A 56,564-nucleotide genomic window follows, 5' to 3' on the forward strand; every position below is an offset into this window, starting at 1 on the left:
GGCGCTGGGCGCCGTGAACCAGCGGTAGACGACGCTGCGGGCGTTGCCGACGAAACGGGTCTCATCGCCGAAGAGGGCACGCGCGGCAGGGGTCTGCACGAGCGTCTCGCCCATGGCCGTCATGACCTGCGCTGGTGTGTCGGCCAGGCGGTCGAGGATGCGCATGAGGCCGGGGGCCACGTGCTCGCCGCTGATGGCACGCCGCGGTGCCTGGTGGCCGGCGAGGTGGAAGAGGTGGTCGCGTTCCGCGGCCGTCAGCCGCAGGCCACGCGCCATGGCGGCGAGCATCTGCTCCGACGGCTGGGGGCCGCGGCTCTGCTCGAGGCGACTGTAGTAATCGACCGACATGTCGCTGAGTGAGGCGACCTCCTCGCGCCGCAGCCCCTGCGTGCGGCGGCGGGGCCCCTTCGTCAGGCCGACGTCCTCGGGCTGCAGCGCCTCGCGGCGGCTGCGGAGGAAATCGGCGAGCTGGGCTCTGTCCATGAGGCGAGGCTAGCGGGCGACGTGCTCGGCGACGAGCTGCTCGGAGAGCTCCCACAGGCGGCGCGCATCCGCTTCGCTCGCGACGCGCGAGTAGAGCTTCTGCTCGGCCGGGCGTCCGCCGATGTGGCCTGGACCCTTCGGGCCGTAAAGGCGGCCGCCCCTCGCGTCGGGGCTCGTGGCTGCGAGGACTGCCGGGAGGGCGGCGCTCTGCGGGGATCCGGTGATGCCGACCCGCGAGAGGAGGCGGATGACCTTGACCTCGGTGGTGTCGCTCGCTCGCCCCATGCCCGGCTGCGCGGCGAGGAGGTTCGTGGGGGAGACGCCCGGGTGCGAGAGGTTGCTCTGGATGCCCCAGTCGTTCGCCTCGCTGAGGCGGTGCAGGTGCATCCCGAGCAGGCCGGTCGCGATCTTCGACGAACTGTACGAGCCCATGTTGCTGTAGCTGCGCTCCCAGTTCAGGTCGTCCCAGTTCACGGCGCCCTGGTTGGCGGCGATGCTGATCTGCGTCGTGACGTGCGCCTTGCCCTCCTTGAGGAGGGGGAGCAGGCCGGTCGTGAGGGCGAAGTGCCCGAGGTGGTTGGTGCCGAACTGCAGCTCGAAGCCGTCGCTCGTGGTGCGACGCTCGGGTGGCGTCATGACGCCAGCGTTGTTGATGAGGAGGTTGACGGGGCGTCCTTCCGTCAGGAGTTCCTTGGTGAGGGTCGAGACCGATGCCAGCGATGAGAGGTCCAGCTGGCGCAGCTCGAGCTTCGCGTCCGGGTTCGCGCCTCGGATGCGCGCGGCTGCCTTCTCGCCCTTGGCGCGGTTGCGGACCGGCATGATGACCGTCGCGCCGGCGCGGGCGAGCCTGGCGGCGATGTTGATGCCGATGCCGTCGCTCGCACCTGTGACGAGGGCGAGCTTGCCGGTGAGGGAGGGGACTGGGATGTCGCGGTTCTTGGGCACGGGATGCTCCTGAGTGGTGTCGATGTCGAGATCGCTTCACCGGTGAGGCGAAGGTGCAGTCTGGCTGCCGGAACCACTCTGCTGGGTCGATCTTCTTCGATTCAGGGCTCGCTTATCCAGGGATTGGTGGTCCCTGGGTGAGGCTGGTTGACATAATTACTGAGTTAACTCAGAATTGAGTACGCTCGGCAAATGCCGGGCGATTCACCAACGCCATCCCGAATCCGGAGTCTCACCCATGCGAGCGTTCACCTTCTCCACGTACAAGACGCCCCTGCGAGAGGTCGATATCCCGGAGCCGATCATGGGAGAGCACGACGTGCTTGTCCAGGTGCAGGCCGCCGGCGTGAACCAGCTCGACGAGAAGATCCGCATCGGCGAGTTCAAGCAGATCCTGCCGTACGAGCTGCCGCTGACCCTCGGGCACGATGTCGCCGGTACGGTGCTGCGGGTCGGCGCCGCGGTTCGCGGGTTCCGTCCGGGAGACGAGGTCTACGCGAGGCCGCGCGACCACCGCATCGGCACGTTCGCCGAGCGCATCGCGATCGACGAAGCGGATGTGGCACCCAAGCCGTCCTCCATCTCCATGGAAGAGGCGGGCTCGCTCCCGCTCGTCGCCCTCACCGCCTGGCAGGCGCTCGTCGAGATCGGCAACGTGCAGCGCGGGCAGAAGGTCCTCATCCACGCCGGCTCGGGCGGAGTCGGATCCATCGCGATCCAGCTCGCGAAGCACCTCGGAGCCGAGGTCGCCACCACCGTCAGTGCATCCAACGCGGCGTTCGCTCGCGAGCTCGGCGCCGACCACACGATCGACCACCGCAACGAGGACTTCGAGCAGCTCCTCAGCGGCTACGACTTCGTGCTGGACAGCCTCGGCGGCGAGAACCTCGAGAAGTCGCTCCGCATCCTGGGGCCTGGCGGAATCGCCGTCGGCATCTCCGGTCCCCCCACCCCCGACTTCGCCCGGAATGCCGGCCTGAACCCCGTGCTGCGCCTCGCGATCGCCGGGCTCAGCGGCAAGGTCCGCAAGCAGGCGAAACGACTCGGCGTCGACTACCGCTTCCTCTTCATGCGCGCGAGCGGCGAGCAGCTGCGTGAGATCTCCGCGCTCATCGAGCGTGGAGCGCTCAAGCCCGTGGTGGGGCGGGTCTTCCCCTTCGCCGAGACCGTGCGCGCGCTCGAATCGCTGAGGGACGGCGGCATTCGCGGCAAGGCAGTCATCAGCAACCGCTGACCATCAGCGGTCACACCCCACCAACCCCCTCAAAGTTTCAAGAGAGAACATCATGAGCACTGCATCCAATGAGCCCGTCGTCACCTCCTACGCGCTCGCCCCGGCGAAGAGCATCACCGTGGGCGGCATCAGCTACGCCTACCGGGAGCTGGGCCCGAAGGAGGACATCCCCGTCATCTTCTTCGTGCACCTCGCGGCCACGCTCGACAACTGGGACCCCCGCATCGTCGACCCGATCGCCGAGAAGCGCCACGTCATCACCTTCGACCAGCGCGGCGTCGGCGCCTCGACGGGCGTCGTCCCCGGCACCATCGAGGAAGCCGCCGACCACGCGTACGAGTTCATCACCGCGCTCGGCTACGACAAGGTCGACATCTTCTCGTTCTCCATGGGCGGCATGATCGCGCAGGACCTCGTCGTCAAGCACCCGGACCTGGTGCGCCGGCTCGTGCTCACGGGCACCGGTCCGCGCGGCGGCAAAGACATGGACAAGGTCGTCGGCGTCACCTACCTCGACCTCGTGCGCTCCATCCTCACCCGCTCCGACATCAAGGAGTTCCTCTTCTTCAACCGAGACGACCGGGGCAAGCGGGCCGCGAAAGCGTTCGTCGCCCGGTTGTCCGAGCGCACGGTCGACCGCGACGAGTCGATCAGCACGAAGGCGTTCCAGACTCAGCTCAAGGCCATCCAGCGCTACGGCCGCTCCGCGCCCTCCGACCTCTCGACCCTCACGCAGCCGACCCTCATCGCCAACGGCGACAACGACCGCATGGTGCCGTCGGTGCTCTCCACCGACCTGCACAGGCGCATCGCCGGCTCCGAGCTCGTCATGTACTCCGACTCGGGCCACGGCGGCATCTTCCAGTACCACCACCAGTTCGCACCGGTCGCCGTCGAGTTCCTCACCCGCTGACGCGGCGCGAGACAAGAAGAGAGCATGACTCGACGCGCTGGCACGACGCCAACGCGTCGGCGGTTCCCATTCCGCGGATGCACGTGCTGGGTTTCGGTGACTGGTGATGGGAAAAAACCCATCAAGTTCAACGAAACCCAGCACGATCCGATGCGGGGGAGGGGCGCCGCTTGGTGGCGGCGCCCCTCCCCGGTCGTGCGTGCTGCGAGCCGCTAGCTGGTCGCCCGGCTGAGCTGCGGGTAGACCGCCTCGAGCGGGGCGCTGAGTCCTGCCCTCAGCTGCACCGACGTCTCGTCGGCGAGCACCTCGTACTCGCCTGCCTCGGTCGCGTCGAAGACCTTCGAGACGAGCACGGCCGGGTCGGTTTTCGGGTCATCGGTGTGCGCGGCCATGGCCGTGTCGACCCAGCCGACGTGGACGCCCACGACGTGCACGCCTGCTGGCTGGAGTTCGAGGCGCAGCGAGTTCGTCGCCGACCAGAGTGCGGCCTTCGTGGCGCTGTAGATGCCGTTGACCGCGTACCAGCTGAGTGCCGAGTGCACGTCGATGATGGCTGCGCCCTTACGGTTCGAGAGGAGCGGCGCGTAGGCGCGCGCGAGGAAGACGGGTCCGAGGAAGTTGGTCGCGACGTTCGCCCGGATCTCCTCGTCGCTGTGCGACAGGATGCCCGGGGACGAGACCGAGGCCCCGGCGTTGTTGATGAGCACGGTCACGTCGGGTGCCGCCTCGACGACGGCGGCGATGGATGCCGAGTCGGTGACGTCGAGGGCGAGGGGCACGACCCGCTCGTCGTCCCAGGTTCGTGGCGTGCGGGCCGTGGCGTAGACCTTGGCGGCGCCGCGGGCGAGGGCCTCGCGGACGAAGTTCGTGCCGATGCCCCCGTTCGCGCCGGTGACGAGGACAACTGCTCCGTTGAGTGAAGGCATGTGCGGCTCTTTCTAGTCGGTGGGTTGTCGCGGACCTCGGGGCAGCGGATGGGCGCTGCGGCGGCGTGGAAGAATCGGCACGGGTACCGAACCCACACGTTAGCGACTAAACTCATAACTGAGCATGCTCACGAATTATTCCCGGGGAGATCTGGATGACCACCGACGCCCGCCCGATGGGTCGCCGCGAGCGAAACAAGCTCGACAAGCTCGAGCGCATCACGGCGGCTGCTGGCGAGCTCTTCGCCGAGCGTGGGGTCGATGACGTCACCACGCAGGAGATCGCGGACCGCGCCGACATTGGCACCGGAACGCTGTTCCTCTACGCCAAGACCAAGGGCGAGCTGCTGCTGCTCGTGCAGAACTCCATGTACGAGACTGCGCTCGAGGAGGGTCGGGCGGCTGCGGCCAAGACGACCGGCGCGCTCGACGGCGTGCTCGCCGTGCTTCGCCCCGTCGTCGCGTGCAACCGCAAGCAGATCGAGAACGGGCGAACCTACCTGCGGGAGATGGTCTTCGGCGACCCGGAAGAGCCTCGGCATGCAGAGGCGCTGGCACTGACGAGCCAGACCCAGGACCTGGTCGCCGACGTCATCGAGCGGGAGACCGCCGCCACGAAGGACACCGCGCGCACGCTCGCGCAGGTCGTCTCCGCCATCATGTTCACCACCATGGCCGCGTCGATCAACGCCTCGCTGTCCGACGACGACCTCGTCGAGCAGGTGCGCGCGCAGGTCCGGGCGGTGCTGCCCGCCTGAATCGACGTGCCGGTCCGGGAATCCCCGAACCTGCACGTCGCCGGTGCTCCGCTCGCTCTTCGCGCTCTCCGTTACCCCTTCGCGTTCTGCACGAGCCCGCCGAGCGCCGCCTCATCGAGTGGGCTGCCGGGGAACGCAGCCACTCGCCCGAGCGGCATGGAGCCGAGCATCTTGAGCATCTCCGGGTCGGCCAGCATTCCGGCCAGGCCGCTGTCGCCCTCGAGCAGTGCTGTGCGCAGCAGCGGGCCACCCCGCTCGTCGTCAAGCCACTCGGCGATCGTCGCGGTCTCGTCGAGGGGGAGCGCGAGCTCGTCACCGGCGACCGCCACCTGCGTCGAGGCGCGGAGGTCGCGGCTCGAGGCACCAATCTCGACGAGGTACTCGCCGCCCTCGACCGTCCACTGCCCGGCGATCGGGTGGAAGTAGGCGAGCTCGGAGCGAGGCACCTCGATGGTGACCGGGACCGTCGAGCCGGCAGCCACCTCGACGACGGCGAACGCAGCGAGCGAGCGCGTCGCGCGCGGCACGGCGGAGCCGGGGAGGCCCGTGTAGACCTGCACGACCTCGCGGCCGTCCCTGCTCCCCGTGTTGGTGAGATCCACCTGGATGCGCACACCGCTGTCGTCGACCGCGACGGCGAGGTTGTCGTAGGCGAAGCTCGTGTACGACAGGCCGTGGCCGAACGGGAACGAGACCTCGCTTGCACGCGCGTCGTAGCCGCGGTAGCCGACGAAGATGTCCTCGCCGTAGCGCACGTGGCCGAACGCGCCGGGGAACCCGACGTGCGCCGGGGAATCCTCGAGGCGCACGGGAACCGTCTCGGCGAGGCGCCCGGACGGGTTGACGACGCCGAAGAGCACGTCGGCGATCGCGCCGCCGCCGGCCTGCCCGAGGAGCCAGCCCTCGACGATCGACGGGGCGAGGTCCTGCCACGTCGAGGTGCGGACGACGCCACCGTTGGAGAGCACCACGACGACGTGCTCGTTCGCCGCGTGCACGGCCTCGAGCAGCTCGAGCTGGTCGGCGGGGAGGTCGATGTGTGCGCGGTCGAAGCCCTCGGACTCCTCGTGCGCGGGCAGGCCGAGGAAGAGGAGCGCGACGGATGCGCTCGCGGCGGCCTCGACCGCATCCGCTCGCAGCGCGTCGGCGTCGCCGGAGTCGTCGAGCGTGAAGCCGGGCGCGAATCGGACCCGGTCGCCGGCGACCCGGCTCAGCTCCGTGAGGGCGTCGTCGAGCCGGGTCGGGTTGATGAGCGAGCTGCCGGCGCCCTGGTAGCGGGGAGTGCGCGCGAACTCGCCGATCACCGCGATGCTCTCGCTGGAAGCGGGGTCGAGTGGCAGCAGCTCGCCCTCGTTCTTCAGCAGCACGATGCTGCGCCCGGCGGCCTCGCGGGCAAGCGCGTGGTGTGCCTCCGCGTCGTAGCTGGCGGATGCGTCTGCGCCCGCGACGATCTTGTCGACGAGCTCCAGCGCGCGGCGGGCGGCGGTGGTCACGTGCTGCTCGTCGAGGTCGCCGGAGCGCACCGCATCCACCAGCTGAGCGTCCGTGCGTCCGCCGCTGGCCGGCATCTCGAGGTCGAGCCCGGCCGCGATGCCGGTGACGCGGTCGTCGACGGCGCCCCAGTCGGAGACGACGAGGCCCTCGTAGCCCCATTCCTCGCGGAGGACGGTGGTGAGCAGCCAGTGATTCTCGGAGGCGTAGACGCCGTTGATCTTGTTGTAGGAGCACATGACGGTCCACGGCTGCTGCTCGGTGACGACGCGCTGGAAGGCGCGCAGGTAGATCTCACGCAGCGGGCGCTCGTCGACGTCGGCGCTGATCCGCAGCCGGTCGGTCTCCTGGTTGTTCGCGGCGAAGTGCTTGAGCGACGACCCGACGCCCTGGCTCTGCAGGCCGCCGACGAGGGCCGAGCCCATGACGCCGCTCACGAGCGGGTCCTCGGAGAAGTACTCGAAGTTGCGCCCGCACAGCGGGGACCGCTTGATGTTGATGCCGGGGCCGAGCAGCACGCCGACACCCTCCGCCTTGGCCTCCTCGCCGAGCGCGACACCCACGCGGCGGACGAGGTCCGCGTCCCAGCTCGAGCCGAGCGCGACGGCGGGCGGGAAGCACGTGGCCGGGACGCTGTCGGCGAGGCCGAGGTGGTCGCCGCCCTCCCGCTGCAGGCGCACCCCGTGCGGCCCATCCGTCAGCGTCACCGCCGGGATGCCGACACGCTCGACCGCCTTCGTCGACCAGAAGCTCCCGCCACTCGTCAGGGAGGCCTTCTCCTCGAGGGTGAGGTCGTCGAGGTGCTCAGCGTGGGTCATCGTCGTGCTCCGATCTGTCGTGCGGGGGAGTGCTCGCGCCCCGGAGATCAGGGCGCGTGGCGTTCCAGATAAGCGTAGATCTCACTGTCGTCGACGCCTGGGAACCGGCCAGCCGGGAGGGAGGCGAGGATCTGCGCGTGCAGGCGGGCGCTCGGCCAGGCGCGCCCGGACCAGCGTGCTGCGAGGGCCGGGTCGGGCCGCCGGCAGCAGGTCTCGTCGGGGCAGCGCGACACCTGGCGGTTCTCGGTGTCGCGGCCGCGGAAGTACTTCGCGTCGTCGAACGGCACCCCGAAGGTGATCGAGAAGGCGCCCTCGGCGGACCGGCCAGTCTGGATGGTGCTCCAGAACGTGCCGGCGGGCGTGTCCGTGTACTGCCAGAACTCGGTCGTTCGGTGCTCGATCTCCGTCGCACGCCTCGCACCCCAGCGGCGGCAGACGATCTGCCCTTCGACGGCGCCGGTCACGTCGAGCGGCAGGGGGAGATCGTCGTTCTCGTAGGCCTTGTAGACCTCCCCGACGGCGCCGACGCGGAGGAAGTGCACCCGCATCCCGAGGTGCTCGGTCATGAGGTTCGTCATGCGCAGGGCGGCCGCCTCGTGGGTGACGCCGAAGGCATCGCGGAAGTCCTCCACGGCGAGGTCGCGGTCCTTCTTGCGGGCGCTCAGGAAGTCGACGGCCTGCGTGCGCGGGATGAGGCAGGCGGCCGCGAAGTAGTTGATCTCGAGCCGCTGCCGCAGGAAGTCGGCGTACGAGTCGGGAGGCGTGTGGCCCAGGATGCGGTGGGCGACGGCCTGGAGGGCGATGGAGCGCAGCCCGTGCCCGCCCGGGATCGACTCCGGCGGCAGGTAGATGCGCCCGTTCTCGAGGTCGGTGATGCTGCGCGTGGAACGGGGGAGGTCATCGGCGTAGACGATCTCGAGGCCGAGCTGCTCGACCATGAGGTGCACCTCGCGGTGCGTGAGGGCCCCGGCGACGTGCCCGACCTGGCGGAGGCGCTCCTCGGCGACCGCCTCGATCTCCGGCAGGTAGTTATTGCGCTCCCGCATCCACGCCCGCTGCTGCGTGTTGCGGATGCGCGCCTCCTCGGGCGTCGCAGAAGCGGCCTGCGCGCGTCGCTCGAGTTCCCGGTGCAGGCCGACGAGCGTCTCGAGGGTGTCGTCTGGCATGCCCTTGCCCCCGCGCAGCTTGGGGAGCCCGAGCCCCGCGAACAGCGGAGAAGACTGGGCGCGCTTCAGCTCGAGCTCGAGCGCGGCGCGGCTGTTCGGCGCCTCGGCGCGCACGAGGTCCTCGACCGTCACCCCGAGGGCCCTCGCGAAGGAGGGGAGCTCTGACGGCTTCGGCTCGCGGCGCCCGTTCTCGATGAGCGAGATGCGGCTGGGGCTCGTCTCGAGCTGAGCCGCGAGGTCGTCGAGGGTGAGCTTCGCGAGCGAGCGGTAGTGGCGGATGCGGGCTCCGAGCACGGAGGCGGTGTACACGTCGGCGGGCATGGCATGACGCTAGCGCAAGAACGGCAATTCTTTACACACATTTCCGCGAAAGAGTGCTCAGTTCGCGACGAATACTGAGTTCATCCCGCAACTACCGTCAACGACGACACCCAGAAGGACTCACCATGACGCTGCTCCACGAACCCCCTACCTCCGCAGACGCATCCACGAGCAACGAGGCGTACGTCCTCCCCTTCAGCGCGGTGCGCCTCTCGAACATCCCCGAGGTCGGCGGCAAGAACGCCTCCCTCGGCGAGCTCATCGCGAACCTCACGGACGCCGGAGTGCGTGTGCCGGACGGCTTCGCCACGACGGCGAGCGCCTTCAACCGGCACCTGCGTGAGACGGGCATCGACGCGTGGATCCGCGGTGAGATCGTGGGCCTCGACGTCGACGACGTGGCGCGCCTCGCGATCGTCGGCGCCCGCATCCGCGCTCGCATCGAAGCCGCCCCGCTCGCCGCGGAGCTCGAAGCAGCCATGCGCGAAGCCTTCGCCCGTCTGGACGCCGAGACCGACGGCCAGCTGCTCGTCGCAGTGCGCTCGAGCGCCACCGCGGAGGATCTGCCGGACGCGTCGTTCGCGGGGCAGCAGGAGACGTTCCTCAACATCGCGGGCATCGAGAACGTGCTCGCCGCGACCCGCAAGGTCTTCGCGTCGCTCTTCACCGACCGCGCCATCGCGTACCGCGTGCACCAGGGCTTCGCGCACACCGGCATCGCGATCTCCGTCGGCGTGCAGCGCATGGTGCGCTCCGACGAGGGCGCAGCCGGGGTCATGTTCAGCGTCGACACCGAGTCGGGCTACGACGGCGCCGTGTTCGTGACGAGCGCCTACGGGCTGGGCGAGGGGGTCGTGCAGGGCGCGGTCAACCCCGACGAGTTCACGGTGCACAAGCGCACCCTCCGCGAGGGGCGGCCCGCCGTGCTGTCGCGTCGAGTCGGCAGCAAGGCGACCCGCATGGTCTTCACGGAGGACACCCGCGTCGGGCGCAGCACCGAGTTCGTCGAGACGCCGCTGGATGCGCAGGGCCAGTTCTCCGTCACCGATGCCGAGGTCACCGAGCTGGCCGAGGCGGCGCTCGCGATCGAGGAGCACTACGGGCGGCCCATGGACATCGAGTGGGGCAAGGACGGCATCGACGGACGCATCTACATCCTGCAGGCCCGCCCGGAGACTGTCGTCTCGCGGCGAGCTGCCGGCACTCTCGAGCGGCACAGCCTGCTGGAGCGCAGCGCGACGCTCGTCGAGGGTCGGGCGATCGGGCAGCGCATCGGCGCTGGCGTCGTGCGCCTGCTCACCTCCCCCTCGCAGATGAGCGAGTTCCGCCAGGGTGACGTGCTGGTCGCCGACATGACCGACCCCGACTGGGAGCCGATCATGAAGCGCGCCTCCGCGATCGTCACGAACCGCGGCGGCCGTACCTGTCACGCCGCGATCATCGCCCGCGAACTCGGCGTCCCCGCCGTGGTCGGGGCCGGCGACGCGACCGAGCGCCTCTCGGACGGCGACGAGGTCACCGTGACCTGCGCCGAGGGCGAGACGGGCGCCGTGCTCGCCGGCATCCTCCCCATCGAGGTCGAGCGCATCGAACTCGACTCCTTCCCGGAGCTGCCGGGCAAGATCATGCTCAACGTCGGCAACCCGGATGCAGCGTTCACGCTCGCCGCCCTGCCGAATGACGGCGTGGGGCTCGCGCGCATGGAGTTCGTCATCTCCCGCCAGATCGGCGTGCACCCTCGTGCGCTGCTCGAGCTCGACGACCAGGAGGCGAGCATCCGCGCCGCCATCGACGAGCGCATCGCCGCCTACGACTCTCCCGCCGACTTCTTCGTGCGCCGCCTCGCCGAGGGTGTCGCGACGCTCGCCGCCGCGTTCGACGGGAAGCCCGTCATCGTGCGGCTCTCCGACTTCAAGTCGAACGAGTACGCGGGGCTGCTCGGGGGCGCCCGCTACGAGCCCGTCGAGGAGAACCCGATGCTCGGCTTCCGCGGTGCCGCGAGGTACATCTCCGACGACTTCGCCGAGGCGTTCGCGCTCGAGTGCGAGGCGATCAGGGTTGTCCGGGATGACATGGGGCTCACGAACGTCAAGGTCATGATCCCGTTCGTGCGCACGGTCGAGGAGGCCCGCGCGGTTGTCGAACGCCTCGCGGAGAACGGGTTGCGCCGCGGCCAGAACGGCCTCGAGGTGATCATGATGTGCGAGGTGCCCTCCAATGCGCTCCTCGCTGAGCAGTTCCTGGAGCTCGTCGACGGCTTCTCCATCGGCTCGAACGATCTCACGCAGCTGACGCTCGGCATCGACCGCGACTCCGGCCTCATCTCCGACAGCTTCGACGAGCGCAACCCCGCGGTGCTTCGCCTCATCGACCTCGCGATCGACGCCTGCACGAAGCACGGACGCTACGTCGGCATCTGCGGGCAGGCGCCGAGCGACCATCCCGAACTCGCCCAGTACCTCTTCGACCGGGGCATCTCCTCGCTGTCGCTCAACCCCGACAGCGTCGTGGAGACGTGGACGAGGCTCGCCGCGAACCTCTGAGGCGGAGGGCTGGCGTGCCGCCTTCGAGCGGGACGCCAGCTCGCCGTCACAACCGGGGCCGCTCGCGCGGCTGACACAATCGGTGGATGATGAGCGACGAGAGCCTGCCCAACGTGTTCTCCTGGCGCGGCAGGACCGTGCGCTGGGACAGCTTCGGGGAAGGGCCAGCCCTCGTCTTCCTGCACGGCACCCCGTGGTCGTCGGCGCTGTGGCGGCCGATCGCGGAGGCCCTCTCCGCGCAGTTCACCGTCTACCTGTGGGACATGCCCGGCTACGGCTCCTCGTCGAAGGACCCGTCGCATGCCGTCGACCTCGGCGTACAGGGCGAGCTGTTCGCCGAGCTGCTCGAATCCTGGGGCCTCGACCGGCCGCACGTCGTCGCCCACGACTTCGGCGGCGCGGTGGCACTGCGTGCTCGACTGGTCCACGGGGCCGCATACGCGTCGCTGGCACTCGTCGACGTCGTCGCCCTCTCGCCGTGGGGGTCGCCGTTCTTCAACCTCGTGAAAGAGCACGCGCCGGTGTTCGAGCAGCTGCCGGCCGCGGTGCATCGCGGCGCCGTGGAGGCGTACATCCGCGGCGCCAGCCGTAGGGGCCTGAGCGCAGATGACCTCGCCATGCTCGTGGATCCGTGGGCGGATGCGGAGGGGCAGTCGGCGTTCTACCGGCAGATCGCGCAGGCCGACGAGCGCTTCACGACGGAGGTCGAACCGCTCTACGCCACCCTCACGGAACCCGTGCACATCGTCTGGGGGCGCGAGGACACCTGGATCCCGAGCGACCGAGCGCAGCGGCTCGGCGAGCGCATCCCGAACGCCTCGGTCACCCTCATCGACGGCGCCGGCCACCTGATCCAGCTGGACGCTCCCGCGGCGCTCGCGGCTGAGCTCACGCGGTGGACGAGCGGCGTTCGAGATCCCGCGGGCAGGCGGGGTAGGCAGCAGGGCTGAGGTGGCGCGCCCTGGTCAGAACTCCCGCGCGGCCACATCCGCTCGAGTCGACTTCTCCAGGAGTGTCCGGAGCTGGTCTGCCGGCAGCGGCGCGCCCGGGTCGCTGAGGTAGTCAGCGCGGAACGCGTCCAGGTCGGCTACGTAGATCTGCGTGTAGGCGCCGGACTCCGGTTCGAAGCGCCACGACTCGGCAAGCGTGCCGGCATCGACGGTGTCGAAGCCGAGAGCGTTCACGAGTTCGGAGACTCCTGCCTTGGCGGCGTCGTCATCGCCGGCGATCGGCAGCGCGGTGCGTGGCGTCGAGTTGGCGAGATTCGGGATGTGGGTGAAGAGGATGCTGTTGAACGCCTTGACGATGCGTGCTTCCGGAAGTAGCGCCTGCTCGTATTCGGCGGTTGTGGTGGCGAGGGTGTCGAGCTGCTCGATGCGCCCGTCGCGGTGGGGGTAGTAGTTCCCTGTTGACAGGACTGTCCTCCCCGTGAAGGTGGCCTGGGGGAGCTTGGGGTAGGCCGCCAGCGGCACGGCCAGCACGGGGATGTCGCCGAACTCGACGGCCTCCTGAACCTCGCCGGCTCGCGCCAGTGGGCCGAGCTCCTCGATGAGTCCCGAGAGCGATGCGGGCCCGCGCGAGTTGGCGATCAGCACCTCCCAATCCGCGGCGACCGCCAGGCGGGCGACCGCTGCTCCGATGGATCCGCTGCCGATGATTCCGATGCGCTTCATGCTGTTCTCCTCGTGTTCGAGTGATTGGGTTCGAGTTCCCATCCGCTTCTCGTGAGCTTCGCGAGTGCGGCGCCGGAAGCTTCATCCGCCATCGCGGCGCCTCGCACCCAGCTGGCTGCGAGCGCCGCGAGGAAGAGGTCGAGCGCGCGGATGTCGGTGCGCGCGCTTCCCTCGCGCTGCGCGGCGAGGAGGAATTCCTCGGTCGTCGTGATGAAGCCCTGGCAGGTCAGCGCTAGGGGGGACAGCTCGGTGGTCGTCGCGACGCGCAGCGGCTCGGGGAGCCCATCGAAGGCGCATGCCCATTCGGTGACCGCGTTCAGCCAGCCGTCCAGGGCCTCTGCTGCGTCCTCGGCGGAAGCGCCGAGCTCGTCGCGGCGGGCCACGAGCGTTTCGTCGCGTGCCGTGAGCAGGGCGGCGAGCAGCGCCTCGCGGGTGGGGAAGTGGCGGTAGAGCGTGCCGGCACCGATGCCAGCGCGCTTCGCGATCGCGTCGAGCGAGCCAGTGACCCCGTGCTCTGAGAAGTACTGCTCTGCGGTGTCGAGGATGTGGTCGCGGTTGCGACGGGCATCGGCTCGTGGGGCGCGGACTCTTCCCGCGGTTCCTGCAATCATTTGGCACCTCGGTTGACAAAAGGGAGAGGGTCTCCGTATCGTCCTTCTGAAATGGAGAGTATCTCCTTTTCGCTGCGGATGCCAGGCCTCGCACCACCACGAGACGCGCGCAGACGTCCTCGCACGTACTCGGATATCGACAGAAAGCGAAGCACATGACGGCCAAGAGCAAGATGATCCTCGGGCTGCACATCGGCAGCGGATACGGCTCGCAGAGCTCAGCATGGCGTGCTCCCGGCGTGGACCCGGCCAACTACACGAGCTTCGACGCGCAGGTCCGGTATGCCCAGGCCGCGGAGCGCGGCAAGTTCGCGTTCCTGTTCTTCCCGGACTTCCCGGGCGAGCAGGTCGACCTGTCCCGTGAATCGTTCATGATCTCCATCGATCCGCTGATGACGCTCGCCGCGATCGCCCGCGAGACCGATCGGATCGGCCTGGTCGCTACCGCATCCACGACCTTCAACGAGCCGTTCACCATCGCGCGCCAGTTCAAGGCACTCGACATCATGAGCCACGGCCGCGCGGGGTGGAACGCGGTCACGACGAGCGACCCGGGGGCGGCCGCCAACTTCGGGCAGGTCGTCGCGCCGAGGCCCGAGCGGTATCAGCGAGCCCACGAGACGATCCAGATCGTCGAGGCACTCTGGGGCAGCTGGCAGCAGGACGCCTGGGTCAAGGACACGGCGACGGGGCAGTTCGCCGACCGCGACAAGATTCGGCCGATCAACCTGCAGGGACAGTACGTCGCGTCCCGGGGGCCACTCAACATCCCACCCTCGGAGCAGGGGCAGCCCGTCATCTTCTCGGCCGGCGGTGGAGCCAGCGGGGCCGAGATCGCCGGTCGTCACGCGAGCGGTGTCATCGGGGCCGTGTTCACGATCGAAGATGCGCGGGAGCAGCGGAACGCCCTCCGGGAAGCCGCGCAAGCAGCCGGTCGCGACCCCGACGACGTGAAGTTCTTCGCCGGGGTGATGCCAGCACTCGGCAAGACCAAGCGTGAGGCGCTCGATCGCCGCGTTGCGCTCGGTGAGCTCTCCGCACCTGCGCGCGTCGGCTACCTGGGCCAGATGCTGAACCTGCCATCGGCCCTGGATCCGGTACAGATCGACAAGCCGCTGACCGCGGGCCAGCTGGCCGCCGCGAGTCCGAACCCGTACGACCCGCGCTCGGCGAGGGCCCTCGAGATCGCCCGGGAGGGGTGGACGATCCGCGACATCCTGGCGCACGGCGTCATCGACTATCACCCGACGCCCGTCGGCCCGGCGAATGTGGTCGCCGACCACATGCAGGAGTGGTTCGAGGCTGGCGCCTGCGACGGCTTCTGGGTGTCAGTCGACGTCAACGAGGACGGCATCGATGCGTTCGTCGACGAGGTGGTCCCCCTTCTGCAAGAGCGGGGCATCTACCCCGACGACTACGCGGGCGCCACGCTCCGAGAGCACCTTGTGGCCCCTGCGCAGTACGGTCGGGACCCGCGGGTCGCCTAGGCAAGCGTTGCTCGAGCCGCCTGACGACGCGGAGCCTGCAAGTCGGCGACTGGCAGGGCACGCAGAAGCGGCAGCCGACCGAGTCGGCTGCCGCTTTGGCGTGATGATGAGAGCTACTTCTTGAAGGCGTCCTTGACGTCTTCGCCCGCCTGCTTCACGTTGGCCTTGGCCTGGTCGGCCTTGCCCTCTGCGACGAGCTTGTCGTTGTCGGTGGCCTTGCCGAGGGCTTCCTTGGCCTTGCCGCCGAATTCTTCTGCTGCGTTCTTGATCTTGTCTCCTGCGCTCATGGCAGTTCCTTTCTGTTGGGGGTGCGGTTCCTCGGAATCGGGGTGCCGCGGTGGGGAGTCGTGGTTACTGGAGGCGCGTCGACTGCTGTACCTTGGCGCGGAATCCGCCGCTCAGCTGCAGCAGGACCGGTACCTTCTGGCCGAGGAGCGCGTCGAGCGCCTCGAGGTTCTGCTCGACGATCGCCGTCGCGTCTCTGGGCGAGACGCCGCGTCGGCAGGTCGCCGAGACCTTGAGTGTCGGAGTGCGCCTCACTTCGTACGCGGAGACGCTGGTCGAGAGAAACTCCTCCCGCGTGCCGAGTGCGTCAGCGAGGGCGTCGCGTGCGACGGACACGTCGACGACGGTGCGTCCCGTGTCCGAGCTGCGGTCGTGGATGAGGGTTCCCGTCCGCCCTTGCCCCTGTCGGAGGGTGAAGGCGAGGAGCAGGATGATGCCCACCACGAGGACGGCGACGACGGCGATCATCAGCCAGCTGAAGTCGGTGCCGGGGAAGGGTGTCTGCTGGAGCCAGCTCCCGACCTGTGTGTTGACGGTTTCGGAGATGGGGGTCCAGGTGTCCTTCGCTCCCGGCAGCCACACGCCGATCGCGGCGGCGGCGCCCACGATGAGCAGAAGGAGCCCCGTGACGATGATGAGGAGGCGGTTCAGGCCTCGGTTCGTGCTGTTCATGCGCCGACCTTCCCGTTCTCTGCGACGCGCACCTTGGCGGTGACGCGCGGGGTGAGCTCGTACTGCTCGAGCTGCTGTTTGACGGCCGCTTCGATGGACGCGGCGTCGACGGGCACGCCGGAGGCGGGCGTGAGGTGGACGTCTGCGCGGCGGTGCGACACCGAGACGGTGACGTTGTCGGGGCTGACGCTGCCGGCGAGGGCCGCGTGCCTGGCCAGCGCGGAGGCGATGACCGCGTTGTCCGCGACGGTGGCGGTCCGCGACGAGCGCAGGACGTGACGGGAACGGCGACCGGGGGCGAGCCCGGCGATGAGCAGGATCAGCCCGATGACGGCCACGACGACGCCGGCGGGGCCGACGTACTGGGCGGGCTGCTCGAGCACACCAAGTGTCGAGGCGAACATGTCGACCGGTGCCACGAGGAGCGCCGGGAGTGCGAGGAGCGCGAGCACCACCTCGGTGCCGACCCAGGCAGCCACGATGATCAGCAGCACGGCGAGGGTGATCGCGAGCGCCGACCGAGGGGAGTGCGTCTCGCGCCGGGAGACGCGGGAGTAGAGCGACGTGTGGCTGCTCATCTGACTCGCTCCTCTGGTTTGATCTCGAGCCCGGTCACACGCACGGTGACCTGGTCCACGTGGGAGCCCGTGAGGCTCTGCACGCGGTCTCGGATGGTTGTCTTGGCGTTCTCGACCCGCTCCAGGAGTGGACCGCCGCTGCGCGCGAGCGCGTTCGGCTGCTCACGGATTCGGGCGAGTGACGGAACCCGGATGGGGGTCCGCACACGCAGCGCGAGGTTGCCGTTGTGGTCGTCGAGGTCGACGTTGACGCTGCCAGCGTCGACCCCGAGGGCGTCACCGGCGACAGCTGACGCGACACGAGTCAGGGCCTTCGCGGTGAGTCGTGTTGTGCCTCGCTGCGCCGGGGCCTGCTTGATGGAGAACACGTCGACGCCGGTGGAGGCGTTCTCGGTGAAGTCGCCCTTCATGATGTGGGGGAACCCGGTCGCGAGCTCCACGACCTCGAGGCCCCGCTGGATCTCGCCAGCGGCATCGGAGACGACCTTGCCGTGCTCGGAGGTGATGATGCGCGCGAGCTCGAGCTTCCGCTCGTTCAACAGCTCACGGAAGCGGAACAGCACTCCTTGGCGCTTCGCGACGGAGGCGTTCGACCACGCAGGGAACGCCGCCTTCGCCGCCGCTACCGCCGCGTCGATCTCCGCCTGCTCGGCGAGCGCGACCTGCTTGGTGGCGACGCCAAGGGCGGGGTTGAAGACGGGCGAGGTGCGCGCAGGCGTCGAGGTCGAGGGGGCGCCATCGATCCAGTGCTGGATCGTGGGAAGGGCAGAGTCCACGTGATACTCCTCGGGGTGCGGGCTGGTTCGGGCTGAAAGCATGGTCAGCCTACGGACGGCCACCGACGTTCGAATGGCGGCTTTGTAGAGCCGCGTGCCGGTATTCGACCAAACTGGCATCGGGTTTTGCGACAGACTGGCACCGACGAACCGTGCGACCGAGGAGCGAAATGTCCGAGTACCGAGTGCAGAATCCCGCGACCGGCGAGATCATCGAGAGGTTCGACGACGCGACGGATGCGGAGATCGAGCAGGCCGTCACGAGCGCCGACACCGTCTACCGGGAATGGCGTGAGCGCAGCGTGCAGGAGCGGGCCGCCGTCGTGCGACGCGTCGCCGAGATCTTCCTCGAGCGCAAGGACGAGCTCGCCCACCTCATCGCCGTCGAGATGGGCAAGTCCGTGCAGGAGTCGATCGACGAGGTCGAGTTCGCTGCGTCGATCATCGACTACTACGGCGTGCACGGCCCGAGCCTCATCACCGACGCCGAGATCCCAAGCACCATCCCCGGCAAGGCGTTCATCGAGCATCGTCCGGTCGGCACCCTGCTCGGCGTCATGCCGTGGAACTTCCCCTACTACCAGGTGGCGCGCTTCGCGGCACCGAACCTCGTGCTGGGCAACACCATCCTGCTCAAGCACGCGGACATCTGCGCGCGGTCGGCCCTGACCATCCAGGAGATCATGGAGCAGGCTGGCGTCCCGGTCGGCGGCTACCAGAACGTCTTCGCGTCGCACGATCAGATCGCGACGCTCATCGCCGACTCCCGCGTGCAGGGAATCTCGCTCACGGGCTCCGAACGTGCTGGGGCGATCATCGGGGCGCAGGCGGGCCGGAACCTGAAGAAGTGCGTGCTCGAGCTCGGCGGCATCGACCCCATGATCGTGCTCGACTCGGATGACGTCGCGGCTGTTGCGAAGCAGGCGTGGGACTTCCGCGTCTACAACGTGGGCCAGGTCTGCAACTCGAACAAGCGTCTCATCGTCATGGACGACATCTACGACGAGTTCGTCGAGGAGCTGAAGAAGCTCGCGACGGGACTCGTCCCCGGCGACCAGCTCGAGATGGCCGAGGGCCAGTTCGCGCCGATGTCCAGCCGAGCGGCGGCCGAGACCGTGGATGCTCAGGTGCAGAAGGCGGTCGCGGAGGGCGCGACGCTTGAGATCGGCGGAGTGCTGTCCGATGGCCCGGGAGCCCACTACTCGCCGGCCGTGCTCACCGGTGTCCCACGCGACTCCGAGTCGTACGGCGTCGAGCTCTTCGGTCCCGTCGCGACGGTCTACCGAGTGTCGAGTGACGAGGAGGCGGTCGATCTCGCGAACGACTGCGCGCTTGGTCTCGGTGGCTCGGTCTTCTCGACCGACGAAGCGCGCGCGACCCGTATCGCGCAGCGCCTCGAGGTGGGCATGGCGCACGTCAACACGATCGCGGCGGAGGCTGCAGAGCTGCCGTTCGGCGGGGTCAAGAACTCGGGCTTCGGACGCGAGATGGGACCCATCGGCATCGGCGAGTTCGCCAACAAGCGCCTGTTCTTCGTCTCCGCCTGAGCGCAGCGGGTGCCGAGCTCAGCGCTGACCGTTCAGGTCAGTTGCTGCGGTTCGTGCGCTCGATGACTTCCTGGCCCGTGTTGGGGTCGATGACCTTCCGGGTCGTCGACGTCGACTGCTTGCGGCGCAGCGCCGTGACGAGGCTCAGGATGAACACGACGACGCCAGCACCCATGAGGATGTAGCCGATGGTCTTGAGATCGACGAAACCGTCGAGGTCGATGTTGATGGCAAACGCCAGGATGGCGCCGATGACGATGAGTGCGATGCCGCTGCCGTAGCCCATTGGATGACCTCCGTGTCGGATCGAGCGGACGTCGCTCGGGGGATGCCTCAAGTTTCGCACCGCTCGCGTCGTATCTCGACTCCCAGATGTCGATTCGTGCTCGGCGACGAGAATCGGTCAGGCGACGGGGCGTCGATCAGGCCATGATGGACGCATGGAAGACGAGCAACTGATCACCGTCCTGAGCGACGAGGAAAGCCGCGATCTGCTGCGCGCGACGACGTTCGGTCGCATCGCGTTCGCCGTGAACGGCCGTGTGGAGATCTATCCGATCAACATCGTGTTCAGCGAGCGCGATGGTGAGATCGTCTTCAAGTCGGCGCCCGGCTTCAAGCTCGCGGGGGCATCCATCGCCAAGGAGGTCGTGTTCCAGTCGGACGCCCTGGGCGACGGATTCGCGACGAGCCTCGTGGCACGCGGGGGAGCCCGGGTGCTGAGCACCGAGGCGGAGCTCGAGAAGGCGGAGGAGCTCGGCGTGCGCCCGCTCATCGCGGCACCCAAGAACGAGTACGTGGCGATCTCGGTCGCCGAGGTCTCTGGCCGTCGCTACATCACCGGTGAAGAGGCCGAGCCCCTCATCGACACCATCGCCTAGGCATGCCGGATTCCCTGTTGAGTGCCGCCGCTTCCGGTGTCACGGAGCCCGACCCCGTCGACCGGCTCATCCTCGATGAAGCCGCCGAGCTGGGTGTGGTGGATGCGCCGCTCGCGGTTGTCGGCGACGCCACGGGTGCGCTGGCCGTCGCGGCCGCGGAGCGCTTCGACCTGGACACGGTCCGCACCTTCCACGACGCCGTCTCGGAGGAGCGGGCGAGCGACGATGCAGTGCGGGCGAGCTTCCGTTCGCTCAAGGCCGTTCGCTTCGGCTTGGAGCCGGGGCTGTTCGACGGCGTTCGCCTCGTGCTGCTGCGCCTGCCGAAGTCGCTCGCGGAACTCGATGAGATCGCGCGCCTCGTCGCGGCGCACGCGCATCCAGAGGTGCGGATCGTCGCTGGCGGACGCATCAAGCACATGAGCCGCGGAATGAACGAGACCCTCGAGCGTTCGTTCGAGAGTGTGACGGCGAGCCTCGGCAGGCAGAAGTCGAGGGTGCTGCACGCGAGCGCCCCGAAGCCGGAGCTGAGAGGCGCGGCGTCGGCGTATCCGATCGTGCAGAGCTCAGATGAGCTGGGCTTCTCGATCGCGAGCCACGGTGGCGCGTTCGCGGGCCCGCGCCTCGATCTGGGCACGCGCGAGCTGCTCTCGGCCCTGCAGGACCTTCCCGCGGACGAGCTCCCGCAGGCGGGCCTCGCCGTCGACCTCGGCTGCGGCACGGGCGTGCTCGCCGTCGCGGTCGCGAGGCTGCGACCGGAGCTCGAGGTGATCGCGAGCGATCGATCCTGGGCTGCCGTGTCCTCCGCTCGCGAGACGGTGCGCATTGCGGGCGTCGAAGACAGGGTCGAGGTGCGCCGCGAAGACGCGGGGTCGAGCATCGAGACCGGTTCCGTGGATGTGCTCCTCCTCAACCCGCCGTTCCACGACCGGCACGAGGTGGTCGAGGACATGGCGCATCCGCTGTTCGAGCAGGCCGCGCGCATGCTGAGGCCCGGCGCCTGCATGCTCACGGTGTTCAACTCGGGTCTGGCCCACCGTGCGGCGCTCGAGCGAATCGTCGGCCCCAGCACGCAGATCTCGCGCGGTGCCAAGTTCACGGTGGTGCTCAGTCGCAGGCGCGGCTGATCGCGACGAGAAGTGGCGGATTCGCGCCTCCGGGCGGGCATCCGGTCGGTAGGCTGGGGAACTGAACCGGAGGCGCAATGACCGATCTCATCCACATGCTTCGCGACTGGATGCCGAAGCAGCGCTGGTACTCGGGCGGTGAGGGTCAGACGCCGCAGCTCACGCACCTCGGTAGCTACGTGCTCGCCAACCCGAACGGGGAGGCCGGGGTGCATCTCGTCACGGTGCCGTGCATCCTCGATTCCTCCGGCGACGTCCCGGTCGTGTACCAGGTGCCGATCGTGCTCCGCGAGGTGGATGCGCGTGTTCCCGCACTCGGGTACATCGGGTCGATCAGCAACGCAGCCGGACGTGTGAGCGCCGTCGTCGATGGTCCGCACGACATCGCGTTCGCTCGGGCGCTCCTTGCGCTGCTCGAGCGCGAGGGGCACGCGGCGGGGGCCGGTGGGCGGAGGGACATCGCTGCGTACGGACTGCCGATGCCCGGCGCGGTGCTCGGCAGCTTCGTGACGAGTCGGGTGCTGTCTGGCGAGCAGTCGAACTCGTCGATCATCTGCGAGATGCGCATGCCAGATGGGAGTGCCGCTGCGCCGCTCATCCTCAAGGTCTTCCGCATGCTGCACGATGGCGAGAACCCGGAGGTGACACTCCAGTCGGCGCTCGCCGCGGCAGGTTCCGTGCGTGTGCCGCCCGCCATCGGCCACCTTTCGGGCTACTGGCCCGACCCGCGCGTCAGCAGCGGACGTGCCTCCGGCAACTTCGTGTTCGCGCAGGAGTTCCTCCCCGGCGTCGAGGATGCGTGGCGGGTGGCGCTGCGCGCCGCCGAGACGGGCGACGACTTCGGTGATGCCGCGTACACGCTCGGCGAGGCGACCGCCGAGGTGCACCGCACACTTCGCGAGGTGCTGCCGAGCGTCGAGGCGAGCGCCCCGAAGGTGCAGGCCGAGGTCGATGCCATGCGACAGCGCCTGGATGCGGCCATCGCCGTCGCCCCGGCCCTCGAGCGCCTGCGGGGTGCAGCGGAGGAGGTCTACGCGCACGCCGCCGAGATGCACTGGCCAACGCTGCAGCGGGTGCACGGCGACCTGCACTTGGGTCAGGTGCTTGCCGTGGAGGGCAGCGGCTGGGTGTTCCTCGACTTCGAGGGCGAGCCGCTGCGCAGCATCGAGCAGCGCAATACGGCGGATGCCCCGCAGCGTGACATCGCGGGCATCCTTCGATCATTCGATTACGTCGCCGGGTCGCTGGAGATGACGACTGGGCGGGATGTCGCCGGTGACTGGGCCGCCCGTGCGCGTCAATCGTTCCTCAACGGCTACGCGGCGGCCGTGAGTGGCGAAGAGCGAATCGGACGTCATACGGGCGCGATCACGCTCGACGGCCGGGCCGCGCACCGCCAGGCGCGTGACTCGCACGATGCCAGCGATGCGCGCGGCGCGAGAGGTGGGGCTGGTTCGTTCTCGCAGGGGGATCAGTCGAGCCCGCTGCCGCTGAGCGCTGCGGAGTCGGCCGCGCTCATCAGGGTCTTCGAGCTCGACAAGGCGCTGTACGAAGTGATCTACGAGGCATCTCAGCGGCCTGCCTGGCTCAGGATTCCCGTGCGTGCCGTGCAGCGCATCCTCGCCTAGGGGGCACCGCCGGCCGCCGGAGTCGACCGCGGTGCGCAGTCGGAGCTGCCGTTGTCCACAGATATGTTCCCCAACTGTTCCGGGCGTCGCGCCGCGAGTAGGTTCGCGAGTACGCAATCGGGAGGATGCACGTGCCGCGCACCACGACGTTCGACAGTTCGCCCGGCGAACCGCGAGGGGTGCCGAGCGCGGGAGGCTACTCGCCTGAGGTGTACGACCTGCTGCTGGATGCGGGCGGCAGGCTTGCCGCGTTCTACGCCGCGCGAGCAGCGCGTGCCCGCAGCGACCTCGAGTCCAGGCGGTGGCTGGGAAAGCTCGCCGAACTCCGCGAGGAAGTCGCGGGTGTCGATGCCCAGTCGAACGTGAGCGTTGTCCGGAAGCGGAACGAACTGTTGGAGCGGCACCGAGCAGAGGCGAGCATCGTCGGCGGCGGGCGCGGCGGCGACAGGGCACTCCGGGGCGCCGGGTGAGCGCGACGGTGATGGGGCCTTGGAAGAAACGCACCACGAGAGGACGAACATGACCGACATGCCCAGCGACGAGCCCAGCGACGACTACGACCCGATGATCTACGACGCCATGCGCGAAGCCGCGAACCGGCTCGGTGGGCTGTATATGGAGCGATGGCACCTCGCAACCAGCACCGACGAACGCGACTTGTGGTTGCAGAAGAATATTGCGGTGAGTCTGGAGGCTGATGCGGTTGACAGCTTCTCGCTCGTGGACGTGCAGGCCAAGCGCGCCGAGTTCGTCGAGAGGTTCCGTGCGGAGGACGATCAGGGATGAACGCCGGCCGCGACCTGAGATCGGACGAGCTGTCCAAGATCTTCGACGAGGCGGTGAGGCCTTGGGTTGACGCTCGCCTCGCCCGCGTCGAGCCTGGCTCCGCGAGTTTGATCCTCGTCGGGGCTCAACCGGGAGCGGGTAAGACGCGAGTTGTCTCGCGAGCAACCCAGGAACGTGGTGGAGCCGTAGCTGTTGTGGGAGACGAGCTGCGACGGTTCCACCCTGATTTCGCCCGCGTCATGCGGGAGGACCCGCTTCGCATGCCGGAGGTGACGGCGCAGGCTGCCGGCGCGTGGGCGCGCATGTCGAGCGACTACCTGCGGGAACGTCAGGCATCCGTGGTGTTCGAGACGACGTTCCGACAGCCGGACGCCGTTGTCGCGACAGCCAAGGAGTTCCGCGCTGCCGGCTACCGCGTCGAGGTCCGCGCGCTTGCCGTGCCCGAAGCGGTCTCGCGGCTCGGCGTGCTCTCGCGCTACGCGGAACAGGTCCGCGACCAAGGGGCCGGCAGGTGGACCCCACAAGCGTTCCACGACGTCGCTGCCGAGCAGATGCCGAAGTCGCTCGAACGAGTCATCGCCGAGGGGCACGTCGACCGGGTGCTCGTCGTCGACCGCGCCGGCCGCACCCTCCACGCCGCCGACATCGACACGAAGGCCGCGAGCACAGCCGGCACGCGCGACGGCGCCGACGCCCGAGCCGCCGTCATCGCCGGACGCAACCTCCACAGCCTCACCCCGAGAGATGCGAACACCTGGCTCGCGACACTCGACCGAGACGCGAACTTCGTGCTCCGACAAGCCGACCTCGGCAGCGACGTGCTCGCCACCATCGACGACCTCCGAACCGACGCAACCCACATCGCAGCCCGCGCCCACAGCATGCAGAGCCCCGCTCACACGGAGGCATCGGCAAGACTCGCGGCCCTCGGCGCCCGAACCAGCGCAGCACGAGAAGCCATCGGTCACAACGAGTGGTCCCCTCAAACGGGCGCGGTCGAGCACCGCGCACAGACCCCGCGCCTCACCACCGAGCTCGCCACAGCGCTCGGCCACACCACCGGCCCACTCGCCGACCCATCCCCGTCGCACACATCCACCCGCGCACGCACGCAGCAGGCACCCCCGCAGCACGAACGCTACGAACGCTGACTTCCGGCACGGCATCCGGTCAGGCGACGCTGCGCAGCTCCGGTTCGCGCACCCGCAGGAACGGTACATACGGCACGACGAGACGCTGCGCGATGCGGCCGAGCACGCCACCGTCGGCCGCCAGCTCGACTTCAGCGCCACCACCCATGAGAACCGCCACCATGTTGTACTTCGCCGTCGTCCCCCACTGCTCCAGAACCGCCGAGTGCCCCGTCAGCACGTCACCGAGCGACAGCGCCGCCCCCGCAGCGCGCTTCCCCTGCGCCGCGCCGAGCACCCCCGTCTCCAAGCGAACCACCCCGGGCGCATGCGCCGGATCGACGCCATGCCCGAAATGGCCAACCCGCCCCAGGAACGGCAGATGCACGTTGATGCCCAGGATCGGGCCAACGGAAGGATCGACGGGAGCGAGCAGCGAGTAGTGCGGCACGCGAGCCGTCACGGGCAGATCGTCGAGCGACGCCACGCCGTGCCCCAGCCCAGCACTCGACACGTGCACGACCCGGTCGACCCGCATCCCGAGCGCCATCGCCCGCCCCGTCACGCCGCCGCCGAAGCTGAACCCGAACGCCGTCAGCTCCACCCGCCCGTCACGCGGGATCGCGTTCACGAATCCACCCAGCTTGCGCGCCAGCCCATCCGCCATCGCCGCCGACAACGCCAACGGGCCACGTGGGAACCGCCCGCCCTGCCACACGACGAGCCCGGCCGTGCCCGCAGGCGCCAGCGTGATGAGCTCCGACATGGTGTGCGCCTTGCCCTCGAAGTCGAGCAGCCGCGACTCGTTGCCTGGCACGAACACCCCCACCGACGTGACCCCCTCCGCGAACGGCGACGCGAACGGGTCCTCCGACTCCGAGATCGCCGCCCCCACGTACTCGACGATCGAGTCCCGCTCGGGATCGAACGCGAGCACGAAGCGCGGCTTCCCGCCGCGGTCGACGAAGCCACGACCCCCGTGCAGCTCCCGCAGCTGGTGCACAAGCCGCTCGCGGTCGCGCAGCTCCCCACGGCTCGCATCCGCCAGAATGCTCTTGATCTCACCACCGGCGAACGCACTCGCACTGCCAAGCGCACGCTCGATGGAAGCGCCCGACTCCAACGCGCTGATCGCACGCCCGAGCGACTCCCGGTTGGCCCGCACACGGACCGACCATGGGATGCCATCGAGGTTGCCGACCAGCAGCGGAACCTGCTTCAGGAGACGCGCACGCTCGGCCTCCGACAACGCACCCCACCACTCCCGCGTCGTCGCGGCCGTGGGGGGCGCATTCAGCACGCGACGCAGGCGCCCACGCGAGATGGGCCGCGACGCGATGAGGCGGGTGAGGTCAGCAGACGAAGAACGGGCTCGCACGCAGAAAGCGTAGCGAGCCCGTCCGACAAATCACGTCGTGAATCTGCCGTACGCACAAGAGGCGCTCAGCCCCCGGTGCGAGCCGGAATCAGTAGTACTCGCCCTGGCGGAAGTCCCAGCTGTTGAACGACTCAGCGAGGATCGCCATGATGCGGTTGATGTCGAGGCCCTTGCGGATCACGACGGGAGCCGGCGAGATGGAACGCTGGCCGCCCTGCTCGGGGATGAGCGTGCCGTCGGCGTCGACCATCGAGATCATGACGCCCTGCTCGTGGCGCGTCTCCGTGGTGGCTTCAGGCTGGATGGAGGCGACGTAGTCGTTCGCCTCGATGATGAGGTCGGCGCGGTCGTGGATGCGCTCGCCGATGCCCTCGACGAGTCCACGGTTGCCCTTGCCAGACGGGTTCGCGGAACTCGCGAACGCGAAGCGTCCGTGCTTCTCGTACAGCTCCTTCGCGAGCTTCTCGCCGGGGACGCCGAACTTGATGACGAAGCAGCTCGTGCCGCGCCCGTCCATCATGAGCTCCTTCGTGCCGTCGTCGGGAAGGGCCGCGACAGCCTCTTCCTTCCACGGGAGGATGCAGCCGAGGAGGATGTCGTCGTTCCAGTGGCGCTCGTAGAACGCGTCGATCTCCGGCGTGAGCTGCGCGAGCTCGCGCAGCTGCTCGAGGGAGCCGCACAGCACGACGCCAGGCTTGTTGCGGTTGCGCTCCTTCGCCTCGAACTTCCGCTCGAGTCCCTCCTTGTCGGAGGTCATGATGATGTAGCCGACCTTCGTCGGGACGACGACGAGTCCGCCGTCTCCCGTGAGGATCTCGACGGCTTCTGGCTGCACGTCGCCGTTCCACGCGATCAATTTGCTGTCCATAGCTGCGTTTCTCTCGAAATTGGTGCTCGGGCTCGTCGAGCCGGAGTGAACTGTCGCGTCCGCTTGGGTCGCGTCGAGGATCGATCCTACTTGGTGTTGGCCCGCAGCCAGGGTCGCGCACCCGCTCGCCCGTAGGGTTGAGGGCATGGAGACTCCTCAGCAGGGCCCAGAAGGCGACGCACCCTCCGAGGTGGAACCCGAGGCGCTGGTCGTCGCAACGGCCCCGCGGCCGACGACGCCTGAGGAGGTCTCCCAAGTGCTGGAGCGCTTCGTGCGCGAGGTGGTGCCGCCGATCTTCGACGCGGACAACACCATGGACGTGCGCGGCCTTGACCTGGCGCGTGTCACCGCGCATCCGCTCGCCGGTGACCTCCTCGGCATCGACATCGATCTCACGGGCGTCGAGGTCACGTTCGACGCCACGGTCGAGGAGGCGCCGCCGCTCCCGGAGCTCCCCGAGTTCGGCACCGAGGTCGCGAGGGTGGACGCCCGCGTCGCCGAGGTGCGAGTGCGGGGGCTGCCGGTTCGCATCCAGGGCGCCGAAGTCGAGGCGTCGATCACTGCCGCCGGGGTGCATGTCGACTGGGCGGAGGACGATCGCGGCCAGCTGGCGCTGGCGTTGAGGCAGGGCACGGCGGGTGGTGAGGCCGCGACGGTCTTCCCCGTCGACACGCTGCTGGTCGACATCTCAGCGAGGCAGCGGGAGGTGGTGGATGCGCTCGTGTCCATCGTCACGGAGTCGGGGGAGAGTCAGGGCATCCACCTGTCCGATGTCGATCTCGAGCTCACGCAGGCCGGACCGCGGGGCGTGCACCTGCACGCGTCCGGCAAGGTCCGGCGGGGCTTCCTGCGCGCGAGTCTGCTGTTCACGACGGAGGCGCAGCTCGGAGACGACCTGAAGCTCCAGTTCATCAACCCGCGCCTCACGAGCCGCAATCCGCTCATCGGCCTGCTGCTGCTCGCGGTCCGCAGTCAGATCCGCGAGGAGCTGAAGGACCCGATCGACCTCCGTGACCTGCAGCTCGATCCGCTCAAGCTCGTGGATGCGCAGTTCGAGGTCGGCGAGCGGCTGCGGCTGCGTCTGCAGTACGACTGACCTGCGTGGGAGGCGCGTCCGAGGCGCGCCCCGGAGAGCCCGCCGCTGGCTTCTTTGAGGCGGCGAGGACGCCGACCACGACGAACAGGGCGGATGCCACGAAGCTGCCAGGGATGCCCACATGCTCGATGGCCTGCCCGACAACTGCCGAGCCGAGCGCCTGACCGAGGACGAGGACGACGAACAGCAGCGCGGTTCCTGCCGGTGCGCGGGTGGGATCGAGTCGGGTCGTCCACCAGATGAGCACGCCGGTGCCGGCCGTGTACCCCCAGCCGAAGGCGATGCAGGCGGCGAAGGCGAGTGGCCAGGCCCCCGCGGACGTGCCGAGCAGGACCGTCGCCGCGGCGACGGGCAGGCTGGTCATGAGCCAGGCCCGTCGAGAGCTCAGCTTCTGGAGCCTGCCGGCTGAGGCGATGACCGCTGCTCCTCCCACGCCGAGCGCGACCCAGGCCCCCGCGGAGAGCTCCTGACTCGCGCCCGCGTCGACGAGCGCGGTGCGCCCGAATGTCCAGACGGCGGCTGAGCCTGCTCCGAGGAGGAGCGCCGCGGCGATGACGCGCAGGTGCTGGCGAAACCAGGAGTGCGGCGGAACGGGGGCGAGGCGAGGCGCAGCATCCGGTCGCGTGGTGGTGGCGGTGGTGCCTCGCCAGGTCGAGGCGATGACCAGGCCGCCGGCCACGATGCTGGCCCCCGCGGCGAGCGTCCAGGCGAGTCGCCAGTCGGGCAGCAGGACGAGCGCGAGGAGGCCGGCTGCGACGAGGCCGGGGCCCGTGCCCGCGTTGACGACGCCCTGCATCCGTCCCGCGTCCTCCTTCTGGATAGTCCTGTGCAGCAGCTCGACCAGCGCGGGTGACGCGAAGCCGGCTCCGCTCGACGCGAGGATCGCTGCGACCGCGAAGCCGGTGCCGTCGGCGGCGAGGGCCATGCCGAGCGCGCCGCCGGCGGCGGTCAGGGTCGCGAGGGCAGCGAAGAGGCGTGGTGCGCGGGCCGCCAGCAGGAAGCTGGCGAGCGCGGCAGCGCAGTAGGCGGCGGAGGCGCCGCTCGAGATGAGTCCGGCGGTGGATGCGCTCAGGGACAGCTCTGCCTGGACGTCGGGCAGGAAGAGTCCGTAGGCGAGGCGGACGAGTCCGTAGGTGGCGGCGATCAGGGCGGTCCCCGAGGTGACCAGCAGGAGTGGGCGGCGATCCCGTAACGAAAACGATCGTTTCATATTTACGACTCTAGAGTGTTGGCATGGCAATCCGCTCCAGCACCGAGACCAAGCTCCTCGATGCCGCGGACGAGCTGTTCTTCACGGCAGGCATCCACGCGACGCCGATTGACGCCGTGATCGACCGCGCGGGAGTCTCTGCCGCCACGCTCTATCGCGGCTACGCCAGCAAGGAGGCCCTCGTGGCGGCGGCTCTCGAACGTCGGCACCGTGCCTGGATAGAGCTGTGGGATGCGGAGATCGCCGAGCATCGCGGCGACGAGCAGCGGCTGCTCGCCGTCTTCGATGCCCTGGACGCGTTCCGGCAGCAGCCGCTCGGCTCTCGATGGTGCGCCTTCCTCGGGGCTTCCGCCGAGTATGCCGACGCCCCCGCCGAGGTACGCGCCGCGGTGCAGACGGACACCGAGTCGCTGCGGTCGCGGCTCACGCACCTCGCGAGCCCGTTCGACGAGCCAGCGTCTCTCGCCGAGGAGGTGCTGCTGCTCGTCACGGGCTACCTCGCGATGCGTCTGCGCGATGAGCGGTACTCGACTGCCACGGCGCGGCGGGTGGCGTCGGGCCTCATCCGGGCCGCCGCGGCCGAACCTGGCTCGAGGCGCGACTCGGCATAGCGGCTGGGACTCAGCCGGCCTGGTCGGACGCGCGGAGCTTCTCTAATGCCAGGGCGATCTGCTCGACTCTGCCGAGAACCGTGGGGCCCATCCAGAGCAGGATCGGCAGTGACGCGACTGATGCTAGGCGGGGGAACTGCTCGCCGCCCGAGAGGACGAGCTCGGCGGCGGCAGCGGTGAAGAAGGCTATCGTCGTGCCGGCTGCGATGGGCAGGAGCAGCGGGGTGACCAAGCGTCGTCGATCTATCGCCTCCTGCAGCTCATCGACCCTCGCGATGTTGATGCGGATGCGATCATTCGCGGGGTTGATCGATTGCTCCAGGAGCCTGCGCGCGCTCTGATCAAGTGGTGTGTCTCGGTGAGCCATGAACAGCCAGGCGAGGAGCAGTGCGAGGCAGAGGGCCAGCGAACCGGTCACACCGAGGAGCGCTGCCCCGAGGGTCGTCTGCCACGGTTCGGGGGCCTCGGCGAGCATCACGGTCAACCACACGCCCGCGACTGCGCCGACGATTCCCGCGAGCACCAGGGTGCGGATGCGTGCCGGCGGCAGCTGGGCGGGGAGATGCTGCACGGCGGCACGCCAGCTGAGTTTCGTGACGGACGTCTCAGCAATGTCCACTTCGTGGATCTCTCCCGGGCCGAGGGCCGTCAGGACGCCGGGCCCAGCCTTGGCCATCCTGGCGTCTCCCCAGCGAAGCCCGAAAAGTGCGGCAAGCACCAGGACGAGCGGGAGACCAGCGATGGCGATGAAGATCACCCAGCCGGTCGGGAGGCCGAGCAGTGCAGCGGTGGTCACGACGCCGATGAGCAGGAGAATGCTCGCGAGGACTGCGAGTGCTCCCTTGCGGTTGCGGTTCTTCGGCATCGAGGCCCCCGTTGTCGCGTCGCGTTTCGGCAGGCGCTGCCGGCTTCTGGGTCGACGGCGACGCTATCGAATGGGCGTGGCCGGTAACTGGGTGGTGCCCTCGGCAAGCGCTTCGGCGGCGGGCCCAGCGGGCACAGCCGAGCGGGCGCCGCGTTCGTGTTCGACGCGGCGCCCGCTCAGCGCGTGCAGCTACTTCGTGACCGAGACTTCGTGGGTCGTGCTCACGGTGGTGCCCGCGGCGTTGATGAACTCGACCGTGTAGGCGTACTGCCCCGGCGCCTTGCCCTCGACCTGCAGCGTCGCCTTCTGGGCGGCGGGGCTCGCAGCGGTGAGCTCGCCGCTGCCGACCTCGACCCCGTTCTCGAGGAAGCGGTAGGCGGTGGCGTTCGTGCCCCACCAGAGGTTCGCGGTGACGGTGTAGGTGCCGTCGCCGTCCCAGTTGTCGGAGGAGAGGGACGGAGCGCCGGGGGAGGCGTTCGTCACGGTCACCGTGAGCGACTCCGTAGCGGTCGTTCCCTTCGAATTCACCAGCTCGCCGGTGAAGACGTAGGTTCCGTTCGCCAGGCCGGCGATGTCGACGACGGCTGACTGTGCCGCAGGCGAGTTCGTGCTGAGCGGTGTCGTGCTGACCAGCTGGCCGTCCTGGTAGAGCCTGAAGCTGGAGCCGTTCTCGCCCCACCACAGGTTCATCGTCAGCTGGAACTCGCCGTCACGGAGACCGGTGTTCCAGCCGTCGTTGGAGGAGAGCACTCCCTTTCCCGGTGCCGTCGTCGCGCCGTCGTCCGTTGGGGCTTCCGGCAGCGTCACGGGTGTGGTCGCCGCCGAGCGGGGGCTCTCTCCGGAGGCGTTGATGCCGGTCACCTCGTAGGAGTGGGTCGAACCTGGAGCGAGTCCGGTGACGGTGCAGCTTGTCTCGGTCGCTTCACACACCGGTTCCGATTCCCCTGCCTCGTAGACGCGGTAGCCCGCGAAGCCCGCACCGGTGTTGGCGAGGTCGTCCCAGGAGACGGCGATGGAGGTGTCGCTCTCCTGCGTCGCGACGGCGTTCTGCGGAGTTCCCGGCAGCGTCTCATCGGCGACGGCCAGCCAGGAGATGACCGGCTTCTCGCCGCCCGCGCCCTCGTTGGTCACGAGGTAGTCGACCGTAGCCGCCTCCGAGAGCGTGAAGGTCAGGCTGGCGGAGAGCTTGGGCGTTGAGCCGGAGAGGGGGATGCTTCCCTTCGCGAGTTCCGTGCCGTTGACCGACACGGTCTGATACATGGTTCTGCTGAGGTTCCACCACTCGGTGAAGCCGCCGGTCAGCGTGTAGGTGCCCGCCTCGAGAGGAAGCCGGTAGCTCAGTTTGGTGGTGTCCTGGTAGAGCCCCGTCGAGTACTTGTCCTTGATATCGGTCCCGGTCTTCAGCTTCATGCCGTCGGAGATGTGTCCCCATTGCGTGGCGGATGTGGAGACCTGGTCGACCTTGTCGTTTCGCAATCCGTCGACGGCAGCTGACACCGCTGCGTACTGGGGCGAGGCGGCGCCGTCCGTTCCGGCGTCGATGAAGTACACCAGCCCGGGTGGCACGATCTCGAACTGCGCGACGACCGGTGCGTCACTTTCGTCGAGGCGTCCGTTGGCCGTGATCGTCTCGTATTCGGTGCGTGGCTGTTCGTGGGCTGCGGGCTCCCACGTGACGGCACGCTCGGTGTCGGCGACCTTCACCGTGCTCGGGAGCGGATCGTCGGTGTCGAGCACACCCTGCACGCCGAGGTCGCGGGGCAGTGTCTGCACGTAGACGAGCGCGAGTCGTGCGTTGTAGCCGCTCGTTCCGTTGGTGCCGAACTCCAGCTCGACGACGGCTTCCTCATCGAGGGTGAGCGTCTGCGCGATCGGCGTCGCCGACCCTGTCGAGGTCGCCGTCTTCGAGACGGTCTCGCCGTTTGCCGTGAGCTTCGCGGAGAGGTTCGTCGTGAGTCCCGCACGGGGCGCCTGAACCCCGACGACGTTGTAGGAACCGGCGGGGAGGGTCAGGTGGTAGGTGACCGGCTTGTTGAAATCGGCGCCGATGTAGGAGGAACCCCAGTCCTGGGCTGTTCCGCTCGCGAGCGTGGTCGCTGCGGTCGAGTACCCCCACGTGCTGCCCGCGGCGGTGCCGTCCCACTTCTGGTCGGCGGTCTCGTTGCGGAGCTCAGGCGAGACGCCTGCCGCGGCCGCATGGGCGGAGCCTGCTCCCGAACCACTCGCGCCGGAGTCGATGAAGTAGTCGAGATCGGCGGGCACGACGAGCACCGTCGCCGAGAAGCGCTGGTAGACGCCGGCTGCGGTCTTCTCCGAGGTTCGACCGCTGGCGGCGAAGCTCGCAAGCTCGCCGGTGGTCGTGGCGCTGGCGTTCGACGCGGCTGTCCAGATGACGTCTTCTTCGGTGCCCGAGAGGACGAGCGTGCCGGGCAGGGCACGTTCGGTGGTCGTGATGGCCACGGAGCCGAGGTCCGTCACGTCGGCGCTCACATCCTTGGGTGTGAGCGCATCTGCCGCGGAGGCGAGACGCCGTTCGAGCGCTGTCGCGCCTTCGACGTCGAGTCCGTACCCGACCGGGTCGGCGATCGCGGTCTGCGCGGCCGTCCGTGCGGCAGCGAACGGAGCCCACGACTGGGGTCCGTAGTCTGCCTCGACGAGCTGCGCGACGGCGGAGACGGCCTCGGTGAGCGCTCCCGTGTCGACGCGCGCGGAGTCGGCGACTGCACTGATCGTGGCGACCGAGTCGACGTTGAGTGCGCTGTCGTTGGCGGTCCTGATGACCACCGTGTGGGCGCCGTTCTCGAGCCCGCGGAGCGTGAAGGTCGTTCGGGCGCTGCCCGCGCTCCAGGTTGGAGCTGCGAGCGCGACGGGGATCCCGTCCACCTCGACATCGAGCGTCGCGGTGCCGGGGTTGGAGCCGATGATGTCCAAGCCCGTTCCGGTGAAGGAGTAGCTCAGTGCGGCTCCCTTGGCCGTGCTCTTGGACGCGGTTCGCTGCCACTCGAACATGCCCTGTCCGTTGACGTGGCTCCAGCTGGCGTCGAACTCGAGAACCGGGGTCGACGTGTTCGACCAGCTGCTCTGGTGCATCCCGTCGATGATCTGCGTGTAGTAGGGCGTGTATCCGGGCAGCGTCTGGATCCGCAGGTTGTCGAACTGCACGAAGTTGAAGCTGGACCCGAGTTGGATGCGCCCCGCGGACTGCGGCGCCGCATCCGTGTGCGACGCGACCTGCACGCCGTTGATCGAGGCCGTGTAGGTGTCGCCTGCGACGGTCACGGCGATGCTGTTCCAGACGCCGGCACCAGCATTGAACGCGACTTCCGCGTTGCCTGCCACGGTGCCGCTCGCGAGCGTCGTGCCGTAGCGGCTGAAGGTCCACGCGCCGGTGGGCTCGACCTTGAGCTCGGCTGCCGAGACGTTCTGCCCGTTCGCCGTGCCGCCCTGCTCTCTGGCGCCGATGGTCGCGTACTGCGCTCCCTCTGCCTCGAAGAGCACGTCGGTCGAGACGGTGTAGTTCGCCCACCGGGCGTCACCGATCGTCGTCTTGGGGTCGCCGCTGTTCCACGCGCCGCCGGCCATGCCAGGGCCCACCTGCTGCCTGAGCACGCGGCCATGGGTCGCATCGGCTGTGGCAACCGACTCGAATGCGCCGTTGGTGTCGTTGGTGTAGCGCGGGGTCACGCCCTGGTCTTCTGGCTGCAGTGCTGGCGTTCCGCTCGGCTTCTGCTTGGCACCGCGGCTGTCCAGGAACGACGCTCCGGAGTCGACCAGCGATCCGGTGGCCGGGTCATAGCCGCTGATGTTGCCCGCGCCGGCGTACTCGAAGTCGTCGGCGTACAGGACCTCGTCATCGGTGACACCGTTCTGGGTGCCGGTCGGGTCGGTGTCGAGAACGTCGCGGCCGCCGTCCTGGTCGGTGTATTCGGGGGACGTCGGCAGCGAGCTGGCGTAGCCGTCCCTGGGTGTGAGGGTGCCGTCGGCGGCCGCCGTCGCCTGGTCGAGGGTGGTGAGGGTCAGCGACGACCAGGGCTTCACCTCGACGGTGTAGAGCCCGTCTCCGTCCGGCGAGATCTCGCCGATCGGGGTGAGGTAGTTGTCGTTGTAGGCCTGGCCGTCATCCGCGGCGCGCGTCTCCCAGAGCTCAGCCGTACGGTCCGCACCGAGCTCCATGTCCTTTGCCGTGATGCGGTACGTCTTCGTGAAGCTGCTGTCGTTGATGATGACGGTCGAGAAGTCGCTGGCGTCGGGTGCCGCCAGAGTCGTGAAGGATGCGCCGCCGAGACGGGCGCCGCTCGGCGGATTGCCCTTCCCCAGCTCGCTGTCCGATGCCTGAGGGATCGCCCGCCAGATTCCCGCGGTGTTGTCGTCGTTCTCCCAGCCGAGCTTCGCGAACTTGGTGAACTGCTCGATCATCGCCAGGCCACCGTCGTAGTACAGCCAGCCGGACCATGGGTCGCGTGCGCTCACGAGCTCCTTGGAGGAGTACTGGAACCCGTCGTAGAACGAGCCGATCGCGGGCTGGAAGATGTTGAGGGTGCGTCGGGACTCGTCGAAGCCGGTCGTGACCCAGTTGCCCATCTCGAGGGCGCTGTTCGGGCCGCCGAATTCGGTGCCCGTTCCGCCCCGCTCGTCGCTGTTGGTGTTGTTCGGTCGGTCGGCAGAGTTGGAGAACGTGGACTGGCCCTCCGAGTTCCAGACCTCCTTGTCCAGCTCCTCGGCGACCTTCTTGAGGTTGCCGGCGTTGTCGTCGGCGCTCGAGTAGTGGAAGCCCACGATGTCGACGGCGTCACGCAGCGAGGAGTCGCTCGGGGATGTCATCTGGTTGCCGAAGGACACCGGTGGAGTCCCGACCGTGTCGGCGGCGACCGTCTCGATGGATCGGTAGAGGTCCCGTTCCTGATCCGAGGCGAAGCCGCTGTTCGGGTCGCCCGCACTCGCGCTCTCGTAGCCCTTGTCGTCGCCGCGGAGCCAGCCGGAGAAGTCCTTGTAGAGCTGGACCTCGGGGTTGCTCGTCTCGTTGGCGTCTGGGTTGATGGAGTCGACCATGATGCCGTATTCGCGGTACGCGGCGAGCACGGTGTTCTTGAACCAGATGTACTGGGCGGCGTGCGTGGTGGCCCAGGCTGGTCGATTCCAGCGCAGGATGCTGACGTGCACATCGCCGTGTGCGACGAGCTGCGCGTCGGCCGCGAGCTGGAAGCCTGGCTCGCGCTGCACGTTCGGGTACTCGTCACGAGAGCGCATCGTGGCTGCGTTCGGCCCGGTGGAGGTGTTGCGGTCGTTGCCCATCTCGATCTTGATGGTGTTCATGATCGGGCGGTCGCCCCCGAACAGCGTCTCGATCAGCTCCCAGTACTTCTCCGGATGCTGCGCCTTGTAGTCGAGGAGCAGAGCGCTCGTCGAGTTGGCGGTGAGCACGCCGAAGCCCTTGAACGTGAGGCCGTTCACGTTCTCTGCGGCAGCAGCGACGTCTGCGCCGTCCACGGTCACCGAGACAGGATCCGATCCCGCCGCTTGGGCTGACGTGGGGGCGACGAGAACCGGTGCGATCATCGCCACCGCCGTGGCCGCGATGAATGCCAGACTCATCCGCCGCCTGCGGACCCTGCTCGTGCTCGTGACTCGACCGAGCCGATGGTCCTGAGGCATGTGCGCTCTCCGTTCTGTGCGCTGTCCGCGCGGGCTCGTTCGTTGAGTGCGCGGCGGGCACGACTGTGTGCTTCCGAGCTGATCTTGGAGCGGGGTCGACAAAAAGGCCAGCAAAACGAACAGAACCGTTCAAGCTCGACGCGATGCGAACATGTCTGTACGCTCGGATCCGTGGACGACATCCCGCCGTTCGGTCTCCTGCGTCGAGAGCGGATCCTCAACGAGCTGCGGCGGGCAGGGTCCGTCCGCGTCGCCGCGCTCGCGCGGCAGCTCGAGGTGTCCGAGCTCACGATCCGCCGCGACATCACGCACCTCTCCGATCGCGGTCTCCTCACCCGAGTCCACGGCGGCGCGACGCTGCGGAGTCGCCTGGATACCTCGGTGCCGTCGGTCGCCGCACAGGCGACCGCGATTCGCTTCAGGGTCGGCATGGTCACCCCGTCACTGAGCTACTACTGGCCGCAGGTGATCGTCGGCGCACGGGCCGCGGCCACTGACCTCGGCGTGCAGCTCGTGCTCAGGGGTGCCAGCTACTCCGTCGATGATCAGCGCAGGCAGATCTCCTCCCTCGTCGAATCGGGCGGCCTGCACGGCATCATCGCCGCGCCGGAGACGGGCGGTGCGGACGGACGGGCGCTGCTGCACTGGCTGGAGTCCCTCCCGGTGCCGGTCGTTCTCGCTGAGCGCCAGGCCTCCTCCGTCGCCGCGCTCACGAGCCTCGAATGGGTCACCACGGACCACGTCTTCGGCGGTTCCCTCGCCGCCGACCATCTCGCATCGCTCGGGCACCGCCGGGTCGGCATCCTCACCTCGACCGGCTCCCCGACCTCCGCGCAGCTCCGGCAGGGATGGAGCGGTGCTGTCAAGGAGCTCGGCCTCGAATCGGTGGTGGACGTCGACGCGAACCTCGACGACATGGATGGGCAGTCGAGGGAGGCGTTCATCGCTCGAGTGCTCGACGATTGTCGCCGGGCATCTGCGACGGCCCTGCTCATCCACTCCGACCCTCAAGCGGTGCTCGTGCAGCAGTACGCCCGCGATCACGGCTGGTCGATCCCCGACGACCTTGCCGTCATCGCCTACGACGACGAGGTGGCGCAGAATGCCGAGCCGCCCATCACGGCGCTGCGCCCTCCCAAGCAGCACATCGGGCGGCTGGCCGTCGAGACGATGGTGTCGCGCCTCGAGGAAGGGCCCCGTCGACCGGTGCAGCGCACGCGTGTCCTCCCCGTGCTGCACGCGCGGAGTTCGACCGGGGCGCTCTCCTGATCGTCAGCCGCGCATCCCCATCGCCCGTTCGTGGTCGATGAGCGCCTGTCGGACAGCGATGTCGTCGGCGTGCCCCGCGAGCTTGCCGCTGGCGCGGACGATGCGGTGCACGGGCACGAAGAGGCCCACGAGGCAGGCGCCGCACGCGCTCGCGGCGGCGCGGGCGGCGCGCGGATGCCCGGCGATGGTCGCGACGTCGCCGTAACTCGCGAGGGTGCCGGGTTCGACGAGCCTGGCCGCCCTCCACATGGCGCGGCGCAGCTCGGTGCCGTCCTGGTGGACGTCGATGGCCTCGAGGAGCGACGGGTCGCCGTCATCGAAGGCTCGGACGGCGGCGAGTGCGGCGTCGGCTTCATCGAGCTCCTGCGTCTCGAGGAGCTCGGATCGGCGGCCGAAGACCGCGTAGGCGAGCGAGTTCGGGCTCCCGAATCCTGAGGCGCGCACGGCCCCCGACGACCCGGCCTTGATGATCGAGAACCGCTCGCCGAGCAGCTCGACGCTGCCGACGCGGAGTCCGGCGGCGTCAAGTGGGCTCTCTCCGGGTGCTTCTGGCATGACAGGAACTCTGCCACGTCGAGAGAAGTCCTGGTCAGAGGCGGTGCGGAGGCGTCGAAATTGCGCTGGGAGTTGGCTGAGTCACCCAGCTCGGGGTGGCAATGGCGGGCGCCGGAACTTAAACTTGAGCCATATCGACTCAACTTTTCATCCATCAGAGTCGGAAGCAACTTTGACGAAGGAGCCCCATGGCAAACATGCAAGGCGCTCAGGCACCAGACGAAGAGGCCAAGAGCGCACTCGAACAGTACGGAATCAACCTCACCGACATCGCCCGCTCGGGCAAGCTCGACCCGGTCATCGGCCGCGACACGGAGATCCGACGCGTCAGCCAGGTGCTGACCCGGCGCACCAAGAACAACCCAGTGCTCATCGGCGAGCCCGGCGTCGGGAAGACCTCGGTCGTCGAGGGCCTCGCCCAGCGCATCGTCGCCGGCGACGTCGCCGAATCCCTCAAGGACAAGGAGCTCGTCAGCCTCGACATGTCGGCGCTCATCGCGGGCGCCAAGTACCGAGGCGACTTCGAGGAGCGGCTCAAGGCCGTCCTCAAGGAGATCACCGAATCCGACGGGCGCATCATCACGTTCATCGACGAGCTCCACACCCTCATGGGTGCTGGCGGCGGAGAGTCGAGCATCTCGGCAGCGAACATGCTCAAGCCGATGCTCGCTCGTGGCGAGCTGCGCCTCATCGGCGCGACAACACTCGACGAGTACCGCCAGTTCATCGAATCGGATGCGGCACTCGAGCGACGCTTCCAGCAGGTGTTCGTCGGCGAGCCCAGCGTCGAGGACTCGATCGCGATCCTCCGCGGCCTGAAAGAACGGTACGAAGCGCACCACAAGGTGTCGATCGCCGACCAGGCGCTCGTCGCCGCAGCCGCGCTCTCGAACCGCTACATCACGGGCCGCAAGCTGCCGGACAAGGCGATCGACCTCATCGACGAGGCGGCCTCGCGCCTGCGGATGGAGATCGACTCCTCGCCGGTGGAGGTCGACACCCTCCAGCGACAGGTCGACCGTCTCCGCCTCGAGGAGCTCGCGCTCAAGAAGGAGCACGACGACGCCTCCCGGCAGCGACTCGCCACACTCCGCGCCGACCTCGACACGAAGAACGCGCGCCTCGGCGAGCTGAAGGAGCGCTGGAGCATCGAGCGGGCGTCCCTCAACCGAATCGGCGAGCTCCGAGAGGAACTCGACAACATCCGCGTGCGCGCCGACCGCGCGCAGCGCGAGGGCAACCTCGAGCTCGCCTCACGGCTGCTCTACGGGGAGCTCCCCGGCATCCAGAAGCAGCTGCACGAGGCTGAGGCCACGGAAGGCGGCGGGCCCAAGCTCGTCAACGACCACGTCACAGCCGAAGACATCGCGGGGGTGGTGGCCGCATGGACCGGCATCCCCGTCGGCAGGCTGCTGCAGGGCGAGATGGAGAAGCTCCTCCACCTCGAGGCCGAACTCGGCAAGCGACTCGTCGGGCAGCAGAAGGCGGCGGCGACGGTCGCGGATGCGATCCGCCGCACGCGCGCGGGCATCGCAGACCCCGACCGCCCCACGGGGTCCTTCCTCTTCCTTGGCCCCACCGGAGTCGGGAAGACGGAGCTCGCGCGAGCGCTCGCCGAGCTGCTCTTCGACGATGAGAAAGCCATGATCCGCATCGACATGTCCGAGTACGGGGAGAAGCACTCCGTCGCCCGGCTCGTCGGCGCCCCTCCCGGGTACGTCGGCTATGAACAGGGCGGGCAGCTCACCGAGGCCGTCAGGCGCAGGCCGTACTCGGTTGTGCTGTTCGACGAGGTCGAGAAAGCGCATCCCGAGGTCTTCGACATCCTCTTGCAGGTGCTCGACGACGGGCGTCTCACCGACGGCCAGGGGCGCACGGTCGACTTCCGCAACGTCATCCTGATCCTCACCTCGAACCTCGGCTCGCAGTACCTCATCGATCCGCTCCTCACCCCTGAGGACCGGGAGGAGAGCGTCATGGCGGCCGTCCGACACTCGTTCAAGCCGGAGTTCGTGAACCGACTCGACGACATCGTCGTGTTCAGCGCCCTCTCGCAGGATGAGCTGGCGCAGATCGTGGCGCTGTACATCGACCGGCTCCAGCGCAGGCTCGGCGAGCGTCGCCTCACGATCAAGGTCGACGACGACGCCAGGGCCTGGCTTGCCGAGCGCGGGTACGACCCCATTTACGGGGCCAGGCCGCTGCGCCGACTCATGCAGCGCGAGATCGACGACCGCCTCGCGAGGGCACTCCTTGCGGGCACGGTCCGCGACGGCGACACGATCTCCGTCGTCGTGGCGAGCGACGGCGAGTCCCTGAACGTGCAGTCCACGACGCCGCACGCCGCGGCCATCGAGTAGGGCGCTTGGCGCTTGGCGTCGGGCGTCGAGCGTCGGGCGCCGGGTGTCGGCGCTGGCCTCAGTGTCAGTGTCAGAAGAGTGAGCCAGATGCAGGTTCCAGCCCGCTGGAGCCTGCATCTGGCTCACTCTTCTGCGCCCGGGGAGCGGCGCGGAGCGGCGGGGAACGCCGGGGTGAGACGGGAGGGAGGCGGAGCCGGGAGGTCTCTGGTGGGTAACTCGGGCGCGTCGCTCGCCGCGCGCATCCGCAACCACGCTTATCTTGAGCGGCATGGAGCACCTGCGCTGGATACTGCCACTCATCGCCGCGCCTGTCGTCGCCGTGCTCGGCATCGTCGGCGTCATCGCCCTGTCGGTGCGCCGACTCACGTCCACGCCCGTCGCGAGCGAAGACGTCATGGTGCTGTTCGGACGTGACGCCTACCAGTTCTTCCTCGGCACGCTCGTGCCGTTTGTCCTCCTCGCGTTCATCGTCGGCCTCATCGCCTACGCCGTCTACGCCGTCGGGACGACATTCGGGTGGATCGCGCTCCGCGAGACGCCGCTCTTCAAGACCTGGACACTGCCACTGCTCTTCTCGCCGGCCATCGCCGTCGTCGTGTTTTTCGTCGTCGCCTTCATGCCGTTCGTGGCTGGGCCGAGCGAGGCGCTCGTGCCCGTCGTGAGTGCGCTCGGCGCCTTCATCGTCTGCCTCGCGATCGCGGGCGCACTGTGGTTCCGCGAGACTCTCGGCGCCCGCGCCAGCAAGCGCGTCGTCGCCGACGCGCCCGCGACGGGCGAGGTGAGCGTCACCGCCTGATCCTCGTCCTCGAATCCGGACTCGGGTGCTGCTTTCCCTTTTGCTACCGAGTGGGGAGAGCTGACCTGGCCGAACGTCGGTGGGCGGCCGTACGTTGACAGGATGCGGACGAAACGGGGCTCACAGGTAGGTCGCTTCATCTGGCTCGGGCTGCTCGTCGCCCTGGTCGGATTCGGACTCGGTGCGGCACCCCGATTGCTCGAACGGCTCCACGCGGCGCCGTCGGCAGACGGGCTCGCGTTCAGTTTCGCCACGCTCGCGTACTTCCTGCTCCTCCCCGCCGCGCTGCTGGCCCTGGTGATCCTGTCGACGTACGTCGTCCGAGTCGACCTCCTGCACGCCGTCGAGCGACGCTGGGCAGCGCGGAAGCACGGCGATGGCGCCGACGCCGAGCGGTGGAAGCGGCGAGGGCGCTGGCTCGTGCCGCTGCTCGTCCTCGGGGCCGTGTTCGCGCTCGTCGCGGCCATCGTCGCCCCGGTGCTCTCCGGGGTTGATGGAGCTCCCTCGTCCGACGACGAGGTCGGCCGCTCCTTCACGGGACTCGGCTTCTCACTGCTCTTCTGGGCGTGCATGCTCTTCGCGGTCCTCCTCCTCTTCGGCCTTGGCCGCGCGGCGCTCCGAGGGGTCGCCGAGAATAGCCGCGAGAGCAGGCACCGCCGCGGCAAGTACACGAGCCGAGAGCGCGAGCAGCTCGACGCGCAGCGCTACTCCCACGACCGCCTCACGGCTGCGCTTCGCTTCCGAGATGAGCTGCTCGAGCAACGCATCCCGCAGACCGTCGATGTATGGGACTTCCGCGCTTCGCCCAACGAGGTGTTCTTCCAGGATGCGCCAGCGACCTACGCCCGCTACTACGGGCGAGACGTCAGCTACTCCACCACCTCCGGCTTCTTCTTCGGCAGCCCGGCCTTCGTCGCGGCGGGGCTTGCCGTGAACGCGCTCGGCAACGCATCCGCCCGGTCGAGTGCTGAGCGAGAGGCCGCAGAGCAGTGGCGAGAGTGGCAGACGGCGAGGGTCCTGGTCTCGAACCAGCGACTGATCTGCTTCGCGGGCGGACGGTGGCTGTCGTTCTGGTATTCGGGGGTCGTCGCGAGCTACCCGTCGTTGCGTGAGCGGTCGCTGGTGCTGCAGTTCGAGGGGGCGGAGCCCTTGATGCTCGTCGGCGATCACGTGCCGGTCGCGATCATGATGGCGACGTACTCGATGCACGGGGCCCGAGGACTCGCGGGGCATCCCGACCTCGTGGCCGCCGCGGAGGCTCTCCAGCCCGCGCCCGGGTCGGACTGACGCGGAACCCCTCGCGCCCGCAGCGCAACGCGCAGCGCGCAGCGCGCGACCCGAGGCGACCTGGACGTCGAAAGCTGACTTGTGGTCGTCAACCGCGAGGGTTGACGACCACAAGTCAGCTCTGGGGCTCGCCCCGTGCGGCGCCCGGGTTGGAGTCGCGCGGATTTCGTAGGTGTTGGAGCGCGGCGTGCAGCGTGCTGCTCGAGGCTCGAGGCTCGAGGCTCGAGGCCCGAGACTCGAGGCGCGGGGTGACCTGCAAGTCGAAAGTGGACTTGTGGTCGTCAATCGCGAGGGTTGACGACCATAAGTCAGCTCTGGGGCTCGCCCGTGCGGCGCCGGGGTTGGAGTCGCGCGGATTCCGTGGGTGCTGGAGCGCGGCGTGCAGCGTGGTGCCCGAGGCCCGAGGCTCGAGGTGCGGGGTGACCTGGACGTCGAAAGTGGACTTGTGGTCGTCAATCGCGAGGGTTGACGACCATAAGTCAGCTCTGGGGCTCGCCCGTGCGGCGCCGGGGTTGGAGTCGCGCGGATTCCGTAGGTGTTGGAGCGCGGCGTGCAGCGTGGTGCCCGAGGCCCGAGGCTCGAGGTGCGGGGTGACCTGGACGTCGAAAGTGGACTTGTGGTCGTCAAGCGTGAGGGTTGACGACCATAAGTCAGCTCTGGGGCTCGCCCGTGCGGCGCCGGGGTTGGAGTCGCGCGGATTCCGTAGGTGTTGGAGCGCGGCGTGCAGCGTGGTGCCCGAGGCGAGGCCCGAGGCCCGAGGCGAGGCGAGACTCGAGGCGCGGGGTGACCTGCAAGTCGAAAGTGGACTTGTGGTCGTCGAGCGTGAGGGTTGACGACCACAAGTCAGCTTTGGGGCTCGCCCCGTTCGGGGCCCGGCAGCGGTCGGTCTACTCGTCGAAGATGATGACCTGTCGCACGGCCTGCCCGTCGGCGAGCTTGTCGAGCGAGTCATTGATCTCCGACAGCCGGATGCGTCCCGAGATGAGCTCCTCGACGGGCAGCTTCCCATCGCGCCAGAGCTGCGCGTAGACGGGAATATCGCGAGCCGGGACTGCCGATCCCAGGTAGGAGCCCACGATGGTCCGGGCCTCTCCGGTGAGCCCGAGCGGAGCGATCGATGAGCGCGCATCCGGCGAGGGGAGTCCGACCGTGACCGTCGTGCCGCCGACGCCGGTAGCGGCGACTGCGGTCTCGAAGGCGCGAGGATGACCAGCCGCCTCGATGACGATCGGGGCCTTGACGCCGTTCTCGGCGAGTTCCGCTGGCGTATAGACCTCGCTCGCGCCAAGCTCCAGGGCCCGGGTGAGCTTCTCGGGGTTCGCGTCCACGCCGATGACCTTGCCCTTCTCCAGCGAGACGGCAGTGAGGAGCGCCGCCATCCCGACGCCGCCCAGGCCGACGATCATCACGGTGTCGCCGTCCTGCGGCTTGCCCGCGTTGATGACCGCGCCGCCACCAGTGAGCACCGCGCAGCCCAGCACGGCGGCGATCTCCGGCGGCACGTCGTGCCCGATGGGCACCACCGACTGACGGTTGAGCACCGCATGCGTCGCGAATCCGGAGACGCCGACGTGGTGGAAGATGTCCTTCCCGTCGCGGTGCAGCCGGAAATGCTCGCCGACCAGGTAGCCGGCGTTGTTGGCGACGCTGCCGGGGGTGCACGGCAGCTTCCCGTCGGTCTTGCAGTTGTCGCACTCACCGCAGCGGGGGAGGAAGACCGTCGTCACCTGCTCGCCGATCTCGAGGTCGGTGACGTTCGAACCCACCTTCTCCACGATCCCCGAAGCCTCATGGCCGAGCAGCATGGGCGTCGGTCGTACCCGGTTCCCGTCGACGACGGACAGGTCGGAGTGGCAGAGACCTGCCGCCCTGATGCGGATCAGGACCTCGTCGGGTCCCGGATCATCGAGTTCCAGCTCGACGACCTTCAACGGCTTCGACTCCGAGTACGGCCGCGGCAGGCCGATCTCCTCGAGGACTGCTCCCTGGATGTTCATGCTGACTCCTTCGTCGATACATGCGGTGGATGCTGCGGCCCGGGGTGGGCTCGGTTCAGTACGATTTCGGCAGCCCGAGCACCTTCGTGGCGACGAAGCTGCGGACCAGGTTGTTGTTGATGGGGGCGACGGAGAACATCCGCGTCTCCCGGAACTTGCGTTCGACGTCGTATTCGTCGACGAATCCGTAGCCTCCGTGCGTGTCGAGGCACATGTTGGCGGCCGCCCAGGACGCTTCGGAGCTGAGCAGCTTCGCCATGTTCGCCTCAGCGCCGGCGGGCTCACCCGCATCGAACCGTGCGGTCGCCTCGTCCCGCATGAGCTCGGCAGCGCGAACCTTCATGTAGGCGTCGGCGATGGGGAACTGGACGCCCTGGTTGGTGCCGATGGCGCGTCCGAACACGTGGCGGGCCTTGGCGTAGGAGACGGCGCGCTCGATGAACCAGTAGCCGTCGCCGATGGCTTCGGAGGCGAGCAGGATGCGCTCGGCGTTCCAGCCGTCGAGCACGTGCCGGAAGCCGTTCCCGACTCGCCCGATGACCGCGTCGGCGGGCACGCGGACGCTTCGGTAGGTCACCTGGTTGGTGGCGTAGTTAAACATGGTGCGCACGGGGGTGACGAGCAGGGCGTCCGGCTGCTGTGCGCGGATCTCGCGAAGGTCGAGCAGGAACAGCGTGAGGCCGTCCGTGGTCCCCTTCGGGGTCTCGGAGGTCCGCGTGAGCACGAGTGCGAGGTCGGACTCCTCGAACCGGCTTGTCCAGGTCTTGTGGCCGTCGATCACGTAGCTGTCGCCGTCGGGGGTCGCGGTGGTCGTGATGGCGAGGGTGTCCGAGCCGGCGTCCTCGGTGATCGAGAATGCCTGGAGGCGGATGCTGCCGTCTGCGATGCCGGGGAGGTAGCGGTCTTTCTGGGCGTCGGTGCCGTGCCGCAGCAGTGCGGCCATCGTGTACATCTGCGCGTGGCAGGCGGCGGAGTGTCCTCCGGAGCGGTTGATCGCCTCCATGACGCCCGTGGCGGCGTCGATGCCGTAGCCGCCACCGCCGTACTCGCGCGGGATCATGACGGAGAGCAGGCCGGCGGCTCCCATGGCGTCGACGAATTCCTGCGGATAGCGGCGCTCGCGGTCGGTCTCACGCCAGTAGGCGTCGTCGAATTCGTCGCAGACCGCTTCAGTGCGCGCACGCAAGGCTGTTCTGTCGTCGCTGGCAGTCCGGCTTGTCACAGCGGCTCTCCTTCGGTCAGGGGCGGCACTCGCGGCAGGGCGACGGGCCGTCAAATATTTTTAGGATGATCGCCAACATAGCAAGGCTGAGAGCGAGCTACAAGGTATTGACCCCTTGAATATATTCGCTTACGGTAATCGGGAAGCGCTCCTCACGCTCGCCACCCAGAGCCCGAGCGCCTTCCCCCGCTGGGCCAATCAAAGGAGATGGCACGTGACGAACGACATCAAGCTCCACATCCTGGAGTCAGGAACCATGGAAGCCGACCTCACCTGGCTGCTGCTCAAGCCAGGCAGGGTCATCAAGACCCGCGACCACCGACACGACGAACGCGCATGGGGTCAGGTGCCGACGCACGCCGTGCTCATCGACCACCCGGACGGGCGCATCCTCTGGGACACCGGCGTCCCACGCAACTGGGCCGAGCACTGGGCCCCGACCGGCTTCGACGAGTTCTTCCCCGTCATCGACGACCCGCAGGCAGACACCGGCTACCTCGACTCCAGCCTCAAGCAGCTCGAGCTCACCCCAGACGACATCGACATCCTCGTGCTCTCGCACCTGCACTTCGACCATGCTGCCAACGCCAAGATGTTCGACAACGGCAAGACCCGCATCGTCACGAGCCAGGCCGAGCTCGACGGAGTCGCCACCATCACCGGGTACAACCAGGGCGCGCACATCCCCGACGACTTCAAGGGCCTCAACATCGGCGGCATCGCCGGTGACGACGAGATCCTGCCGGGCGTCAGCGTCATCCAGACGCCGGGCCACACGTGGGGAACCATGTCGCTCAAGGTCGACCTGCCCAACGACGGCACGAAGATCTTCACCTCAGACGCCGTCTACCTCGCCGACTCCTGGGGGCCGCCTGCGGTCGGCGCGGCCATCGTGTGGAACAACCTCGCCTGGCTGGAGTCGGTCGAGAAGCTCCGCCGCATCGCTCAGGAGACCGACGCCCAGGTGATCTTCGGCCACGATGAAGAGCAGAAGAAGGAGCTCACCTTCGCGCCGAACGGGTTCTACTCATGATCCTCTACGACTTCCGCTGCCAGGAAGGCCATCGCTTCGAGGCTGGCATCGAGTCGATGCTGGCCGACAACCCCGCATGCCCCGGATGCGGGACGGCGACCAGCCGTGTCCCCTCCGCGGTGCGGATCGGGGGCGCCGCCGACGCAGGACCCAGCCGCGCCGAGATGCCGCACAGCTGGCATGGCATCGATCGCGGCCGCCCTGAAGCGGTCGCCCACTGGCGCTCCAAGATCGAGAAGCGCGAGAAGCTCGAGGCCAAGTACCCGGAGCTCGCCGGCGACCGTCGTCCGATCCTCGCCCACGAGGGGATCTTCCAGGGGCGCCCGCTGCGTGCGGGCGACGACATCAGCGCGTCGGTCGCCTCCGCGACGGCCGCCGCAGCTCGGGCATCGGAATCGCAGACCTCGACGTCGAGCACAACCACCAGGAGAGGGACCGGAGCATGACCGCGACAGATTCCACGCACACCCAGACCGATGCGCAGCAGGCGTATGGCACGACGACGATCCTCGACGACATCGACCGCACCGCGTCTCGGTCCTACGAGGTGCCTTCCCCCGTTCCAGGCGGGGTCGTGCTGTCCATGATCCGCGCCAACGTGTGCGGTTCCGACGTGCACATCCTGCACGGCAGCCACCCCCTGGTTCGACCCGGCTGCGTCATGGGACACGAGGGCGTCGGCCGTGTCGCGGCCCTCGGAGACGGCGTCACGACCGACTTCGCGGGAGCCCCGCTCGCCGTGGGAGATCGAGTCGTCGCCACGTACTTCCAGGCCTGCCGCCGCTGTCCCGAATGCAACAACGGGCACGGCAACATCTGCCGAAACGCCTACACGGGATGGTCGAAGCAGGCCGACGAAGCCCCGCACTTCTTCGGCACGTTCGGCACGCACTACGCGGTGGGCCCGAACCAGGCCGTGTACAAGGTGCCGGACGGCGTCACCTCGAAGGCGGCCTCCTCGGCCAACTGCGCCCTGTCGCAGGTCTACTACGGGTGCCTCCTCGGGGAGGTCTCCTACGGAGACAAGGTCGTCATCTTCGGCGCAGGCGGGCTCGGCGTCTGCGCCTCCGCCGTCGCCTCGGTGCTGGGGGCGGAGGTCTACGTGGCGGAGATGACGCCGAGTCGGCTCGAGAAGGTCAAGGACTTCGGCGCCCACCACACGATCGATCTCTCGCAGGCTGCTGACGGCGCGGCACGCGTGCAGCTCGTCCGCGACGCGACGGGCGGGGGCGGTGACGTCGTGATCGACCTCACCGGCGTGCCGTCCGCGTTCTCGGAGTCGGTGCGGTCGGCGAGATCCGGCGGCATCGTCGTCGAGATCGGCAACATCTCTCCGAACAAGTACACGGACTTCGACCCTGGCCTCTTCACCCGGACCGGTGTGCAGATCCGCGCCGCCATCCGCTACCCGCTCGAGGTGCTCGGCAAGGCCGTGCGCTTCATCGAGGCGACGCCGCAGTTCCCGTGGGAGTCGCTCGTGGACGCCGACTACACCCTCGACCAGGTGCCAGAGGCCCTCGCTGCCGCAGAGTCGCGGCAGGTGACCCGCGCGGGCATCGTCATCGACGACTGATCACCGGCGACACCACGTCGACATCCGCCGACGACGAGCAGAGATTTTGGCCAGCGCAGATTCCAGGCCAGCAGAGATTCCAGGAGAGACATGTCCCAATCAGTGCACACCGCGTCGGGAGCTGCCACGACGACTGCCTACATCGGCGGCGAGCGCGTGGCCGCCGAGCGCAGCTACGAGAACATCGACCCGGCGACGGGGGAGGTGCTCGGCCTCACCGCGCGATGCGATGCATCCCACGTGGATGCCGCGGTCGCAGCCGCACGGGCGGCGCAACCCGGATGGGCCGCCACCAAGCCGGAGGTCCGCGCCGACCTGCTGCAGGCGCTCGCGGCGGCCATCATCGCGAACCGCGAGGAGCTCACGCTGCTCGAATCGCAGGACACGGGCAAGCCGCTCACCCAGGCGCGAACGGATGCAACGGTCGCTGCTCGGTACTTCACCTTCTACGGCAGGGCCATCGACTCCTACTACGGCCTGTCCTTGCCCGTCGATCCGGCGTTCCACGTGTATACGCGGCGGGAGGCGCTCGGCGTCTGCGGCAGCGTCATCGCCTGGAACTACCCCATGCAGCTCTTCGGCCGGGCCGTCGCGCCCGCCCTGGCCACGGGCAACACCGTGGTGCTGAAGCCGGCCGATGAGACGCCCCGCACCGCGGTGCGCATCGCGGAGCTCGCCGTCGAGGTCGGGATCCCCGCCGGGGTGCTCAACATCGTCACCGGCATCGGCGTCGAGGTCGGTGCCGCGCTCGCCGAGCATCCGGGCATCGACCACATCGGCTTCGTCGGATCGACCGCGGTCGGCACGTCGATCGCCACCGCGGCCGCCCAGAACGTGATCCCCGCGGTGCTCGAGCTCGGGGGCAAGAGCCCGCACGTCGTGTTCCCCGATGCCGACCTCGACGAGGCGACGATGTTCATCACGAAGGGCATCCTGCAGAACGCGGGTCAGACCTGCTCGGCGGGCTCACGACTCATCGTGCACGAGGATGTCGCCGACGAGCTTCTCGCGAAGCTGAAGACCTCCTTCGAGCGGGTGACCATCGGCCCGGGCTCCGACGACCGCGACCTCGGCCCCCTCGTCTCCGTCAAGCAGCAGGACCGGGTACGCGGCCTCGTCGACGGCGCAGACGGCCGCGTCATCACCGGTGGGCACGTGCCAGAGGGGCATGGGGCCGGCGCCTTCTTCGCCCCGACGCTCATCGCCGACGTCGACCCGAGCTCCGAGATCGCGCAGAAGGAGGTCTTCGGCCCCGTGCTGGTCGCCACGACCTTCACCGACGAGGACGAGGCGGTCCGCATCGCCAACGGAACCGACTACGCGCTCATGGCAGCGATCTGGACCCGCGACATCTCCAGGGCGCATCGCCTCGCCGCGCGCGTCGAGGCCGGGCAGGTGTACGTCAACGCCTATGGGGCGGGCGGCGGCGTCGAGTACCCGTTCGGCGGCTTCAAGAAGTCCGGCTACGGCAGAGAGAAGGGCGTCGAGTCGCTCGACGCGTACACCGAGACCAAGACCGTCATCGTCAAACTGTAGGGAGCATCATGACGCAGATCGTCGAAGGGTGGACGGGGCGGGTCTTCGAGGACTTCACCCCAGGAGACCTCTACTACCACCCGTTCTCCAAGACCGTCACCGAGGACGACAACATGACGTCGACCCTCATGACGCAGAACGTCGCGAAGGTCCACGTCGACGCGCGCCTCACGGAGAGCACCGAGTTCCGGCGCATCCTCGTGAACTCCTGCTTCACGCTCTCCCTCGTCACCGGGCAATCGACGATCGATCTGTCCATGAACGTGTTCGCGAACCTCGGCTGGGATGAGGTCCGGCTCCCGCATCCGGTCTTCGTGGGAGACACGATCTCGTCGCGTTCCAAGGTGCTGTCGCTCCGGGAGTCGCGCTCGCGCCCCTCGGTCGGCATCGTCGAGGTCGCGACCGAGGGCTACAACCAGGACGGCGTCATCGTCATCAGCTTCCGACGCACGTTCATGGTCTCGAGACGCGGGTTCCTGCCCGTCTCCCCGACGCCACGCCCCGACGAGTCGTCGCTGCCAGACGCGGTCGAGCGATGAGCGCCCTCGCGGCGGCGCAGACGCTGCTCTTCGTCCCGGGAGATCGGCCCGACCGCTTCTCGAAGGCGCTGGATTCCGGGGCCAGCCTGGTGATCCTCGACCTCGAGGATGCGGTCGCCCCCGACAGTCGGGAACGGGCGCGGACCGCCATCCGAGATCTGCTGGCCACGGCCGAACCGGGTCGTGTGCTCGTTCGGGTCAACCCGGCGGACACGGGCGACAGTGCGCCCGACCTCGCGCTCCTGGAGGACGTGTCCGCCAGGTCGCCCGGCGCCCTCGCTGGCGTCGCCGTGCCGAAAGCCGAGTCGCGGGCCTACCTCCGACAGGTGAGCGCCGCCTCGGGTGGCGCGCCGCTCCTCGCGCTCGTGGAGACCGTGCGCGGCCTTCGCGCTGCGGAAGCGCTCGTGACCCGCGGCCCTGGTGAACCCGAGCTCGACGTGCGCCTCGCCTTCGGGGCGCTCGACTTCGCGGTCGATGCGGGTGGCGACGCAGACTCGCTGCTCGATGCGGCACGCGTCGAGCTGGTCCTCGCCTCGCGACTCGCCGAGGCGCCAGCCCCAGTCGAATCCCCGAGCGCCAGCATCCGCGACCTCGCGGCCGTCGAGTCCGCCGCCAAGCACGCCGTCGCACTCGGCTTCGGCGGCATGCTCGCCATCCACCCCGCCCAGCTGCCCGTCATCGCCTCGGCGTTCCGGCCGACCGACGCCCAGATCGACTGGGCCCGCCGCGTGGTCGGCGCAGGCTCCGGCGCCGTGCAGGTCGACGGGGCCATGGTCGACGCGCCCGTGCTGCGGCGAGCGCGGCGCATGCTCGCCGCCGTCGGGGAGGCATCGTGAACGGCAGGCCGCTCGACGGCATCACCGTGCTCAGCGTCGAGCAGGCGGTCGCCGCCCCCTTCGCGACGCGGCAGCTCGCCGACCTCGGCGCCCGCGTCATCAAGATCGAGCGTGCAGGTGGCGACTTCGCGCGCCGCTACGACTCCACCGTGCACGGCACATCGAGCTTCTTCGCCTGGCTCAACCGGGGCAAGGAATCGGTTGTGCTCGACCTCAAGGACGAGGCGGACGCCGAACTCTTCCGCAGCATCGCCGCGACCGCCGACGTCGTCGTGCAGAACCTCGCACCAGGCGCGCTCGACCGCCTCGGCCTCGGCTACGACGAACTCGCGGCAGGCAACCCCCGACTCATCTACGCCGAGATCTCCGGATACGGCACGGGTGGCAGCTACACGCGCAAGAAGGCCTACGACCTCCTCGTGCAGTGCGAAGCCGGCCTCCTCTCGGTGACCGGCACCCCGGAGCAGCCATCGAAGGTCGGAGCGTCCGTTGCCGACATCGCGGCAGGCATGTACGTGTACTCCGGTGTGCTCGCCGCGCTCATCCAGCGCGGACGGACCGGCGTCGGCGACCGCATCGAGGTCTCCATGCTCGAAGCGCTCGGCGAATGGATGCAGCAGCCGTACCTCTTCGCCGAGTACGGCGGCCGCCCTCCCCAGCGGCACGGAGCATCCCACGCCACCATCGCCCCATATGGCCCGTTCGAAGCCTCCGACGGGACCGTGTTCATCGGCATCCAGAACGAGACGGAGTTCGCGGGCTTCTGCCGCGACGTCCTGGGCGCGGCGGAGCTCGCCGACGACCCGAGGTTCAGCCTCAACGAGCATCGGGTCGCGAACCGGGACGCGCTCAGCGAGCTCATCGGAGCGGCGATCGCCGAGACTCCGAGCGATGAGGTGATCAGGCGCCTCGACTCCCTGGCGATCGCCAACGCGCGGATGCGGACGATGGCGGAGTTCTCCGCGCATCCGCAGCTCGCGGAGCGAGACAGGTGGGTCGAGGTCGAGACCCCAGGGGGTTCAGCCCGCTCGCTCCTTCCGCCCGTCACGGCCGGCTCCTACCGGCCGGCGATGAAGCCCGTGCCGGACACGGGCGAGCACACCGACCGCATCCGGCGCGAATTCGCCGCCACCGAAGAACGGAACTGACATGTCACTCGCTCGCAGCTACGCGCAGCATGCCCTCGGCCCCGTGGACCTCGACGAGGAGCGCTCCGCGTGGATGCGCGCGCTGCTCTTCGACGCCCTCGCCGTGACGCTCGGAGGCAGCGGACGCGAGTCGGCCCGAGCTGCGCGCGACGCCTACGCCGGGCTCGCCTCGGACGTCGCGCCGTCGTCCGTGTTCGGGGCTGCGCTTCGCCTGTATGCGGAGGATGCGGCGCTCGTCAACGGCATCACCGCCCACGGGCTGGAGCTCGACGACACCTTCGAGGAAGCGTCCCTGCATCCCGCCGTGGTGCTGTTCCCGGCGCTCTTCGCCGCCGCGGAAGAGCACGGGGCGAGCTACGGTGCCCTCCTCGATGCCGCGGTCGTCGGGTACGACGTGATGTGCGACATCGGGGTCGTCCTCGGAGCCGCCGAGAGCTACGGCCGCGGCTTCCACCCGACCGGGGTCGCGGGCGCCATCGGAGCAGCCGCAGCCGTCTCCCGCCTCCTCGGCTTCGACGAGTCGCAGACGGTCGACGCCATCGGCCTCGCCTCGAACCTCGCGGCGGGCTCGCTCGAGTTCCTTTCCGACGGTGCCTGGACGAAGCGCCTCAACGCGGGTCACGCCGCAGCTGTCGGAATCCGGGCAACCCGTCTCGCCGCGGTTGGGTTCGTCGCGCCGGCCGCGGCCCTCGAAGGACGCGACGGGTTCCTCGCGAACTACGGCGACGGCTTCCACCCCGAGCGTGTGCGCACCATCACGCCAGGGGAATACGCCTGGCGGACGAGCATCAAGCTCTACCCCTGCTGCCGCTACATGCACGGCAACATCGACCTGCTCCTGGACATCGCCTCGCAGCGGCCCGGCCTGTCCGCGGCCGAGGTCGACGACGTCGAGGTGGCCGTCATCGAAGCGGGCGCCCGCCTCGTCAGCGTGCCAGCAGACGCGAAGCTACGCGTCGAATCGGCGGTGGATGCGCAATTCAACATGCCGTTCGGCGCAGCGCTCGCGCTCACCACGGGCACCGCGACCGTCGACCAGTTCGACCGGGCGGCGGAGCTCGCGGACGAGCTGCTCCCGCTCATGAGGAAGGTGAGATGTGTGACCTCGCCTGCGGTCGAAGCGGCGTTCCCGGCAGACTGGACCGCCGAAGTGCGGATCACCTTCACGGACGGCAGCGTGCACGAGGCTTCGACGAACGCCTACCGCGGCTCTCCCGGCGCACGCGCCTCACGACAGGACCTGCACGCCAAGGCGAGGGGGCTCGTCGGCGAGACGTGCGCGAACGAGCTCTGGGCGCTCGTGGAACACGACCGCACCGCATCCGTCGCAGAGCTCATGGAAGCCATGCCGCGGCCCGAATTGCCCGCTCAGTAAGATGTCCCCGTGCCGCTCCCACCCGACGAACGCCTCGAAGACGCAGCCCGTCGCTACGGCAGCATGCGCTCGTTCGCGGCCGAGTACCTCCGAGAGCGCATCATCTCCGGGGTGCTCCTGCCCGGGGAGTCCCTGCAGATCGACGAGATCGCGCAACGGCTGAAGGTGTCGGCGACTCCGGTTCGCGAGGCGCTGCAGTCGCTCCGCGTGGAGGGGTTCGTCGACGGCGTGCGCGGCCAGGGCTTCCGCGTGCACCCGATCACGGCTGCGGACATCGAAGACGTCTTCCTCGTGCACGCCAACGTGGCCGGAGAGCTCGCCGCGCGTGCCGCGCGCAGCATCTCCGATGAGCAGCTGCGCGTGCTCGAGGCCCTGCACTACGAGCTGCTTGCCGCGGCCGTGCGCGGGGATGTCGAAGCGCTCGAGGCCCGCAACAACGAGTTCCACCACCTGCTCAACCACATCGTGGATGCGCCGAGGCTGCGCTGGCTCGTCGCCCTCTTCTCGAAGTACGTGCCCCGCAACTTCTACGCGCAGATCGAGGGGTGGCCCGAGGCGACCCGTGCGGACCACACGCAGATCATCGATGCCATCAAGGCCAGAGACGCGGAGGCGGCGAGGCATGCCGCGAGCGAGCACATCATCCACTCCGGGGAACTGCTGGCCGCGCACTTCAGATCGGCGACCGCCTCCGCATCCGCATCCGCCGACTCCCTCCCCAAACTCTGATCTCTCCCTCCGCCCCGGGTCCCCGAGGGGTGCGGGGGGCCCAGGTCTATGGGGTCTGGGCGCGCGCGGACCGGCCTCGGGCCTACCCGCGCGGGGCGAGCGACACGATGAGGTCGGTGCGCAGGTCGTCCGGGTTCATGTCGGGGCTCGGCTCGGTGACGTAGATCTCCACCATGGGGCCGGGCTCGTCGCCCGAGTCGCGGAGGTCCTGGATGAGTCGACCCCACGATTCGCCGAGGCCGTCGAACGATCCGAGGTGCGACGCACCGGCCGCGGCTCCCGCCGGGAGGGTGGAGTTCTGGATCGTCACATCGCCGACGAGCGTCTTCTCGCGGATCGGCTCGACGACCGGGAAGCCGATCTCGACGTCGAACGTCTGCGATGGGTCGCCGTGGTAGACCGCGAGGGCGGGTCCGGCCGGATGCACCTTGTCCGCACCGATCGCTGCAGCCATCGCCTGGAAGGTCGTGTCGAAGAGCGTCCGCAGCTCGCGCATGCTGACGTTGTCGTAGCGCGCGACGGCAAGTGGAACGGCGCTCAGCTCGAAGCGCTCCACGCCCTGGCGGGGCGAATCGGGCAGCGGAAGTGTCTCTGGCATGGTGTCCTCCTCGACGCCCCACTCGAGCGGGGCAGATGCTTGACGCCAACCTAGGGCAACGGGCCGTGCGCTGGACGTCATTCGCGGGTGACCTCCCCGGATTCTCGGCGGGTTCCTGGCATCGCTCCAGCGTGGGTCCAGCGCCGACGATGGCGCGCCAAGGGGCTACGATTCCGCAGGTGGCGCGCCGGCGCAGAAGACGGTCGGGTGGATGCGCCACCAGAGCGACGAGAGACACGAGCTGCGCATGAACACGGTCGAGAACGACGGCATCGAAACCGGGGCGACCCCGAAGCGGCCGCTCGCGCGGGCGCTCACTGCACGGCACATCCGCTTCATGGCGCTCGGGTCGGCCATCGGAACCGGCCTCTTCTACGGGTCCTCCGCCGCGATCCAGGCGGCAGGTCCAGCGGTGCTGCTCGCCTACATGATCGCGGGCGCCGCCGTCTTCATGGTGATGCGCGCGCTCGGCGAGATGACGGTGCGCCACCCCGTGACGGGCTCGTTCGGGCAGTTCGCGAACCGCTACCTCGGCGCACGCTGGGGGTTCATCACGGGCTGGACGTACGCGTTCGAGATGATCGTCGTCGCGATCGCCGACGTCACCGCGTTCGGCGTGTACATGGGCTTCTGGTACCCGGACGTCGCCCGCTGGGTGTGGATCGTCGCCGTCATCCTCTTCATCGCCGCCATCAACCTGCTCGGCGTGCGTGCGTTCGGCGAGCTCGAGTTCTGGCTCGCGCTCGTGAAGGTCACGGCCATCATCGCCATGATCGCCGGCGGCATCGCGATCATCATCTTCGGCTTCGGCAACCAGTCACCGGATGCGTCCGGCATCGGGGCGCTCTTCAATCCGGCGACGGGCGGCTTCTTCCCCATGGGCATCGAGGGCGTCATCGCGTCGTTCGCGATCGTGGTCTTCGCGTTCGGCGGCATCGAGATCATCGGCATCACGGCCGGCGAGGCGCAGGATCCGAAGCGCGTCATCCCGAAGGCCATCAACAGCGTGCCGCTGCGCATCCTCCTCTTCTACGTGGGCGCGCTCGCCGTCATCATGATGCTCGCGCCGTGGAACACGATCACGGGTGACGCGAGTCCGTTCGTGTCGATCTTCGACGGCCTCGGGATCCCCGCGGCCCCGCACATCCTGAACTTCGTCGTCATCACGGCAGCCCTCTCGGCCATCAACTCGGACGTGTTCGGGGCTGGCCGAATGATCTTCGGTCTCGCCGAGCAGGGGCAGGCGCCGCGCGTG

Annotated in this window: 49 protein-coding genes and 1 pseudogene (2 of these 50 cut by a window edge); 29 read left to right on the forward strand and 21 right to left on the reverse strand. The window is 68.8% G+C overall.

Annotated features, from left to right (window positions below; translation table 11 throughout):
- Together GV007_RS14885 and GV007_RS14890 are read right to left on the reverse strand one after the other, a co-directional pair.
- Window positions 1-483, reverse strand: partial view of a helix-turn-helix transcriptional regulator gene (locus tag GV007_RS14885; protein WP_160073760.1) — the 5' portion only. Its footprint begins 363 nt before the window's first position; only the first 483 of its 846 coding nucleotides appear in the window; its start codon is at window positions 481-483; its stop codon lies beyond the left edge, outside the window.
- A gap of 9 nt (window positions 484-492) precedes the next feature.
- Window positions 493-1,428 (reverse strand): SDR family oxidoreductase, encoded by a 936-nt coding sequence (locus GV007_RS14890; RefSeq protein ID WP_160073762.1) that lies wholly within the window; start codon window positions 1,426-1,428, stop codon window positions 493-495.
- 238 nt (window positions 1,429-1,666) lie between these two features.
- Between GV007_RS14890 and GV007_RS14895 the strand changes: the two genes are divergently transcribed.
- Entirely contained in the window at window positions 1,667-2,662 is a 996-nt protein-coding gene (locus GV007_RS14895; protein WP_160073764.1) for an NADP-dependent oxidoreductase, read from the forward strand.
- A 52-nt stretch (window positions 2,663-2,714) separates the two neighbouring features.
- Window positions 2,715-3,575: an alpha/beta fold hydrolase gene (locus GV007_RS14900; RefSeq protein ID WP_160073766.1), complete on the forward strand. Its 861-nt coding sequence runs from the start codon at window positions 2,715-2,717 to the stop codon at window positions 3,573-3,575.
- Between the two features lie 212 nt (window positions 3,576-3,787).
- Here GV007_RS14900 and GV007_RS14905 read toward each other — a convergent pair whose 3' ends face one another.
- Entirely contained in the window at window positions 3,788-4,501 is a 714-nt protein-coding gene (locus GV007_RS14905) for an SDR family oxidoreductase (protein WP_160073768.1), read from the reverse strand.
- Between the two features lie 155 nt (window positions 4,502-4,656).
- Here GV007_RS14905 and GV007_RS14910 point away from each other — a divergent pair, with 155 nt between their 5' ends.
- Complete coding sequence (locus GV007_RS14910) at window positions 4,657-5,259, forward strand: TetR/AcrR family transcriptional regulator (RefSeq protein ID WP_160073770.1); 603 nt, start codon at window positions 4,657-4,659, stop codon at window positions 5,257-5,259.
- Between the two features lie 71 nt (window positions 5,260-5,330).
- On the opposite strand, the gene GV007_RS14915 is transcribed toward GV007_RS14910, so the two are convergent.
- Window positions 5,331-7,568: a beta-glucosidase family protein gene (locus GV007_RS14915; RefSeq protein ID WP_160073772.1), complete on the reverse strand. Its 2,238-nt coding sequence runs from the start codon at window positions 7,566-7,568 to the stop codon at window positions 5,331-5,333.
- 47 nt (window positions 7,569-7,615) lie between these two features.
- Complete coding sequence (locus GV007_RS14920) at window positions 7,616-9,055, reverse strand: helix-turn-helix domain-containing protein (protein ID WP_160073774.1); 1,440 nt, start codon at window positions 9,053-9,055, stop codon at window positions 7,616-7,618.
- Window positions 9,056-9,180: 125 nt separating this feature from the next.
- Between GV007_RS14920 and ppsA the strand changes: the two genes are divergently transcribed.
- Together ppsA and GV007_RS14930 are read left to right on the forward strand one after the other, a co-directional pair.
- On the forward strand, window positions 9,181-11,598 hold the full coding sequence (gene ppsA, locus GV007_RS14925) for a phosphoenolpyruvate synthase (RefSeq protein ID WP_160073776.1): 2,418 nt from the start codon (window positions 9,181-9,183) through the stop codon (window positions 11,596-11,598).
- 86 nt (window positions 11,599-11,684) lie between these two features.
- Window positions 11,685-12,548, forward strand: coding sequence for an alpha/beta fold hydrolase (locus tag GV007_RS14930; protein ID WP_201297717.1), 864 nt, complete (start codon window positions 11,685-11,687; stop codon window positions 12,546-12,548).
- A gap of 15 nt (window positions 12,549-12,563) precedes the next feature.
- Here GV007_RS14930 and GV007_RS14935 read toward each other — a convergent pair whose 3' ends face one another.
- Together GV007_RS14935 and GV007_RS14940 are read right to left on the reverse strand one after the other, a co-directional pair.
- The gene (locus GV007_RS14935; RefSeq protein ID WP_236558525.1) at window positions 12,564-13,313 is read right to left on the reverse strand and encodes an NADPH-dependent F420 reductase; all 750 of its coding nucleotides are present in this window, start codon (window positions 13,311-13,313) and stop codon (window positions 12,564-12,566) included.
- A complete protein-coding gene (locus GV007_RS14940) occupies window positions 13,268-13,882 on the reverse strand; it encodes a TetR/AcrR family transcriptional regulator (RefSeq protein ID WP_160073780.1) in 615 nt (204 codons plus the stop codon). The genes GV007_RS14935 and GV007_RS14940 overlap by 46 nt, the downstream gene beginning before the upstream one ends.
- A 155-nt stretch (window positions 13,883-14,037) precedes the next feature.
- On the opposite strand from GV007_RS14940, the gene GV007_RS14945 reads away from it, so the two are divergent.
- The gene (locus GV007_RS14945) at window positions 14,038-15,369 is read left to right on the forward strand and encodes an NtaA/DmoA family FMN-dependent monooxygenase (RefSeq protein ID WP_160073782.1); all 1,332 of its coding nucleotides are present in this window, start codon (window positions 14,038-14,040) and stop codon (window positions 15,367-15,369) included.
- A 113-nt stretch (window positions 15,370-15,482) separates the two neighbouring features.
- Here the strand turns inward: GV007_RS14945 and GV007_RS14950 are convergent, their stop codons facing one another.
- The 4 genes and pseudogenes from GV007_RS14950 to GV007_RS19285 all read right to left on the reverse strand — a co-directional run.
- The gene (locus GV007_RS14950) at window positions 15,483-15,656 is read right to left on the reverse strand and encodes a CsbD family protein (protein WP_160073784.1); all 174 of its coding nucleotides are present in this window, start codon (window positions 15,654-15,656) and stop codon (window positions 15,483-15,485) included.
- Window positions 15,657-15,720: 64 nt separating this feature from the next.
- Entirely contained in the window at window positions 15,721-16,326 is a 606-nt protein-coding gene (locus tag GV007_RS14955) for a hypothetical protein (protein ID WP_160073786.1), read from the reverse strand.
- Window positions 16,323-16,904 (reverse strand): DUF6286 domain-containing protein, encoded by a 582-nt coding sequence (locus tag GV007_RS14960; protein WP_160073788.1) that lies wholly within the window; start codon window positions 16,902-16,904, stop codon window positions 16,323-16,325. The genes GV007_RS14955 and GV007_RS14960 overlap by 4 nt, the downstream gene beginning before the upstream one ends.
- A 350-nt stretch (window positions 16,905-17,254) precedes the next feature.
- Window positions 17,255-17,722 (reverse strand): annotated as a pseudogene (locus tag GV007_RS19285) (aldehyde dehydrogenase family protein); the annotation flags it as partial.
- A 128-nt stretch (window positions 17,723-17,850) separates the two neighbouring features.
- On the opposite strand from GV007_RS19285, the gene GV007_RS14970 reads away from it, so the two are divergent.
- On the forward strand, window positions 17,851-19,227 hold the full coding sequence (locus GV007_RS14970) for an NAD-dependent succinate-semialdehyde dehydrogenase (protein WP_160073792.1): 1,377 nt from the start codon (window positions 17,851-17,853) through the stop codon (window positions 19,225-19,227).
- Window positions 19,228-19,264: 37 nt separating this feature from the next.
- Here the strand turns inward: GV007_RS14970 and GV007_RS14975 are convergent, their stop codons facing one another.
- The gene (locus GV007_RS14975) at window positions 19,265-19,513 is read right to left on the reverse strand and encodes a DUF6458 family protein (protein WP_104239727.1); all 249 of its coding nucleotides are present in this window, start codon (window positions 19,511-19,513) and stop codon (window positions 19,265-19,267) included.
- A gap of 154 nt (window positions 19,514-19,667) precedes the next feature.
- On the opposite strand from GV007_RS14975, the gene GV007_RS14980 reads away from it, so the two are divergent.
- From GV007_RS14980 to GV007_RS15005, 6 genes are all read left to right on the forward strand, one after another.
- On the forward strand, window positions 19,668-20,108 hold the full coding sequence (locus GV007_RS14980) for a pyridoxamine 5'-phosphate oxidase family protein (RefSeq protein WP_160073794.1): 441 nt from the start codon (window positions 19,668-19,670) through the stop codon (window positions 20,106-20,108).
- Between the two features lie 2 nt (window positions 20,109-20,110).
- A complete protein-coding gene (locus tag GV007_RS14985) occupies window positions 20,111-21,232 on the forward strand; it encodes a class I SAM-dependent methyltransferase (RefSeq protein WP_160073796.1) in 1,122 nt (373 codons plus the stop codon).
- Window positions 21,233-21,309: 77 nt separating this feature from the next.
- Complete coding sequence (locus tag GV007_RS14990) at window positions 21,310-22,860, forward strand: maltokinase N-terminal cap-like domain-containing protein (RefSeq protein ID WP_160073798.1); 1,551 nt, start codon at window positions 21,310-21,312, stop codon at window positions 22,858-22,860.
- 131 nt (window positions 22,861-22,991) lie between these two features.
- Entirely contained in the window at window positions 22,992-23,330 is a 339-nt protein-coding gene (locus GV007_RS14995; protein WP_160073800.1) for a hypothetical protein, read from the forward strand.
- A 49-nt stretch (window positions 23,331-23,379) separates the two neighbouring features.
- Window positions 23,380-23,646 carry a hypothetical protein gene (locus tag GV007_RS15000; RefSeq protein ID WP_160073802.1) on the forward strand — a complete coding sequence of 89 codons (267 nt, stop codon included), beginning with the start codon at window positions 23,380-23,382 and terminating at the stop codon, window positions 23,644-23,646.
- Entirely contained in the window at window positions 23,643-24,797 is a 1,155-nt protein-coding gene (locus GV007_RS15005; RefSeq protein ID WP_160073804.1) for a zeta toxin family protein, read from the forward strand. Before GV007_RS15000 ends, GV007_RS15005 begins: the two co-directional genes overlap by 4 nt.
- A gap of 19 nt (window positions 24,798-24,816) precedes the next feature.
- Here GV007_RS15005 and GV007_RS15010 read toward each other — a convergent pair whose 3' ends face one another.
- Complete coding sequence (locus GV007_RS15010; RefSeq protein WP_160073806.1) at window positions 24,817-26,154, reverse strand: alpha/beta hydrolase; 1,338 nt, start codon at window positions 26,152-26,154, stop codon at window positions 24,817-24,819.
- 88 nt (window positions 26,155-26,242) lie between these two features.
- Window positions 26,243-27,022, reverse strand: coding sequence for an L-threonylcarbamoyladenylate synthase (locus GV007_RS15015; protein ID WP_104239735.1), 780 nt, complete (start codon window positions 27,020-27,022; stop codon window positions 26,243-26,245).
- A 145-nt stretch (window positions 27,023-27,167) separates the two neighbouring features.
- Between GV007_RS15015 and GV007_RS15020 the strand changes: the two genes are divergently transcribed.
- Window positions 27,168-28,118 (forward strand): hypothetical protein, encoded by a 951-nt coding sequence (locus GV007_RS15020; protein WP_160073808.1) that lies wholly within the window; start codon window positions 27,168-27,170, stop codon window positions 28,116-28,118.
- Here GV007_RS15020 and GV007_RS15025 read toward each other — a convergent pair.
- Window positions 28,054-29,328 carry an MFS transporter gene (locus tag GV007_RS15025; protein ID WP_160073810.1) on the reverse strand — a complete coding sequence of 425 codons (1,275 nt, stop codon included), beginning with the start codon at window positions 29,326-29,328 and terminating at the stop codon, window positions 28,054-28,056. The two genes, GV007_RS15020 and GV007_RS15025, sit on opposite strands and share 65 nt — an antisense overlap.
- Before the next feature lie 23 nt (window positions 29,329-29,351).
- Between GV007_RS15025 and GV007_RS15030 the strand changes: the two genes are divergently transcribed.
- Window positions 29,352-29,939 (forward strand): TetR/AcrR family transcriptional regulator, encoded by a 588-nt coding sequence (locus tag GV007_RS15030; RefSeq protein WP_160073812.1) that lies wholly within the window; start codon window positions 29,352-29,354, stop codon window positions 29,937-29,939.
- Between the two features lie 10 nt (window positions 29,940-29,949).
- On the opposite strand, the gene GV007_RS15035 is transcribed toward GV007_RS15030, so the two are convergent.
- Window positions 29,950-30,804, reverse strand: a complete 855-nt coding sequence (locus tag GV007_RS15035) for a hypothetical protein (RefSeq protein WP_160073814.1) — start codon at window positions 30,802-30,804, stop codon at window positions 29,950-29,952.
- A 189-nt stretch (window positions 30,805-30,993) separates the two neighbouring features.
- Window positions 30,994-36,396: a fibronectin type III domain-containing protein gene (locus GV007_RS15040; protein WP_160073816.1), complete on the reverse strand. Its 5,403-nt coding sequence runs from the start codon at window positions 36,394-36,396 to the stop codon at window positions 30,994-30,996.
- Window positions 36,397-36,627: 231 nt separating this feature from the next.
- Between GV007_RS15040 and GV007_RS15045 the strand changes: the two genes are divergently transcribed.
- Window positions 36,628-37,725: a substrate-binding domain-containing protein gene (locus tag GV007_RS15045; RefSeq protein ID WP_236558527.1), complete on the forward strand. Its 1,098-nt coding sequence runs from the start codon at window positions 36,628-36,630 to the stop codon at window positions 37,723-37,725.
- A 3-nt stretch (window positions 37,726-37,728) separates the two neighbouring features.
- On the opposite strand, the gene GV007_RS15050 is transcribed toward GV007_RS15045, so the two are convergent.
- Entirely contained in the window at window positions 37,729-38,280 is a 552-nt protein-coding gene (locus GV007_RS15050) for a methylated-DNA--[protein]-cysteine S-methyltransferase (protein WP_160073820.1), read from the reverse strand.
- A gap of 188 nt (window positions 38,281-38,468) precedes the next feature.
- Between GV007_RS15050 and GV007_RS15055 the strand changes: the two genes are divergently transcribed.
- The 3 genes from GV007_RS15055 to GV007_RS15065 all read left to right on the forward strand — a co-directional run bounded on the left by GV007_RS15055 (window position 38,469) and on the right by GV007_RS15065 (window position 42,723).
- The gene (locus GV007_RS15055; protein WP_160073822.1) at window positions 38,469-40,640 is read left to right on the forward strand and encodes an ATP-dependent Clp protease ATP-binding subunit; all 2,172 of its coding nucleotides are present in this window, start codon (window positions 38,469-38,471) and stop codon (window positions 40,638-40,640) included.
- A gap of 268 nt (window positions 40,641-40,908) precedes the next feature.
- Window positions 40,909-41,436, forward strand: coding sequence for a hypothetical protein (locus GV007_RS15060; RefSeq protein WP_160073824.1), 528 nt, complete (start codon window positions 40,909-40,911; stop codon window positions 41,434-41,436).
- 102 nt (window positions 41,437-41,538) lie between these two features.
- Window positions 41,539-42,723, forward strand: a complete 1,185-nt coding sequence (locus tag GV007_RS15065; RefSeq protein WP_160073826.1) for a hypothetical protein — start codon at window positions 41,539-41,541, stop codon at window positions 42,721-42,723.
- An 887-nt stretch (window positions 42,724-43,610) separates the two neighbouring features.
- Here GV007_RS15065 and GV007_RS15070 read toward each other — a convergent pair.
- Window positions 43,611-44,720 carry an alcohol dehydrogenase catalytic domain-containing protein gene (locus GV007_RS15070; RefSeq protein WP_104239745.1) on the reverse strand — a complete coding sequence of 370 codons (1,110 nt, stop codon included), beginning with the start codon at window positions 44,718-44,720 and terminating at the stop codon, window positions 43,611-43,613.
- A gap of 55 nt (window positions 44,721-44,775) precedes the next feature.
- Window positions 44,776-45,942 carry an acyl-CoA dehydrogenase family protein gene (locus GV007_RS15075; RefSeq protein ID WP_160073828.1) on the reverse strand — a complete coding sequence of 389 codons (1,167 nt, stop codon included), beginning with the start codon at window positions 45,940-45,942 and terminating at the stop codon, window positions 44,776-44,778.
- A gap of 214 nt (window positions 45,943-46,156) precedes the next feature.
- Here GV007_RS15075 and GV007_RS15080 point away from each other — a divergent pair, with 214 nt between their 5' ends.
- The 9 genes from GV007_RS15080 (at window position 46,157) to GV007_RS15120 (ending at window position 54,711) form a co-directional block, all read left to right on the forward strand.
- Window positions 46,157-46,975 carry an N-acyl homoserine lactonase family protein gene (locus GV007_RS15080; RefSeq protein WP_104330076.1) on the forward strand — a complete coding sequence of 273 codons (819 nt, stop codon included), beginning with the start codon at window positions 46,157-46,159 and terminating at the stop codon, window positions 46,973-46,975.
- Window positions 46,972-47,421 carry a zinc ribbon domain-containing protein gene (locus tag GV007_RS15085; RefSeq protein ID WP_160073830.1) on the forward strand — a complete coding sequence of 150 codons (450 nt, stop codon included), beginning with the start codon at window positions 46,972-46,974 and terminating at the stop codon, window positions 47,419-47,421. The genes GV007_RS15080 and GV007_RS15085 overlap by 4 nt, the downstream gene beginning before the upstream one ends.
- Window positions 47,418-48,548 (forward strand): zinc-binding dehydrogenase, encoded by a 1,131-nt coding sequence (locus GV007_RS15090; RefSeq protein WP_160073832.1) that lies wholly within the window; start codon window positions 47,418-47,420, stop codon window positions 48,546-48,548. The genes GV007_RS15085 and GV007_RS15090 overlap by 4 nt, the downstream gene beginning before the upstream one ends.
- Before the next feature lie 90 nt (window positions 48,549-48,638).
- Window positions 48,639-50,084, forward strand: coding sequence for an aldehyde dehydrogenase family protein (locus GV007_RS15095; protein WP_160073834.1), 1,446 nt, complete (start codon window positions 48,639-48,641; stop codon window positions 50,082-50,084).
- 8 nt (window positions 50,085-50,092) lie between these two features.
- Window positions 50,093-50,623, forward strand: a complete 531-nt coding sequence (locus tag GV007_RS15100; protein WP_160073836.1) for a MaoC family dehydratase — start codon at window positions 50,093-50,095, stop codon at window positions 50,621-50,623.
- Window positions 50,620-51,459, forward strand: coding sequence for an HpcH/HpaI aldolase/citrate lyase family protein (locus tag GV007_RS15105; protein WP_160073838.1), 840 nt, complete (start codon window positions 50,620-50,622; stop codon window positions 51,457-51,459). The genes GV007_RS15100 and GV007_RS15105 overlap by 4 nt, the downstream gene beginning before the upstream one ends.
- Window positions 51,456-52,607 carry a CaiB/BaiF CoA transferase family protein gene (locus tag GV007_RS15110; protein ID WP_160073840.1) on the forward strand — a complete coding sequence of 384 codons (1,152 nt, stop codon included), beginning with the start codon at window positions 51,456-51,458 and terminating at the stop codon, window positions 52,605-52,607. The genes GV007_RS15105 and GV007_RS15110 overlap by 4 nt, the downstream gene beginning before the upstream one ends.
- Window position 52,608: 1 nt before the next feature.
- Window positions 52,609-53,982: an MmgE/PrpD family protein gene (locus tag GV007_RS15115; protein WP_160073842.1), complete on the forward strand. Its 1,374-nt coding sequence runs from the start codon at window positions 52,609-52,611 to the stop codon at window positions 53,980-53,982.
- Window positions 53,983-53,991: 9 nt separating this feature from the next.
- Entirely contained in the window at window positions 53,992-54,711 is a 720-nt protein-coding gene (locus tag GV007_RS15120; RefSeq protein ID WP_160073844.1) for a GntR family transcriptional regulator, read from the forward strand.
- Window positions 54,712-54,793: 82 nt separating this feature from the next.
- Here the strand turns inward: GV007_RS15120 and GV007_RS15125 are convergent, their stop codons facing one another.
- Entirely contained in the window at window positions 54,794-55,309 is a 516-nt protein-coding gene (locus tag GV007_RS15125; protein WP_160073846.1) for a GyrI-like domain-containing protein, read from the reverse strand.
- A gap of 247 nt (window positions 55,310-55,556) precedes the next feature.
- On the opposite strand from GV007_RS15125, the gene GV007_RS15130 reads away from it, so the two are divergent.
- Window positions 55,557-56,564, forward strand: the 5' portion of a protein-coding gene (locus GV007_RS15130; protein ID WP_160074354.1) for an amino acid permease. It continues 483 nt past the right edge of the window; 1,008 of the gene's 1,491 nt are visible here — the first part of the coding sequence; the start codon lies at window positions 55,557-55,559; the stop codon falls past the right edge of the window.

Source organism: Pseudoclavibacter sp. 8L, assembly GCF_902506465.1.
Taxonomy (GTDB): domain Bacteria; phylum Actinomycetota; class Actinomycetes; order Actinomycetales; family Microbacteriaceae; genus Pseudoclavibacter.

Excerpts from the sequence above, each read along its gene's own strand:
- GV007_RS14895 (WP_160073764.1), top strand. The coding sequence starts at position 1,667 with ATGCGAGCGTTCACCTTCTCCACGTACAAGACGCCCCTGCGAGAGGTC.
- GV007_RS14900 (WP_160073766.1), top strand. The coding sequence starts at position 2,715 with ATGAGCACTGCATCCAATGAGCCCGTCGTCACCTCCTACGCGCTCGCC.
- GV007_RS14905 (WP_160073768.1), bottom strand. The coding sequence starts at position 4,501 with ATGCCTTCACTCAACGGAGCAGTTGTCCTCGTCACCGGCGCGAACGGG.
- GV007_RS14910 (WP_160073770.1), top strand. The coding sequence starts at position 4,657 with ATGACCACCGACGCCCGCCCGATGGGTCGCCGCGAGCGAAACAAGCTC.
- GV007_RS14915 (WP_160073772.1), bottom strand. The coding sequence starts at position 7,568 with ATGACCCACGCTGAGCACCTCGACGACCTCACCCTCGAGGAGAAGGCC.
- GV007_RS14920 (WP_160073774.1), bottom strand. The coding sequence starts at position 9,055 with ATGCCCGCCGACGTGTACACCGCCTCCGTGCTCGGAGCCCGCATCCGC.
- ppsA (WP_160073776.1), top strand. The coding sequence starts at position 9,181 with ATGACGCTGCTCCACGAACCCCCTACCTCCGCAGACGCATCCACGAGC.
- GV007_RS14930 (WP_201297717.1), top strand. The coding sequence starts at position 11,685 with ATGATGAGCGACGAGAGCCTGCCCAACGTGTTCTCCTGGCGCGGCAGG.
- GV007_RS14935 (WP_236558525.1), bottom strand. The coding sequence starts at position 13,313 with ATGGGAACTCGAACCCAATCACTCGAACACGAGGAGAACAGCATGAAG.
- GV007_RS14940 (WP_160073780.1), bottom strand. The coding sequence starts at position 13,882 with ATGATTGCAGGAACCGCGGGAAGAGTCCGCGCCCCACGAGCCGATGCC.
- GV007_RS14945 (WP_160073782.1), top strand. The coding sequence starts at position 14,038 with ATGACGGCCAAGAGCAAGATGATCCTCGGGCTGCACATCGGCAGCGGA.
- GV007_RS14950 (WP_160073784.1), bottom strand. The coding sequence starts at position 15,656 with ATGAGCGCAGGAGACAAGATCAAGAACGCAGCAGAAGAATTCGGCGGC.
- GV007_RS14955 (WP_160073786.1), bottom strand. The coding sequence starts at position 16,326 with ATGAACAGCACGAACCGAGGCCTGAACCGCCTCCTCATCATCGTCACG.
- GV007_RS14960 (WP_160073788.1), bottom strand. The coding sequence starts at position 16,904 with ATGAGCAGCCACACGTCGCTCTACTCCCGCGTCTCCCGGCGCGAGACG.
- GV007_RS14970 (WP_160073792.1), top strand. The coding sequence starts at position 17,851 with ATGTCCGAGTACCGAGTGCAGAATCCCGCGACCGGCGAGATCATCGAG.
- GV007_RS14975 (WP_104239727.1), bottom strand. The coding sequence starts at position 19,513 with ATGGGCTACGGCAGCGGCATCGCACTCATCGTCATCGGCGCCATCCTG.
- GV007_RS14980 (WP_160073794.1), top strand. The coding sequence starts at position 19,668 with ATGGAAGACGAGCAACTGATCACCGTCCTGAGCGACGAGGAAAGCCGC.
- GV007_RS14985 (WP_160073796.1), top strand. The coding sequence starts at position 20,111 with ATGCCGGATTCCCTGTTGAGTGCCGCCGCTTCCGGTGTCACGGAGCCC.
- GV007_RS14990 (WP_160073798.1), top strand. The coding sequence starts at position 21,310 with ATGACCGATCTCATCCACATGCTTCGCGACTGGATGCCGAAGCAGCGC.
- GV007_RS15000 (WP_160073802.1), top strand. The coding sequence starts at position 23,380 with ATGACCGACATGCCCAGCGACGAGCCCAGCGACGACTACGACCCGATG.
- GV007_RS15005 (WP_160073804.1), top strand. The coding sequence starts at position 23,643 with ATGAACGCCGGCCGCGACCTGAGATCGGACGAGCTGTCCAAGATCTTC.
- GV007_RS15015 (WP_104239735.1), bottom strand. The coding sequence starts at position 27,022 with ATGGACAGCAAATTGATCGCGTGGAACGGCGACGTGCAGCCAGAAGCC.
- GV007_RS15020 (WP_160073808.1), top strand. The coding sequence starts at position 27,168 with ATGGAGACTCCTCAGCAGGGCCCAGAAGGCGACGCACCCTCCGAGGTG.
- GV007_RS15025 (WP_160073810.1), bottom strand. The coding sequence starts at position 29,328 with ATGAAACGATCGTTTTCGTTACGGGATCGCCGCCCACTCCTGCTGGTC.
- GV007_RS15030 (WP_160073812.1), top strand. The coding sequence starts at position 29,352 with ATGGCAATCCGCTCCAGCACCGAGACCAAGCTCCTCGATGCCGCGGAC.
- GV007_RS15035 (WP_160073814.1), bottom strand. The coding sequence starts at position 30,804 with ATGCCGAAGAACCGCAACCGCAAGGGAGCACTCGCAGTCCTCGCGAGC.
- GV007_RS15040 (WP_160073816.1), bottom strand. The coding sequence starts at position 36,396 with ATGAGTCTGGCATTCATCGCGGCCACGGCGGTGGCGATGATCGCACCG.
- GV007_RS15050 (WP_160073820.1), bottom strand. The coding sequence starts at position 38,280 with ATGCCAGAAGCACCCGGAGAGAGCCCACTTGACGCCGCCGGACTCCGC.
- GV007_RS15055 (WP_160073822.1), top strand. The coding sequence starts at position 38,469 with ATGGCAAACATGCAAGGCGCTCAGGCACCAGACGAAGAGGCCAAGAGC.
- GV007_RS15060 (WP_160073824.1), top strand. The coding sequence starts at position 40,909 with ATGGAGCACCTGCGCTGGATACTGCCACTCATCGCCGCGCCTGTCGTC.
- GV007_RS15065 (WP_160073826.1), top strand. The coding sequence starts at position 41,539 with ATGCGGACGAAACGGGGCTCACAGGTAGGTCGCTTCATCTGGCTCGGG.
- GV007_RS15070 (WP_104239745.1), bottom strand. The coding sequence starts at position 44,720 with ATGAACATCCAGGGAGCAGTCCTCGAGGAGATCGGCCTGCCGCGGCCG.
- GV007_RS15085 (WP_160073830.1), top strand. The coding sequence starts at position 46,972 with ATGATCCTCTACGACTTCCGCTGCCAGGAAGGCCATCGCTTCGAGGCT.
- GV007_RS15090 (WP_160073832.1), top strand. The coding sequence starts at position 47,418 with ATGACCGCGACAGATTCCACGCACACCCAGACCGATGCGCAGCAGGCG.
- GV007_RS15095 (WP_160073834.1), top strand. The coding sequence starts at position 48,639 with ATGTCCCAATCAGTGCACACCGCGTCGGGAGCTGCCACGACGACTGCC.
- GV007_RS15100 (WP_160073836.1), top strand. The coding sequence starts at position 50,093 with ATGACGCAGATCGTCGAAGGGTGGACGGGGCGGGTCTTCGAGGACTTC.
- GV007_RS15105 (WP_160073838.1), top strand. The coding sequence starts at position 50,620 with ATGAGCGCCCTCGCGGCGGCGCAGACGCTGCTCTTCGTCCCGGGAGAT.
- GV007_RS15115 (WP_160073842.1), top strand. The coding sequence starts at position 52,609 with ATGTCACTCGCTCGCAGCTACGCGCAGCATGCCCTCGGCCCCGTGGAC.
- GV007_RS15125 (WP_160073846.1), bottom strand. The coding sequence starts at position 55,309 with ATGCCAGAGACACTTCCGCTGCCCGATTCGCCCCGCCAGGGCGTGGAG.